This is a genomic window from Bradyrhizobium sp. 87, assembly GCF_023073015.1.
Classification (GTDB): Bacteria; Pseudomonadota; Alphaproteobacteria; order Rhizobiales; family Xanthobacteraceae; genus Bradyrhizobium; species Bradyrhizobium canariense_D.
In genome coordinates this window covers 389,586-444,991 of record NZ_JADPIQ010000128.1, presented here as the reverse complement: position 1 = coordinate 444,991, position 55,406 = coordinate 389,586, and the positions used below count along the sequence as shown (strand labels likewise).

Genomic DNA, 55,406 nt, shown 5'->3' with positions numbered 1-55,406 from the left:
GCCAATCTTCCAATCGGCCTCGTGGGTGCACCCGGAGGACTGCCGACGCACATTCCGACAGGCGTCGGCATCGGGGAATCCGGCACGATCTATTTCTCTTCTGACATCGAGAACGCGATCTACAAGCTCACGAAGAAATAGGTCGCCGCAGTAAGTTCGCCAACAACCCGCAAAACAAACCGCCCCGGAGAGGTTGACATCTCCGGGGCGGCTTGTTGCTTCAGGCTTCGAATGCCGACGATCAGTTCAGCTTCCGCTTCGACACCGGCGCCTCGAACTGGGCGATCTCCGCGGTCTGCGGCGCCTTGCCGTTGAAGGTCAGCACGTTGCCTTCGGAGGAGATCGCAACGTTGTCGCCGTCCTTGACGTCGCCGGCCAGGATCATCTCGGCGAGCGGATCCTGGACGTGACGCTGGATCACGCGCTTCAGCGGCCGTGCGCCGTAGGCGGGATCCCAGCCCTTGGCGGCGAGCCAGTCGCGGCCCGCAGCGTCGAGCGTCAGCACGATCTTGCGATCGATCAAAAGCTTTTGCAGCCGTGCGAACTGGATCTCGACGATCCGGCCCATCTCGCTCCTCTGCAAGCGATGGAACAGGATGATCTCATCGACGCGGTTCAAGAACTCTGGCCTGAAGTGCGCCCGCACCATGCCCATCACCTGCTCGCGCACGGCCGAGGTATCCTCGCCCTCCGGCTGGTTCACCAGAAACTCCGAACCGAGGTTCGAGGTCATGATGATCAGCGTGTTGCGGAAGTCGACGGTGCGGCCCTGGCCGTCGGTGAGGCGGCCGTCGTCGAGCACCTGCAACAGCACGTTGAACACGTCGGGATGCGCCTTCTCGATCTCGTCGAACAGCACGACCTGGTAGGGCCGGCGCCGCACCGCTTCGGTGAGCGCACCGCCCTCGTCATAACCGACATAGCCCGGAGGCGCGCCGATCAGCCGCGAGACCGAGTGCTTCTCCATGTACTCGGACATGTCGAGGCGGACCATCGCGGTCTCGTCGTTGAACAGATACTCGGCGAGCGCTTTCGTCAGCTCGGTCTTGCCGACGCCGGTGGGCCCGAGGAACATGAACGAGCCGGTCGGCCGGTTCGGGTCCTGCAGCCCCGCGCGCGAACGGCGAACGGCGGTCGCGACCGCACGCACGGCCTCGGCCTGGCCGACGACGCGCTTGCCGAGCGAGTCCTCCATCCGCAGGAGCTTGTCTTTCTCGCCTTCGAGCATCTTGTCGACGGGCACGCCGGTCCAGCGCGAGACCACCTGCGCGATGTGGTTGGCGGTGACCGCCTCCTCCATCATCTCGCCGGAGTTCTCCTTGGCCTCGATCTCCGCAAGCTGCTTTTCCAATTCGGGGATCCGGCCATAGGCCAGCTCGCCGGCCTTCTGGAATTCACCGCGCCGTTGTGCGTTGGCAAGTTCAACCCGCAAGCCGTCGAGCTCGGCCTTCAGTTTCTGAGCGTCGGAGAGCTTGTTCTTCTCCGCGCTCCAGCGTGCGGTGAGCGCCGCGGACTTCTCCTCGAGATCGGCCAGCTCCTTCTCCAGCGTCTGCAGGCGGCTCTTCGACCCGGCATCGCTTTCTTTCTTCAACGCTTCCTGTTCGATCTTCAGCCGGATGATTTCCCGATCCATCGAATCCAGCTCTTCCGGCTTGGAATCGACCTGCATCTTGAGCCGCGCGGCCGCCTCGTCCATGAGGTCGATGGCCTTGTCCGGCAGGAAGCGGTCGGTGATGTAGCGGTTGGACAGGGTCGTGGCGGCGACCAGCGCGGAATCGGTGATCCGCACGCCGTGGTGCTGCTCGTATTTGTCCTTCAGCCCGCGCAGAATGGAGATCGTATCCTCGACCGAGGGCTCGCTGACGAAGATCGGCTGGAATCGCCGCGCCAGCGCCGCGTCCTTTTCGACGTGCTTCTGGTACTCGTCGAGCGTGGTGGCGCCGATGCAGTGCAGCTCGCCGCGGGCGAGCGCAGGCTTGAGCAAATTGGACGCGTCCATCGCGCCATCGCCCTTACCAGCGCCGATCAGCGTGTGCATCTCGTCGATGAACAGGACGAAATTACCATCGCTCCCGGTCACCTCCTGCAGCACGGCCTTCAGCCGCTCCTCGAACTCGCCGCGATATTTTGCACCTGCAATCAGCGAGCCGAGGTCGAGCGACAGCAGCTTCTTGTCCTTCAGGCTCTCCGGCACGTCACCGTTGACGATGCGCAGCGCCAAGCCCTCGGCGATGGCGGTCTTGCCGACGCCGGGTTCGCCGATCAGGACGGGATTGTTCTTGGTCCGGCGCGACAGCACCTGGATCGTGCGGCGGATCTCCTCGTCGCGGCCGATGACCGGGTCGAGCTTGCCGTCGCGCGCCGCCTGAGTGAGGTCGCGGGCATATTTCTTCAGCGCGTCATACGCGTTCTCGGCCGTGGCGGAGTCCGCCGTTCGGCCCTTGCGCAGCGCTTCGATCGCCGCGTTGAGGTTTTGCGGGGTGACGCCGCCCTTGGCCAGGATCGCGCCCGCCTCGCTGGTCTTCTCCAGCGCCAGGCCGAGCAGCAGCCGCTCGACGGTGACAAAGCTGTCGCCGGCCTTCTCGCCAGCCTTTTCGGCGGCGTCGAAGGTGCGCGCGAGTTCGGGCGCCAGATAGATCTGGCCGGCTCCGCCGCCAGAGACCTTCGGCACCTTGTTCAGGGCGTCCTCGGTCGCCTTCAGGATTGCGCGGGAATTGCCGCCGGCGCGGTCGATCAGGCCGGCAGCGAGGCCTTCATTGTCGTCCAGCAGCACCTTCAGGACGTGCAGGGTCGAAAACTGCTGGTGCCCTTCGCGCACCGCAAGCGACTGCGCGGACTGGACGAAGCCTCTGGAGCGTTCGGTATATTTTTCGATGTTCATTTCGTGGTCTTTCCCTCGGCCTGCCCCTGGAGCCCTCAAAGGCACTCCAAACGGCATCTTCATTGGGTTTCCGATTACCGCATTGACGTTTCTCAACCGGCAACGGTCGTTATCAGCCGGCGCTGGCGCCGGCCTGACCCAGATGTGGGAAGCGAGGCCTCGGACCGGAAGAGGCGAGTTCACAATTTCGTGCGCGGATCCGCCCGCTTGGCGCCGGTGGGCCGAATCCCCTAAGTAGCGGCATGACACCCAGCGCAATGACAATCAGCCAGACCGCCGAGATCACCGGGCTCTACCGCTACCCGATCAAGGGCCTGACGCCGGAGGCCCTGCCCCGCGTCTCCCTGCGAGCCGGCCAGACCCTGCCCGCCGACCGCCGCTACGCCATCGAGAACGGCCCGAGCGGCTTCGATCCGGAAGCACCGCAGTGGAAGCCGAAGATCCAGTTCCTGATGCTGGCGCGGAATGAGCGGCTAGCTTCGCTCGACAGCCGGTTCGAGGACGCGACCAATTGCCTGACCATCCGCAAGGACGGCCAGATCGTCGCCAGCGGCGATCTCGAGACCGCCGCCGGGCGCGCCGCCATCGAGGACTATTTCAGGGAAAATTTTCAGCCGGAGCTGAAGGGCCCGCCCAAGATCCTGTCCGGCCGCGACCACAGCTTTTCAGACGTCGCCCGCAAGGTCGTGTCCATCATCAATCTCGACAGCGTCCGCACGCTCGAGACCATGCTCGGCGGCGCCGCCGTCCACCCGCTACGCTTCCGCGCCAATCTCTACGTGAAGGGCTGGCCGGCCTGGTCCGAGCTCGACCTCGTCGGCCAGACGCTCGCGATCGGACAGGCCCGGCTGCAAGTGGTCAAGCGCATCAAGCGCTGCCCGGCCACCAATGTCGACCCTGATACCGCCAAGCGCGATCTCGAAATCCCCGCCACGCTCTCGAGCAATCTCGGCCACATGGACTGCGGCATCTATGCCGAGGTGATCGCTGAAGGCGACATCGGCGTGGGCGACGCGGTTGCATTGGAACAGCCGAAGCTGGTGTGACGCTGCGCGCTGGCCCCGCTCCGCCATTGCGAGCGAAGCGAAGCAATCCAGGAATGCGCCCGCGGAGACAGTCTGGATTGCTTCGTCGCTTCGCTCCTCGCAATGACGGCCGTCAGTTCGGCATCACATACGCATAGATCCGGCCGCGCGAGACCGGTGCTTCGCGAACGCGGTTGCCGTTGTTGCCGGAGATCATGATCGGATTGCCCTGCGCGTCGACACCGGTGATGATGCCGACATGACCGCCCCGGCCACCACGCGACATCACTGCGATGGCGCCGACCTGCGGACCGGACACGCGCGTGCCGTAATGCGCGAACGAATTCGCCATGTCGGAGCCGGTGCCACGATGACCGGTCTTTTCGAGCACCATGTTCATGAAGCGCGCGCACCACAGGCTACCGCGACCGGTCGGATTGCCGCCGACATAGCGGCGTGCCTCGGACACGAGGCCCGACCCACCGCCGAAGCCGCCGCCGCTCGTCGCGCTATTGGCCATGCCGCCGTCATTCGCGTTAGTGGCTATCCCACCTCCACGCCTCATAATTCGACGGCTGGCGCGCGTGGTCATCTCACCGCTGGTAACCATTCCAGCGTTGCCGCTCATGGCCATTCCACGGCTGCCGCTCATGGCCATTCCACCACTGCCGCTCATAGCCGTTCCAGCGCTGCCGCTTATGGCGATGCCGCCGCTATTGGCGTTCGGATCATAGCTGGCGAAGGTGTTGCCGAAGCCGTTCGCCTGCAATTGCGCCGCGCCGCGCTCGAAGCGCGAGCCGCGTGCATGCCGGTAATGATGATGTCTGCTGGCGTGATGCGCGTAAGCGTGCCGCTCTGCGCTATGACGATGAGGTCGTGCTGACGCCGGAGAAGTGAAGGCGGCGAACGCCGCGAAGAAAACAGCCAGCGCAACGACACAGCGCGACAGGCGAGACGCAAACAACTCGAACATTCTTCATCCTTCGTTGACACCCCACTTCCCCGTCGGCCCGTGCGGTGGCCGACATCCGCGGGCTGTATCAGTATCCTGATGTGGCGAGAACAAGACGCGGCCCCTAAGAATTTGGACGATGATTAATAAGTGCTACCATCGTATGCGCTGACCGCAGGACGGCATTCCAAAGCCGCAGCCACCTCAGGGAGAAAACCGGATGCCTCACGCCCTCACGAAGGACAATTGTCGACTCTATTTCGAAGAAGCGGGCACGGGCACGCCGATTATTTTTCTGCACGAATTCGCGGCCGACTACACCAATTGGGAGCCGCAGATGCGCTACTTCTCGCGCGGCCATCGCTGCATCACCTATTCCGCACGCGGCTACACGCCATCGGACGTGCCTGATGGCGAGGTCTACCGCTACACGCATTTCTACACCGATGCGCTCGCGGTGCTCGATCATCTGAAGATCGATCGCGCGCACTTCGTCGGCCTCTCGATGGGCGCCTATTCGTCGCTCCAGATCGGGCTCAACGCGCCCCAACGTGCGCTGTCGATGACGCTCGCCGGCGTCGGCTCGGGCTCGGAGATCGAGAACCTCGACGCTTGGCGCCAGCAGTGCCGCGCCAACGCGGAGCAATTCGAGATGCTCGGCTCAGCCGAAGTCGCAAAAGTCACGCGCGAGGCGCCGAGCCGGATTCCCTTCCTGGTGAAGGACCCGCGCGGTCACGCCGATTTCTATGCCGCCCTGGCGCGGCACGATGCCAAGGGATCAGCGCGGACGATGCGCGGCTTCCAGGCCGGCCGTCCCTCGATCTTTACGATGACGGACGCGATCAGAGCGGCCACGACGCCGGCACTCATCATCTGCGGCGACGAGGACGATCCGTGCGTGGGCGTAAGCCTGTTTCTGAAGAAGCATCTGCCGGCGGCAGGGCTCGCCATGTTTCCAAAGTCCGGCCACGTCCTCAATCTCGAAGAGCCAGCGCTGTTCAACGAAACGGTGGAACGGTTCGTCACGCTGGTGGAAGCGGGAAGATGGCCGGTGCGCGACCCGAGGTCACTGGCGGCGCATTAGCGCGAAGGCGTCACCAGGTACTGGGTCGCGTAGATGGGGTAACGGGCCGGCCTACTTCCTGCCGCCCCGCGTCAGCAGAAACACGCCCTGCTCGCCGAACAGATTCCACACCCACCAAGGCATCCGCAGCCGCAGCGGACGGCCGTAGAGGTCGAGCGCCTCGGCACGTTCCATCTTGACGTCGATCGCGTCGCAGAGCTCGACGAAATCCTTGATGGTGCAGAAATGGATGTTGGCGGTGTCATACCAGCTTGCCGGCAGGTTCTCCGTGCGCGGCATGTGGCCGCCGATCAGGAGCTGGAGCCGCATCTTCCAGAAGCCGAAATTCGGGAACGACACGATGGCGCGGCGGCCGATGCGCAGCAAATTCTCCAGCACCACTTTCGGCTGCCGCGTCGCCTGCAACGTCTGCGACAGGATCACGTAGTCGAAGGCGTCATCCGGATAATTCACGAGGTCGGTGTCGGCATCGCCCTGCACCACCGCAAGACCCTTGGCGACGCAGCGGTTGACGCCCTCGCGCGACAGCTCGATGCCGCGGCCGTCGACGCCGCGGGTTTCCAGCAGTTGGAGCAGGTCGCCCTCGCCGCAGCCGACGTCGAGCACCTTCGAGCCCGGCTTGACCATGTTGGCCACCAGCACATGGTCCGCGCGAAAATCACCGGGCTGCCCGGTCGCAAGGCCGCCCAGCGGCAACGCTTCCTGTACAGACATGACTAGCCGTCCTTAAGCATTATTGGCGGTGAGCCCGCGCGCCTTGCCTGCCGATTGCAGGAAGGCGCGGGAGATATCAAGGAATTCGGGCACGTCGAGCAGGAAGGCGTCGTGACCGCGATCGGTCTCGATTTCGGCGAACGACACCCGCGCGCTCGACGCATTCAGCGCGTGCACCAGCGCGCGCGATTCCGAGGTCGGGAACAGCCAGTCGCTGGTGAAGGAGACCACGCAGAAGCGGGTCTGGATTCCCGCGAACGCCTTCGCCAGCACACCGCCGTGGTCGGCGGCGATGTCGAAATAGTCCATCGCGCGGGTCAGATAGAGATAGGAGTTGGCGTCGAAGCGCTCGACGAAGGACGAGCCCTGGTAGCGCAGATAGGACTCAACCTGGAAGTCGGCGTCGAAAGAGAAAGTCGGCAGCTCGCGGTCCTGCATGCGCCGCCCGAATTTTCGATGCAGCGCGGCGTCGGAGAGATAGGTGATGTGCGCCGCCATCCGGGCGACAGCGAGGCCACGATGCGGATGGATACCTCGATCGGCATAGCCGCCATGGTGCCAGTCGGGGTCGGCCATCACCGCCTGACGGCCAAGCTCGTGGAACGCGATGTTCTGCGCCGAGTGTCGTGTCGAGCAGGCAATCGCCAGCGAGGAGAACACGCGACTCGGATACGCCGCAGTCCATTGCAGCACTTGCATGCCGCCCATCGAGCCGCCGACGACCGCGAACAGCGTGTCGATGCCGAGCCGGTCGATCAGCATCGCCTGCGCGCGCACCATGTCGGGGATGGTGATGACGGGGAAATCGAGCCCCCAAACCTTGCCGGTCGCGGGATTGATCGAGGCCGGGCCGGTCGAGCCCATGCAGCCGCCGATCACGTTGGAGCAGATGATAAAATATTCGTTGGGATCGAGCGGCCGGCCGGGGCCGACCAAGGTCTCCCACCAGCCGGGCTTGCCGGTGACAGGGTGCACGTTGGCGACGTGCTGGTCGCCGGTCAGCGCATGGCAGATCAGGATCGCGTTGGAGCGATCGGCATTCAGCTCGCCGTAGGTCTGGTAGGCGATCTGGAACGGGCTGAGATCGACCCCGCAGTCGAGCCGCAGCGGCTGCTCCGAGCCGAACTGCGCGACGTGCGAACTCGGATGATCCACCTCGTGCGACCGCTCGTCGGCGGTGATCGCGGGACTCGGAATGGACTGGACGCCAACCATCTGACCATCGACCTCGTTTGCGATCGTAGAAGTGACCGCATTGACATCAGGCCATGAAAAACCCGGCCTGAACGATAGGTTCGGCCGGGATCGAAAGCGTCCCCGGCCTGTTTAGCGAGTTTTTTAACGTGGCTGCAAGCCGGCCGGCTCAAATGACCACGGAACGGGTAAAAACTACCGTCTTGGACGGTTTTCGTCAAGTCACGGCCCGGATCAGCCAAATTCGCCTGTCGCGCCACGGGCGGAAAGGGCCCGATTTCTCTTTGCATTTCTCTTTGCTTTCGCAGCCCCGACTGCCTAATCAGGATATCCATCACAGCGGTGACGGCTCGACTGATCCGCATTGGAAAGCCTCTCAGCAGCACCTGTCAGACATGTCCCAACGTCCGCCCGCGCCACCATCACTCCAGGAATTGCGTAAGGAGATCGACGCGATCGACGAAGGCATGCATCGCCTGCTGATGCAACGCGGCGACATCATCGACCGCCTGATCCAGGTGAAGCAGACCCAGGAGGTCGGCTCGGCGTTCCGCCCGGCACGCGAGGCCTCCATGATGCGCGACCTCGTGCAGCGTCATCGCGGCATCCTGCCGCTCGACACGGTCGAGAGCATCTGGCGCGTCATCATCGCGACCTTCACCTATGTCCAGGCCCCGTTCTCGGTCCACGCCGACATCTCGGCGAGCGAGCCGGCCATGCGCGATTCCGCGCGATTCCATTTCGGCTTCACCGTGCCTTACGTCGCGCATTTCAGCGCGCAGGCGGCGGTCGAGGCCGTCGCGAAGTCCAAGGGCGATCTGGCGCTGGTCTCGGCGACCTCGAGCCGCACGCCGTGGTGGCTGTCGCTGGAAGAAGCTGGCGCGCCAAAGATCATCGCGCGGCTGCCCTTCGTCGAGCGCGCCGACCATCCGGCGGCGTTGCCCGTGTTCGCGGTCTCGCGCGTCGCCGACAGCGCGCTGGTGACGGAGGTCGAGACCTTCAGCGTACGCGTCTCTGGGTGGAATGCGGAGGTCGCGCGCGCCCTGTCGCCGCTCGCCGAGATCGTGGCGGTGCCCGACACCGCCTTCGACGGCGCCGCGCTGCTGGTCTCGGTCACCGCGACAAGCAGCATCGACAAGATCAAGGCTGCCCTGATCGAAGCGGGGGCCTCGGTGCGCTCCACGGCCCTCGTCGGCAGCCACGCAACGCGCTATACGGTGCCCCCGACCGGGTCGAAATCGTAAGTCGCGAACCGCTTAAGCCCACTCCGGAGTTGAAGATGTCCCGCCCCGTGCCGAATCCCGGCATTCTCGATATTGCGCCCTACACGCCCGGCAAGACCCCGGTGGCAGAGCCTGGCCGCAAGGTGTTCAAGCTCTCGGCCAACGAGACGCCGTTCGGGCCCTCGCCGAAGGCGATCGAGGCGTTCAAGCAGGTGGCGGATCATCTGGAAGACTATCCGGAAGGAACCTCGCGCGTGCTGCGCGAAGCAATCGGGCGCACCTTCGGGCTCGATCCCAACCGCGTCATCTGCGGCGCCGGCTCGGACGAGATCCTCAACCTGCTCGCCCACACCTATCTCAGCCACGGTGACGAGGCGATCTCGACCACGCACGGCTTTCTGGTCTATCCGATCGCGACCATGGCGGTCGGCGCGAAGAATGTCATCGCGGCCGAGAAGAACCTCACCTGCGATGTCGACGCCATCCTCAAGGCGGTGACGCCGAAGACAAAGCTGGTCTGGCTCGCCAACCCCAACAATCCGACCGGCACCTATGTGCCGTTCGACGAGGTCAAGCGCCTGCGCGCCGGCCTGCCCTCGCACGTGCTGCTGGTGCTGGACGCAGCCTATTGCGACTACGTCTCGCGCAACGATTACGAGATGGGGATCGAGCTGGTCGCGACCACCGAAAACACGGTGGTGACCCACACCTTCTCCAAGATCCATGGTCTTGCGGCGCTGCGCATCGGCTGGATGTTCGGCCCCGAGCACATCATCGACGCGGTCAACCGCATCCGGGGTCCCTTCAACGTGTCGACGCCGGCCATGTACGCCGCCGTTGCCGCGATCGAGGACACAGCGCACCAGGCCATGTCGAAGCATTTCACCGAGACCTGGCGCAACTGGCTCGCCGAGGAGATCGGCAAGCTCGGGCTGAAGGTGACGCCGAGCGTCGCCAATTTCGTGCTGATCCACTTCCCGACCGAGGGCAAGACCTCGGACGCAGCCGACGCCTTCCTCACCAAGCGCGGGCTGGTGCTGCGCGGCTTGAAGAACTACGGCCTGCCGCATTCGCTGCGCATGACCATCGGCACCGAGGAGGCCAACCGCCTCGTCGTCGAGGGCCTGCGCGACTTCATGGCCGGACGATGAGCGCGACCCCGCACTTCCAGCGCGTCGCGCTGATCGGCTTCGGCCTGATCGGGGGCTCGATCGCACGCGCCGCGAAGCTCCAGGGTCTGGCTTCCGAGATCGTCACCACCGCGCGCTCGGAGAAGACGCGCGCACGCGTGATGGAGCTCGGCATCGTCGATCAGGTCGTCGCGACCAATGCGGAAGCCGTGAAGGACGCCGATCTCGTCATCCTCTGCATTCCCGTCGGCGCCTGCGGCCCGGTGGCGCAGGAGATCTCCGCGCATCTCAAACCCGGCGCGATCATCTCCGACGTCGGCTCGGTCAAGGGCGCCATCGTCAGGGATATGGCGCCGCACCTGCCGGAAGGCGTCCATTTCGTGCCGGCGCATCCCGTCGCAGGCACCGAGCATTCGGGTCCCGATTCCGGCTTCGCCGAGCTCTTCATCAACCGCTGGTGCATCCTCACCCCGCCGGAGGGCGTTGATGCGGCTGCCACCGATCGCCTGCGCGCGTTCTGGGCGGCGATGGGTGCCAAGGTCGAGATCATGACGCCGGATCATCATGATCTCGTGCTCGCGATCACCAGCCATCTGCCGCATCTGATCGCCTACACCATCGTCGGCACCGCCGACGAGCTGGCGCAGGTGACGGAGTCAGAGGTCATCAAGTTCTCCGCCGGCGGCTTTCGCGACTTCACGCGCATCGCCGCCTCCGATCCGACGATGTGGCGCGACGTCTTCCTCGCCAACAAGGAAGCCGTGCTGGAGATGCTCGGCACCTTCACTGAGGATCTGGCAAAGCTCACCCGCGCAATCCGCCGCGGCGATGGCGAGGCGCTGTTCGACCACTTCACCCGCACCCGCGCCATCCGCCGCGGCATTGTCGAAATCGGCCAGGATTCGGCCGCGCCCGATTTCGGCCGGCCGCATGCGCAGCTCGGCAACAAGCCGTAGCACCGAAGTGGCCCGGATGGAGCGCAGGCGTAATCCGGGACTTCCGTCGCTTGAGGCAGGATTCCCGGATCGCGCTTCTCTCCATCCGGGCTACGAGCCTGCGTGGCTCCGTGACTAGAATGGGTAGTACCGGATCTGCGTCATGACGACGTTGTCGTCGGTCTTCGGCGCGCCGCCGACGCCGGCGAACGCGAACCGTTGCGCGTAGGAATATTGCAGGCCGGCTTTGAGCGTGCCGAAATTGCCTTGGTAGATGGTGTCGTAGATCCCGGCCGTGATCTGCCGAACCTCCCTGGTGTTGCCGTTGCAGGTCGCGCCCGCCGAGTTTTCGGTGAAGCAGCCGGTGTTGTTGTAGAGCGGATTGCCGTAGCCGAACGGCACCGTTCCAACATTGGCGAAATTCGCCTTGGCCTTTTCGAGGCCTGCATAGGAGTAGACATCGAGGCTGGGCGTCGCGTGCCAGATCAGGCCGACGGCGGCCGCCGTGATCGTCAGCGGGAGGAGGGTGCCGTCCTGCGCCACCGCCGCGTCGGCGAACGGTGTTGCCGTGAAGCGGCCCAGCACGCCGTGCGAGCCATAGAGCTGAAGATCGAGGGTTTTCGGAATCAGCTCGACGAAGATGTGTCCGCCGAAGCTTCCGGTGTCGTAGGGGTGGTTGGCGTTGTTGAAACGGTCGAACAGCTGGCGGTAGAGCGCCCACCCCTCGACATGCAACTTATAGGGCCCGAGCCTTGGGTCCCAGGCGGCCTTGACCGTGACGTCGGGCACCTGATTCAGGCAAGAAATCCCGGAACGGATTCGAAGTCGATCACGCCGGGCGCATCGACGCCACGAGGATCGATGCCGGACTTGGTCGGCGCGTTCAGCGACCAGGATTGCCCGGCGAGGAAGTGAAGACCGAGATCGCTGCGGTCCAGTTCCAGGCTGAGCTGCCGCATGCGCGGATTGAACGAGTTGGTCGCAACCGAGCTCGCCGTCTGAGCCGCACCTTCGAAATCGATCTCGCCATAACCCGCGAGGTGCGTGTCGGCATCGGCATTGCCCTCGGCCAGCACCGAGAACCTGCTCTGGCGTGCCGAGAAGCGCGTTTCCGGGATGTTGAAGTTGCGGCTCTGCTGATAGGGGATGAAGTTGTAGACCGAGCCGGTATCGGAAGCGAGATTCCGCGAGCGGTAGACGCCGGTGAGATCGACCCAGCCACCGAAGGTCAACGTCACGCCCTTGTAGCAGACCTTGCCGGCCGCACATGGATCGGCGGCGAGCGCCTTGTAACTTGCTGGTAACTGAACGGCCTTCGCCTGCGCTTCACCCTGTCGCGTCTTGCGCGCCTCGGAGTCCACGCGCTGCTGGAGCTCCTTCAGCTTCGCCTTCAGCGAGTGGATTTCGGTTGTGACATTGTCGTCGGCATGCGCCTGCCCTGAACAGGCAGCGAGAATACCCAGCATCAGTCCGCAATTGATGATCCGCATTTGAAGCTTCCTCCATTTGGGAAGCGGATTGGATTCCGCGCGCCATCTCCGGCGCATGCATGCTTCCCTGGTGTGGAGTGATTTGAATGCGGCTGCGGTTATTCGCGGCGCCGTGCATCTTGTGCATCACGTTTTCCTGACGATCCTGTTCGGAATATTTTCGTTGGCTGTCGATCCGCACGCGCGACTGTCGCGATTGTCCAAGGCAACTTTTCGAGGCCTCGTTCAAGGCAACGCGCATTGGGCCCGGCCGGGACATGACCGGGCCCAGTTCGCGACGGGCAAGTGGTGGATGGCGGCTATTTGCCCTTGGTCGCGCGCATCACCATTGGGCGCGGTGATTTCGGCGAGGGGACGAAGGCCATCGTCTCCCGCGTCGTCGGATTCGAGACGTTGCGATCACCGTTCGGATACATCGAGGCGTATGCTGCCGGCTCCTGCAACTGCCATTGCCACTGCGCAAACGCGGGCGTCGCGAGCGTGGTCGAGATGGCGATACCGGCAATGAACAGCCTGGACTTGGTCATGATATCTCTCCTGCCTGGGCGACCGCATCATCGTGCGGCCGACATGGAGAGAGAGCGGAGTTTGCGGCTCGGCATTCCCGGCCGGTCATCACGATCCGGCGAAGCGGCCGTGAGTTCAGCTCGTAACCCGCATGGAGGGAGTTACGACAGCTGAGGGCGATGAATGGAGAGAGGAGACTCTGAATCCATCCTACTGCTTCGCGCTACGGCTAATCTTTCCCGGCTTGAACAGCTCGAGGTCGATGGCCTGTCCCATCGCCAGATATCCGGTGCGGTTGGGATGAAGCTTGTCGCCGGCGCCACCAGTCGTGCTTTCGGGAACGAACTCCGGCTTGAGGCCACCCGAGGCCGGATCGAGCGTCGCCCGATCAAAATCGATTACACCGTCGAATGTCCCCGAGCTACGGATGAATGCGTTGAGCGCCTTGCGCTTGTCATCCTGCTCGGGAAAACCATGTGCCGCGCTGGTGCTACCCAATGCCGAAACGACGGTGGCGCCGATGATCCGGGCTTGCGGCCATTTCGCACGTAGCCTCGCGACACGATCCTTCATCGCGGCGATGACTTGGTCGGCGGTAAAATTGCCGTTCTTGCTGAAATCGTTGATACCTTCCAGCCAGATCAGGCTCGATATGCCGGACAGCGACAGCACGTCACGCTCGAGCCGCTGGCCCGAAGCGGGGCCGCCCGCGTACGGTTTGTCGGGACCATATTCGGCCGGGCCTGCGATTTGGTTGCCACCGATGCCGCCATTCACTACGGCAACCTTGTTGCCGTAGACTGCCTTCAGGCGACGCGACAGCACGTTGGGCCAGCGATCGTCGCCATTCATGGTTGAGGCGGTCCCGTCGGTAATCGAATCCCCAAACGCCATGATGGCGAAGGCATCGGCAGGCGCAGTCATCTCGATCGCATCGAGGAAGAACCATGACGCAGTCGCATAGGGGAAGGAAGCCTCGTCTTCCAGGGCGCCCTTCGCGCCGGCGCCGGGCGCACTGACATAGGAGGTGGTCAGCGCTTTGGCGTGCCAGGTCATCGGGCCGCTCTGGCCGGCGACATGAAAACTGACCGCAAGCCGGCGGCCGGCGAGGTCATCGGGCCGCTTTGCAAACGGCAGCGCGATCGCATCGCTCCAGACCGAATTCCCCGGCGACACCGTAACGGAAGCCGTGCCGGCGAACGTAACCGGAATGTTGGAGCCGCGGATCAACGCGGCACTGCCCGACTGCAGGCCGACGTAAACGCCGTCAAACGTGACGGGTTTGGTGCCGAAGGCGTTGCTGAGCCGGATGCGGGCCTGACGGCCCCAGATATCCGGCCGCACGATCAGGCGAAAGGTCTGGTCCCGCGCACCGGCCGCAGGCTCGGGAAACGCGAATTTCTGTTCGGGCTGGGCTGACGGATTGCCGACGGGGTATGGGCCCTGAACCGCGCCCGTCCAGGACACCACCCAATGTTCGCTATCCTTTGCGGTTGCGGTCTGAAGCGAGGCAACGAGCAGCGATGCTGCCACGAGACAATTCAACGCGCGCATTGTTTCCCCCGAACCCCAGATAATTTGGGCGCGGCCTTAGAGCCGTCAGTTGGTCTTCAATAGGGCGGCAGAACGCTACCTGTCCAGACGCACTGTCGCACTCCTCGCCCGACGCAGGAGAGGACCTCGCAGGTTGCGTCACCGGCGCCGACAAGAAGCTCTTCGCAGAAACGATCTGTTCACAGTTTCGAACGCATCAGACGGACCGAGCTGTCCGCCCGGCAGGTTTATGAATTCACGACCTAATACAGCGGCGGGATCTGGCCGACCTTGACCGGGCCGAGCAGCACGGCGCCGTCGACGAACTTCAGCGGGAAGCTGCGAGCCTTCTTGCCTTCCAGCGTGCTCTCGGTGCCGATCGAATTGATGCCGGCGGCAACGCCTGCATTGGCGTTCTGCTTGATGACCTTGCCGAGGCCGGGAACGGCACGGTCGAGCGCACCGAACAGATTGTTGAGGTCCTGCGACTTCACGCCGGGCGCGACGCGATCGAGGGTCGCCTGCGGCACCCCCTCCTGCAGCATCTTCTCGATGCCGAGCGCGGGGATCACGCGCTCCAGGCCCGTCACGGTCATCTGCAATTCGCCATCGAGGCGGCCGTTTGCCGAGAGCCCGAGCGTGCCGGCCGCAACCGCGATCATCTCGCCCTGCTGGATGCGGGACTGCACGATCTCGATATGGCCGCCGGCGGCCTGGATCTCGCGGAAGCGCTGCGGCCACGGCTTTGGCGTGAGATCGGACAGTCCGGTGATCTTCGCCCGCGTGTCGGCCTCGAACGGCTCGGCGAGCAGCGGATGAACGCCCTGGACGCTGCCCTGCGCGATCTGGAGCACGGTCTCGATCACGGGATGATCGGACGGAGATCCATCCGCAAGGCGTCCATGCAGCTCGACCTGTTTTGCGCGCGCGAGCGGCACCTGCATGCTGCCGTCGACACGATTGACGGTCGGCTCCTCGAACACGATGGAAGCGCGCTCCGGCACGGCGGGCAGGCCGACCACACTGCTGCGACCCTTGCTCCAGTTCACCACGAAGGTGCTCTGCGTGACGCCGTCAGTGAGCGTCGCGGGTGCGGTAAATTCGGCGATGACGCGCTTGGGATCGTAGACTTGGGCGACGACCAGGATGTTGTCGAGCTTCGCCGTGAACGGCGTCTTGCTGGCGTTCTGCGACACCAGGGCGACGCTGGCGCCCGAACACCGGACCTCGAAGCGGAAGGGGAAGCCCGCGATCGAGCGCTTGGCGCAATCATAGACGCGGCCGGATTTGGCCTCCTGCGCGCGCCAGGCATCGGCGGCGATTTCGGCCTGCGACGCCGCATAGAACCAGAAGCAGCTCCACGCCACCGCGAGGATCAGGAGGATGACAGGGGCGATGAAAAGGCCCCAGCGGGAGCGCCGGCGTGCGGCAACGGTCATATCGGACATGCGGCGACCCTTTGACCCCTGATTTTGTCAAATGTAAGCGAGGTTGGCGTGCTCCGAAAGGCGGAGAATTCGCTTCGCTTGGGAGCGCGGTTCTGGTAGCCGTGCCCGAAATGTCGGAAATCACCCTCCCCTCCGTCACCACAGCCAAAGGCGACCTCTGGGTGTTCGGCTACGGCTCGCTGATGTGGCGGCCGGGTTTCGAATTCGAGGAGCGCGTCCCCGCGCGGCTGGTCGGCGAGCACCGCGCGCTCTGTGTCTATTCCTTCGTCCACCGTGGCACGCCGGAGAAGCCGGGTCTGGTGCTCGGCCTCGACCGCGGCGGCGCCTGCCGCGGCATCGCCTTCCGCGTCGCCGAAAAGAACCGCGCCGACGTCGTCGCCTATCTGCGCGCGCGCGAGCAGGTGACGTCGGTCTATCGCGAAGTCATGCGCTCGGTGTGGCTGGAGAACGATGCGCGGCAGCGCGTCTCCGCGCTCGCCTATGTCGTCGACCGCGGCCATGTGCAATATGCCGGTCGGCTGTCGCTCACCGACCAGCATCGCCACGTGCTCCAGGGCCACGGCCAGTCCGGCGCCAACCGCGACTACGTGACTGCGACGGTGAAGGCGATCGAGGCCGAAGGCTTTCGCGATGCGCAGCTGCATCAGCTTGCCATGATGCTGCATGGTGATGCGCATTCTCCGCACGCGCCGGCTCCGGCGGACGATCGGGAAAACCGCTAGCTCTCCAACGGCGCATAGCTCGGCGCCGAGCCGATCAGCTGCTCCTGCTCCTTGCGGCCCGCTTCGACGAGGCGACCGGTCGCGTCTTCGATCACCGTTTGCACACGGGAGAGATACTCGTCCTTGGGCAAGCCCGGCGGCAGCGGATCGAGGAATTCCACCACCAGCGTGCCGGGATAGCGCATGAAGGTGCGGCGCGGCCAGAACAGGCCGGAATTGAGCGCGATCGGCAGGCACGGCGCGCCGCAGGACGAATAGATCTGCGCGAAGCCGCTCTTGTAGTCCGGTGGCGCGCCCGGGGCGCGGCGCGTGCCTTCGGGAAAGATCACGAGCTGCCCGCCGCTGCGCACCGCCTCCCGCGCCCGCCGCGTCATGTCCAGCAGCGCCTTGACGCCGGCATTGCGGTCGATCGCGATCATCCCGGTCTTGACCAGGAACTGGCCGAACACCGGGATCTGCATGAGCTGACGCTTGAGGATGAAAATCGGACGGTCGAAGAAGCCCGGCAAGACGAACGTCTCCCAGAACGACTGGTGCTTCGCCACAACGACCAATGGTCCCCTCGGGATCTTTTCGAGGCCGCGGAATTCCACCTTGATGTTGCAGACAGCCCGCATCAGAAACAGCGTCGCCTTTGCCCACCATTGCGCGACCGTGAGCATGGCGCGCGGCGGCAATGCGAAGGTCGGCAGCGCCACGATCGCGAGGCACACCAGCACGGTGTAGAACAGCACGTTGAACACGAGCGATCGCAGGAAAATCAAGAACATCGAGGATCCGATCAATTGCCGATCAGTTGCCGATCAATTGGCCTGTGCGGTGGCGGGCCGCTTCGCCTGCAGCCCGGAAGGCTGCTCCGACATCTCGGGCGAAAGGTCAATCCCGAAATCCTCCAGCCGCACCCTGACCTCCGCCGCGATATACTTGACATATTCCGACAGCAGCAGCCGCAAAGTGGACGCCGAGGTCCACCACGGCTCGTCGCGCCATTTGTCGCCGACCACCACGAACGGGATCAGTGTCGCCTCCGGCATCGCATGCGAGAATTCCACCAGCGCGCGCGGCATATGATAGTTCGAGGTGACCACGATCAGCGATTTGAAGCCGCGTCCCGCGGCCCAGCGCCGCGCTTCCGCGGCATTGCCGCGGGTCGAGACCGCGGTGCGGTCGAGATCGACGCAGCAACGCATGAAAGACTGGTTCTCCGGCAGCGTCCGGGAGATGTCGCTCGCCGTCGAGGTCGGGTGTACGCCGGAGATCAGGAGCCTCCTGCCGTAGCCGGCAGCGAGCAGCTCCATCGCATCCGACACCCGCGAGGAGCCGCCGGTGAGCACCACGATGCCGTCCGCCTTGCGGTCCGGCGCGATCTCGGCGCCGCGCAATTGCGACAGAAACGCAATAAAGCCCGCCGCCGCGCCGACGAAGGCGAGCGCAATCGTCGACATCACGGCCGCGCGCAGCCACCCGCGCGGCAGTTTCGGCGATCGATCGGCGGTCGGCGCGCTCATGCGATGTCGGTGATCCCTTCCCAGAGGTGATTTTAGGACGTTTTGAGGCGAAGTGGAGTCCGGTTTGTCGGCCTCAAACTATGTGGCGAAGCGCTGGGGCCGCGAACCAGCTTTCCCCTCTCCCCTTGTGGGAGAGGGTGGCTCGCCGCGATAGCGGCGAGACGGGTGAGGGGTATGTCTCCGCGAACTCGCCTCGACGTTCGTGCACGTGGATAGAACCCCTCATCCGGCGCTTCGCGCCACCTTCTCCCACAAGGGGAGAAGGAAGAAAACCATCTCAATCGACATCATTCAGCGTCGCGAACAGCGTCTGGCGCGAGGCGACCGCGGTGATGGCGCCGATCAGCACGGCCTGCACCGCGAGCACGATGTAGCCGGATGGCCGCAGCGAGAAGGTGCCGAGCAGCGCGGCGAACTGGTCGCCGACGGGAGTGCCCGAAAACCAGCCTGCAATCGACTCGGAGAAGCCGAACACCAGCATGGCGGCGCCGCCGCCGATCACGCCGCCCTCCAGCCCCAGCCTGAGGAAATGACGCAGGAAGCGGTTGGCGATGTAGCGGTCGCCGGCGCCGACGAAATGCAGCACCTCGACGATCGGACGGTTCGCCGCCATGGCGCCGCGGGTTGCGAACGACACCGAGATGATGGTGGCGACGATGACGAGCGCGAGGATGCCGAGACCGGCGAGCACGGTGGCGTTGGTCATCGAGCGCATGCGCTCGATCCAGGCGCGGTGATCGTCGACGCTGGCGCTTGGCGCCACCTGGGTCACGCGGGCGCGCAAGGCGCCGAGATCGAGCGCCGTGCCGGGCTGCACGCGCGCGATGATCATGCGCGGGACCGGCAGATCGTCCATCGACAGCCCGGTGCCGAGCCAGGGCTCGAGTAGCTTGCCGCTCTCGTCCTTCGTGAACGGCTTGACCTCGACGATGCCGGCTTGCGCGCGCATGGCCTCGGTCACCGCCGCGGTGTCGCGTTCGAGATCGCGGCCCGTCTGCGGCCGGACCTGAATGGTGATCTCGCTCGCGACATCCGACTGCCATTCGGCGGCGGAGGCGCTCACCAGCAGCACCGTGCCGGTCGTCATCGAGGCCAGGAAGGTCATGATGGCGACAACGGCGACCAGCGCGCGGCCGTGGATCGAGGCGCGCGGCACGATCGGCGACATATTGCGCGCCCGGGCCGGAAGCGGCGGCCCCTCCTGCCCGAGATCGACCAGCACGCCGCGCTCGTCGGGCCTATTCATAGACGTGCAGCCGTCCCTGGTGCAGCACGAAGCGTCGCGCCTCGTACTGGTCCATCAGGGCGATATCGTGGGTGGCGATGATGACGGCGGTGCCTGACTTGTTGAGCTCGATGAACAGCCGCAGCAGGCGGCGGCCGAGCGTCGGATCGACGCTGCCGGTTGGCTCGTCGGCCAGCAGCAGCTGCGGCCGCGAGATCACGGCGCGCGCGATTGCCGCGCGCTGCTTTTCGCCGCCGGACAGGATCGGCGGCAGCGCGTCCATGCGCTCGCCGAGCCCAACCCATTTCAGGAGATCGATGACCTCCTTGCGGTAGCTCGATTCGCTGCGGCCCATCACGCGGAACGGCAGCGCCACGTTTTCATAGGTCGTCATGTGATCGAGCAGGCGGAAATCCTGGAGCACGATGCCGATGCGCTTGCGCAAGTCTGCGATCTCGTCCTTGCCGAGCTGCGAGATGTCGTGACCGAACAAGTTGACGAGCCCCCGCGTCGGGCGATGCGAGAGGAACAACAGGCGCAGCAACGAGGTCTTGCCGGCGCCGGACGGGCCGGTGAGGAACTGGAAGGAATGCGCCGGGATCTGGAAGTTGAGGTCGCGCAGGACCTCGGGCCCCAGGCCGTAACGCAATCCGACATTTTCGAACCGAACCAAGCTCAGCTCCGTTCGAGAGAGGCCGCGGGCCGCACGGCTGTGCTCCGCCACACGCGATCCGCGGGTTTTGCGGCCGTTATGGTTTCCGGTTCGTTAACGGTCGTCCTGTAGCATAATTGGTAGCATCTTTCCGTCTCGGTTCTCCACGACCGTGTCACGATCAAGACTTGTCCATGCATCAAGGCTCGTCCATGCATATCGTCTGCCCTCATTGTACGACATCCTACGCCATCAAGCCCGCGAGCCTTGGGGCGAACGGCCGGACCGTGCGCTGTTCCCGTTGCAAGGAAACGTGGGTCGCCCATGCCGAGGATGCCATCGAGGAGGCATCTGTGCCGGCCATGGCCGCGGCCAGCCGGGCCGACGACCAGGCCGATCTCGCCGAGCAATGGAACTCCTATGCCCAGGACGACGGAGCCGCTGACGCGCCTGTCGTTGACAGCCCCTCGATCGCCAGCGACTGGCCGGACCAGGAAGCCGCCGACACCGAGGACGAATGGTCCGCGGCCGCCCGATCCGTTGAGGAGGAAGTCGGCGGCGAACAGCACCAGTCCTGGTTCCGTGGCCTGTTCGGCCGTCGCCGCGGCGCGCGAGTGCGCCGTCCGGCGGCCCCGCGAAAATCCCATTTCGGCCTGCCGACCGCCTGCGCCGCCATGGGCGCGCTGGTCCTGGCGCTGGTGATCTGGCGCGGAGACATGGTGCGGCTGCTGCCGCAGACGGCAGCCTTCTACAGGATGGTCGGCCTCGAAGTTAACCTGCGCGCACTCGCCTTCAAGGACGTCAAGCTCTCCAGCGAGACAGTAGACGGTAAGCAGGTGCTGGTGATCGAGGGCGTGATCGTGGGACAGGGCAAGAAGCCGCTCGACATTCCCCGCTTGCGCTTCGCAGTGCGCGACGCGCAAGGCGCGGAAATCTACGCCTGGAACGCCGTTCTGGAACAGACCGTATTACAGCCCGGCGAGCGCGCCTTCTTCCGCTCGCGCCTGGCCTCGCCGCCGCCGGAGGGCCGCAATATCGACGTTCGCTTCTTCAACCGGCGCGACATCGCCGGCGGCAGCGTATAATCGATTTCGCAGGTCTCGCAGGCAAAGTTGGTGGCGAGATTGATCCCAAGGTTGGTCTCATGTCCAAGATCCTGATCGCCGACGACGAGGATTCGATGCGCCAGCTGGTGGCGCGCGCCATCGCCATGGACGGCCACGAGATCGTCACCGCGCAAGACGGCGCCGAGGCGCTGGAGATCCTCACGCGCGCGGACGGCAGGTTCGACCTGCTGCTCACCGACATCCAGATGCCGGTGATGGACGGCATCGCGCTGGCGCTTTCCGTCGCACGCGATTTCCCCGATTTGACCATTCTGCTGATGACCGGCTTTGCCGACCAGCGCGAGCGCGCCTCGAACCTCAATGCGCTGGTGCATGACGTCGTGACCAAGCCGTTCTCGGTCGCCGACATCCGCACGGCGGTGGCGGACGCGCTGGCGGCGAAGAAGGGGTAGCGGCGTCGGGGCGCCACGTATTCCGCTGTCATGCCCCGGCTTGACCGGGGCATCCAGTAGCCGCAGCCTCTCGATTGAATCACAACCGTGTCGGAGTACTGGATCGCCCGGTCAAGCCGGGCAATGACAGAGAACTCAAAAATCCTTCAGCAGCCGCTCGATGTAATCGAGCTCGATCTGCGGGCGCGAGCTGTCCCCCAAGCGGCGGCGGAGCTCCTCGAGGATGCGGCGGACGCGCTGGGCGTCGATCTCGCCGGGGATCTTGACCGTGTAGTCGTCGCTCAGATCGCGGCCGTGAAGTGGGCGACCGAGCGGATCGGTCTGATTGCCGCCGCTCTGCTGACGACCGGGCCGGTTGCCGGGGCCATCGCCCTGCCCGTCGCCATCGCCCTGCTGCATCGCCTCGGCCATCTTCTGCGCGCCCTTGCGCAAGGCCTCGAGAGCTTTCCCCTGCGAGTCCACGGCACCATCCGAATTGCCTTCGCCGAGCTGCGAGCCGGCATCGCCCATGGCCCCGTCGGCGGCGTCCAGACTGCCGTCGTCATCGCCCTGGTCACCGTCCTGATCGCCATCCTGGCCCGGCTGTCCCTGCTCGCCCTGCTGACCCTTTTGCCCCTTCTGGCCCTGGCTCTTCTGGCCCTTTTGCCCCTTCTGCGTGAGGCCGCGCTTGGCGAGCTCGTCCTGCAGCTTCTTCAGGCGGTCGCGCAGCGACTGCTGATCCTGCTGGAGATCCGACATCGACTGGTCGCCCTGCTGCTTGCCGCGCGAGCGCTCACGCCGGGAATCCTGCCCCTGCTTGAAAGTCTTGTCGCGCAATTGCTGCTGCTTGCGGATCATGTCGCTGAGCTCGTTGAGCGCCTGCTCCATGTCGCTGTCGCCGGATTGCCCGGGCTGCGCCATCTGGAGGTTTTCCATGATCTGCGCGAGCTGCTCGAGCAGGCGCTGGGCCGCCTCGCGATTGCCTTCCTTCGCGGCCTTCTCGATCTGCTTCAACAGCTCGTCGAGATCGCGCTGCGTGATGACGGAACGATCGCGATTGGAGGATTGGCTCTTTTCCGTCGCGCGCTTGTAGTCCTCGAGCTTCTGAATCGCATCGGATTGATTGTTCAGGCTCCGTCCGGACTCCTTTTGCCTGAGGCTGTCGCCGGACTCCTGCATCGCCTTTTCCGCGCTATCGAGCAGCGCATCGGGATCCTGGTCCTGCTGGGCCGAGACGGCAGCGGGGAAGCCTCCCAGGAGGAGGGCAAGACAGGCGATCGAGATCGCCTTCACGACTGGCACGCGCGCTAGCTTCCGCATTTCCGGTCCCGCGTAAACTGATTGGCGCCGTCCTCGCCCCCCTTCGCCCGGCTGTTCGCCGACTTCCGATAGGCCTGCAGCTGCTGGCGCAAGACGTCCTGCTGCTGCGCCAGCTCTTCGAGCTGCTCGGGCTTGGCATGCTGGGTCTTCTGTCGCAGCTCGACCGCCTTGTCGAGGATGAGCTGAACCTCTGCCGGGAAAGGCTGCCGGGGTCCAAGCGGATTCTTCTCGGCGCGCCGGGCGAGATCGCGCACCTTGCCGGCCATCGCCTCGCGAAGCTTTTGCGTCAGCGCTTTGATCTCGTCCTCGCTGGCGCCGCGTTCCAGCGCCCGCTTGAGCGCGTCCTGAGCCGAGCGCAGCGCGGCGTTGACGCTGCCGGCGACACCGTCGTCCTCGATGGTGACCGCGAACGCCCACATGCTTCCCACTACATCGCGCAGCGCGTCGTCGGTGCGGGCGGCTTCCAGCTGCAGCGCCAGACTGCGCAGGCCGAGATAGCAGCCCGCATCCGGCGTGAACAATTCGGGTGCGATCATCAGCGCGTCGAGGGCGGCGTAGACATCCGAATTCTTGTTGGCGTCGAGCGCCAGGATGCGGCGCTGCTCGACCAGCGCGCGCGCGAGCAAGTTGGTGAACAGCCGCTCGGGCAGGCGCATGTTGAAGGGCTCGCTCTTGGCCTCGTTGCCGGCCTCGTCCTTGGCGGTGAGGGTCAGCGTGACATCGGCACCGGCATAGGGATCCTCGCTGAGGTCCTTCACCGTCTGACCGACGCCGTTGCGGGTGCGCGCATTCGGCAGCACGAGCGGGAATTGCGGCGGCTGGAATAGCGGCCGCGCGGCGGCCTTGGTGTCGGCCTCCTTGCTGCCATCCTTGACACCATCTTTGGTATCGGCGGCACGCAGGCCGATTTGCGCATCGGCGCCGGTGACGCCGTAATCGTCCTCGATCTTGTAGGTGAGCTGGAGTCCGCCACGGGCCTGGCGCTCGGGATCCTTGGCCAGCGCGATCGTCGGCGCGCGGTCCGGCGTTGCCGCAAACGCCCATTGCGGCTGGCCGGAGGGCGCGCGGACATGCGCGGTGCCGTCGCCGCTGATGGCAAAATGCTTCTCGTTGGTGCCCTTGGGCGCGGCTTCGGTGGGCGCTACTTCCTTGAGGCCGCCGGAGACGACAACATCAAGGCTGCCGCCGGAGGAGCGAACGATCAGGGTCGAGCCGGCGGGAACGGCAAGCGGACCGCTGGCCGGCAGCGCGGCGGCCTCCTTGTTCGCGGCCGACAGAATGACCGGCGGCTTGCCGGTGTAGAGCGGCGGCGTGACCCAGGCATCGACGCGAACATTCGTCGGGGCCAGCACGCCGTTCCAGTGGAAGGCGGCCCCGAGCCGCATCGCACGCTCGTCGCCGGCAGCGAAGAAGGTCGCAACCAGCATCACCATGACCAGCGCGCGCAGCGCCCAGGGATCATGCAGAGCGAGCCGGGGCTTCGGCAGACCGGCGCGGATGCGCTTGATCGAAGCCAGCGTGCGCTCACGCTGCGCCCGCCACAAGGCCTGCGCAACCGGGTCCTGCGAGCTCAGCGTGTCCGTCAGCGTGGTGGCCGGCCGGTGACGGATGCCGGAGCCGCGGTCGAGTCGGGCCAGCGCCTCCTCGCGGCTCGGCCAGCGGAAGCGACTCAACGGGAACAGGGTGACAATCGCGACGCCGGCGAAAACGACGAGACCGATGGCGCGGGCAATGGACGGCAGCGCCAGCCAGAGGCCGGCCCAGGACACCACCAGGAACAGACCGACGACGGTGAGAAGCCGCGCCAAATTTGGCCAGGCACGCTCCCACGCGATGGCATAAGTGGCCCGCTGCAGGGCTTGCGCCAGCTTCAGCCGCGACAGAGCGTCGCCATCGCGGATCGGGTCTGACGGGTCGGGGGTGACGCCGTTCAATCAACTCTCCAGGTTGCCCGGTAGAGAAGCGTACCACAACGGCAGCACTGAGGCATCCGTTCCTGTACGGGAGACACCCCTTTTCCCGCATAACACGAGGACGTGACTGGCCCGCCGCAACCCCGTAATTTCCGCGCCGACAGCCAAGGAAAACAAAGGAAACACCATGGACAAGAAGATGCACGACAAGGGCCTGGAAGTCCGCAAAGCAGTGTTGGGCGAGGCCTATGTCAACAACGCCCTGAAGACCGTCGACGACTTCAACCGTCCGTTCCAGGAGATGCTCAACGAATATTGCTGGGGCACGGTGTGGGGCCGCGAGGAGCTGCCGCGCAAGACCCGCAGCATGCTCAACATCGCGATGATCGCGATCCTCAATCGTCAGCACGAATTCCGCGCGCATCTGAAGGGTGCACTCACCAACGGCGTCAGCCGCGACGAGATCCGCGAGATCCTGATGCAGGTCGCAATCTATGGCGGCATGCCGGCCGCGGTTGACAGTTTTCGAATCGCGCGCGAGGTGTTCGCGGAGATCGACGGCAAGGCGTGAGGGGTGCCGGCGTGAAGGACGGGGACGCGACGTCCCCATGTCGTCCTGGCGAAAGCCGGACCCATAGCCACTGGCAGGTGTGGTTACGGGCACTCGGAGTTGCCACTTCGCGCCAAAACGTCTCCCTGGGGTAATGGGTCCTGGCTTTCGCCAGGAAGACACCGAGGATGGATACGGGCCGATCAACAACAACGAATAATCACCACAAGGAAACACCATGGACATCGGATTCATCGGCCTCGGAAATATGGGTTTCCCGATGGCACGGCGGCTGATCGAGGCCGGCCACCGGCTCGTCGTATTCGACACGCGCCAGGAGGTCGTCGACAAGCTGGTGGCGCGCGGCGCCACTGCGGCGACGTCGCCGAAGGACGTCGCCGACCAGGTCGAGACCGTCATGGCGAGCCTGCCTTCGCTGCAGGCTTCGCTCGCGGTTGCGACGGGGCCGAACGGCGTGATCGAGGGAAGCCGCGTCAAACGCTTCGTCGATCTCTCCACCGTCGGCTCAGCGATGGCGGTGAAGATTCACGGCCTGCTCGCCAAGCATGACATCGTGCAGATCGATTGCCCAGTTTCCGGCGGCGTCGGCGGCGCCGAGAAAGGCACTCTCGCGGTAATGGTCTCGGGGCCGAAGACCGAGTTCGAGCTGCTCAAGCCCGCGCTCGACGTCATCGGGAAAGTGTTCTTCATTGGCGAGAAGCCCGGCGCGGCGCAGACCATGAAGCTCGCCAACAACTTCTTGTCGGCCACCGCGATCGTGGCGACCTCGGAAGCGGTGGTGATGGGCGTCAAGGCGGGGCTCGATCCCGCCGTGATGATCGACGTCATCAATGCCGGCTCCGGCATGAACACCGCGAGCCGCGACAAGTTTCCGCGCTCGGTGCTGCCGCGCAGCTTCGACTTCGGCTTCGCCACGGGATTGATGGTGAAGGACGTGCGGCTGGCGCTGGAGGAGATGAAGCAGCTCGGCCTGTCGATGGAGGTCGCGGAGGCGGTCTGCCGGTTGTGGGAGACGGTCATCAGCACGGAAGGCGCCGAGTCCGATTTCACCGCGGCGATCAAGCCGATCGAGAAGAGGGCGGGCGTTGTGGTGGGCGGCAGGCCACCCGGCTAGCGCCAACACGACAGCGCAGCGCCGACGACCGGCGCTGCGCTGTCCTCCTTGGATCGATCTGCTACGAGCGGCGTCTGCCAAGTTCCGGAAGGTCGATCGGCTGCTCCAGTTGCAGGGAAGCCGAGCCCCCGCTGCATTTGATATACTTCTCGTCGCACCTGCGCATGCACCGTCTCTCGCTCGAGCATTTCGCAGAGGTATTGTTGCAGCTGACCCACGTAATGTCGCACCGTGTGACCCGGGCCGACGCGACGCCGGAGAGTCCGAGCACGAAGGCCACGCTGCAAGCTACGAAAAGCATGCGAAGCAGGCCGGCGCCGGCGAGTGAATCGTTCATTCGATCTCCTGTGTTGGCCGGGCACGTCTGCGCCTGCGGCCGGGTTTTTGACGAAGACGCAGTTCAAGCCTTGGCGAGATAGGGGATCGTGCCGGCCAAGTCCGTATCGTCGATCAACTGGAAGCGGCTCTCGCTGCCGCCCCTGCGCGCTGCCGCGAATCGGCCGTAGGCGGGATCAGTAACGAAGGACTCCGCCGCTTTCGCCGTGGGAAAAGACATGATCGCGATCAGCGATGTGTCGAGAGGGGCACCTTCAAGAGTTTTCACATTGCCGCTGCGGGAAAGATACTTGCCGCCATGCTTGTGCACCAGCTCGTGGACGGACGCGGCGTAGTCCGGCACCCACTTTCCGTCAGTCACTTTGATGTCCGCGATCAGATACGCTGTCATGTCGTGTCTCCTGGCTCGAGTTCAGCTCCGCGTTGAAGGGCGGGCATCACTTGGTGCCAGAACACGGCGCGGACTTGCCAGTACGGGAACTGTAGCGGGGCGATACAAATACTGAATTGCGCCGCCCTGGATCAGCTCGCCAGCTTGCGTTCCTTGGCGAACGGGCTAAGGCCGAGCCAACTTTGCATGGCCGCGGCAAGCTGCCGATCGCCGGTGAGCAGCATCCGCCGGCTTGCGGCGGCCGCCCGCACGGAATCGAGTCCCATCCAGATCGCCGTCATGGTGCGCAGATCAACCGACACGTAAAGGTCAACGTCGAAACCGGGATCAATCGAGCAGAGGTCGACACTGTCGTCGGGATCGACGATCAGCCACCACAATCGCTGCGTCGAAGGTAATTCCGGATACGCGAACTGCAGCACGCTGCGGCGGGTCGGCATCGGCGTCGTGTTCAAATTCCGCCGCATGTCCCACATCAACAGCTGGACATCGAGATGCTGAAGCGACAGATCCGACTCGATGCGGCGCTGGCCCCAGATGCCGAACGCCTCGACGATGGGGCCGAGTTCGCGTCCGGAAGCGGTCAGCTGATACTCGATCACGCCGCGCTCGGAAGCCGACGGCTGGCGGATGATGATGCCTGCAGCTTCGAGTTCCTTGAGGCGCTGGGAAAGCAGCGCAGGCGACATGCGGGGAACGCCGCGGCGCAACTCGTTGAACCGGGTCGAGCCGGCGACGAGTTCACGTAGCAGCACGACGGTCCAGCGCGTGCACAATATCTCGGCCGCCATCGCGACCGGACAGAACTGCCTGTAGCTGCCGATGGTCATGCGGGCCTCCGTGACAAGCGAAGGCGCAACCTTAGGGCCGCGGCGCGCGGCTTCCTAGTTCAGTTTCTGTATCAGCAGCGATTCATTCTCTGAACTGGCCGCGGACCGTGGTGAGCGTCTATTCGACCGGCATTGGCAAGCCGGCCGCCGCAATCGCGGCCCGCCGGACACAGGAGATTACCATGAAGAAATACGATTCAACGGCTTCCAGATTGCTCGTTTCGGTTCGCAGCGCCGCGATTTGCACCCTCGGCCTGGGCGTCGGCGTCATGCCGGCGTCCGCAGCCAATCTGACGAGGAGCATCGAGGTCAGCAGTGCTGCGGCCGAGGTGTGGTCCGTCATCGGGCCGTTCTGCGCGATCAAGGATTGGCTGCCGCCGGTGGGGCAGTGCATTGCGGACGGCAAGTCGCCGCCAACCCGGACGCTCGTCACCAGGGACGGCAAGGCCTCGTTCGTGGAGACGCAGACTGCGCGGAACGACAAAGACTACAGCTATTCCTACGCGTTCCTGTCGAGCCCACTGCCGGTGAGCCAGTACAAGTCGACCATCAAGGTCACGGCAAAGGGTGAAGGCGCATCGGTGGTGACATGGACCGGCATCTACACGCCCGACCCGGGGCGGGAGAAGGAAGCGGTCGATGCCCTCGGCGGCGTCTATGATTCCGGCCTCGCCGCAATCAGGGACCGGTTCAAGAAGTAGGGTCAATGCAGCGATGGGCGCAGCGCTAGCTGCGCTCATCGTGGACAATCACAGCCTCATAGCCACGGCGCCGGCGTATCCATCGCGATCAATTGCTCGACCTCGATGCGCGGACGCACGACCGCGTACTGGTCGCCCTTCACCAGCACTTCGGGCACCAGCGGCCGCGTATTGTAGGTGCCGGCCTGCACTGCGCCGTAGGCGCCGGCGGTCATGATGGCGATGAGGTCGCCGGGCTTTGGCGTCGGTAGCGTGCGATCGAGTGCGAGATAGTCGCCGGTCTCGCAGACCGGGCCGACGACGTCGGCCATGATGGTCGCGGCCCCCGTCGCAGGCTGCGTCACCGGCAGAATGTCGTGATGGGCCTCGTACAGCGTCGGGCGGATCAGATCGTTCATGGCGGCGTCGATGATGACGAAATTCTTGCCGTCACCGTGCTTCACATAGATCACCTTGGCGACCAGGATGCCGGCATTGCCGACGATCATGCGGCCCGGTTCGAACATCAGCGTGCAGCCGAGATTGTGGCTGACGCGCTTGACCATCGCGCCATAGGCGTCGGGCGCCGGCGGCGCCTCGCGGTCCATGTAATAGGGAATGCCGAGACCGCCGCCGAAATCGACATGCGAGATGTTGTGGCCGTCGGCACGCAGCGTCTGCACGAATTCGGAGAGGATGCGGAACGCGATCTCCATCTTGGAGAGGTCGGTGATCTGGCTGCCGATATGCACGTCGGTGCCTGTGACCTCGATGCCCGGCAGCTTCGCGGCGCGGGCATAGACCTCGCGGGCATGCGCGATCGGGATGCCGAACTTGTTCTCGGACTTGCCGGTCGAAATCTTCGCATGCGTGCCGGCATCGACGTCAGGATTGACACGGATCGAGATCCGCGCGGTCTTCCCGGTCTCGGTCGCAAGGCGCGACAGCAGCTCGAGCTCGGGCTCGGATTCGACATTGAGGCAGAGGATGTCGGCCGCCAGCGCAGCGCGCAGCTCGGCTTCCGTCTTGCCGACGCCGGAGAACAGGATCTTGCTTGCTGGAATGCCGGCGGCCAGCGCGCGCTTCAATTCGCCGCCGGACACCACGTCCGCGCCGGCGCCGAGCCTGGCCAGCGTGCGCAGCACCGACTGGTTGGAATTTGCCTTCATGGCGTAGCAGACCAGCACCTTCTCGCCCGCGAAGGCGTCGGTGAAAACGCGATAGTGCCGCTCGAGCGTCGCGGTCGAATAGCAATAGAACGGCGTGCCGACGGTTGCAGCCAGCTCGGACAGGTTCACCGCCTCGGCGTGCAGCACGCCGTTGCGATAGTCAAAATGATTCATGGCGTTGGCTCAGTTGCCCCAGCCTATCGGCTGGGTCTTTCGTCCAGGAGCGGGTCGAGGATAAACGGTTTCTTCCTGCCCTTGGTCGCCGCCGGTGCGGCGTCCGCGCCATAGGTGGGGTTGAACACGCTCGGCGTCTTCTGGGCTTCGGTCTCGGTATCGGTCGGCGGCGCGACGTTGGCCGTTGACGCGCTGGAGGCGGTCGGCGGCAGATCCAGCGGGCCCTTGCGGCCACAGCCGGCAAGCGCGAGCGCCGTCAGGCTCAAGACAATGATGGCCCACCCCGAGCCGGCCGGGCGAAACTTTGACGTCACGACGAAATCCCCACTACGCGCGGCGCACCATACAGAGATTGGCGCGCTCTGGCGAGACCCGGATGACCATGAAACATAAGCGAAATTTTGCTCCTCAGCCCAATTTTCGCTCTTTTTCCAGCCGCTTCAGCCAGGCCTTGGCCTGCGATGCCACGTTCTTCGGCGCGGTACCGCCGAAACTGGTCCGGCTCTTCACCGACGATTCGACCGAGAGCACGCCAAGCACGTCTTTCGTGATCTTCGCTTCGATTGCCTGCATCTCCCTCAGCGGCAGCTCGTGCAGCGCCACGCCGCCCTCGGCGGCTTTCGCGACGATGCGGCCGGTGACGTGATGGGCCTCGCGGAACGGCATCTTCAGCGTCCGCACCAGCCAGTCGGCAAGATCGGTCGCGGTGGCGTAGCCCTCGCCTGCAGCAAGCTTCATCTTCGCTTCATCAGGCACGAGATCTCGGACCATGCCGGTCATGGCGCGGATCGCGAGCGACAGCGCGGCGAAGCCTTCCATGGCGCCCTGCTTGTCCTCTTGCATGTCCTTTTGATAGGCGAGCGGCAGGCCCTTCATGACGATCAGCAGCCCATTGAGCGCGCCGATGACGCGGCCGGTCTTGGCGCGCACCAGCTCGGCGGCGTCAGGATTGCGCTTCTGCGGCATGATCGAGGATCCCGTGGTGAACTTGTCGCTGAGGCGGATCATGCCGACCAGCGGCGAGGTCCAGATCACGATCTCCTCGGCAAAGCGCGACATGTGCACGGCGCAGATCGAGGCCGCCGACAGCGTCTCCAGCACGAAGTCGCGATCGGAGACCGCATCGAGCGAGTTCGCCATCGGACGGTCAAAACCGAGCGCCTTCGCCGTGGCGTGACGGTCGATCGGGAACGAGGTACCGGCGAGCGCTGCAGCTCCGAGCGGGGACTCATTCAGCCGCTTGCGCGCGTCCTGGAAACGGCCGCGATCGCGCGCGGCCATCTCGACATAGGCGAGCAGATGGTGGCCGAAGGTCACCGGCTGCGCGGTCTGCAGATGCGTGAAGCCCGGCATGACCGTTCCGGCGTGCTCCAGCGCGCGCTCGACCAGCGCCTGCTGGAACGCGGCGAGCGAGGCGTCGGTCTCATCGAGGACATCGCGGACATAGAGACGGAAATCGGTCGCGACCTGGTCGTTACGCGAGCGCGCGGTGTGCAAGCGGCCGGCGGCAGGGCCGATCAGCTCGGACAGGCGGCTCTCGACATTCATGTGAATGTCCTCGAGCGCGCGCTTGAATTCGAAGGCGCCCTTGCCGATCTCTGACAAAATCGTGTCTAGACCCTTGCCGATATTTTTCGCATCAGAGTCCGTGATGATGCCCTGCGCGGCCAGCATCGCGGCGTGGGCCTTGGACGCGGCAATGTCCTGGGCAAAGAGGTGACGATCGACGTCGATGGAGACGTTGATCTCTTCCATGATCTCGTCGGGACGTTCCGAGAACCGGCCGCCCCACATCTTGTTGCTCATGATCCCCTGCTCACGCCTTGCCTGTGGCCGCCGCACGTTTGCTGACGGCTGCCAGCCGTATTAAGAGGCCTCTGATAGCCATATCTGCGACCGGATGACAAACGATATGCTCGACCCCAACGACAGGCTCGACCAAAGGACAGCACGGTCGGCCACGCGCCGTATCCCCGTGGTCATCGCCACCGTGGTGGTCGGGGGCCTGGCTGGCTTTGCCGCGCTGTACGGGCTGGGCCTGGGCCGGGCCCCCTCCGGCGATCCCGCCTGCCGGGCCGCGGTGAACACCGCACAGAAGATCGCGCCGCTTGCCCATGGCGAGGTGGCGGCGCTGACCATGGCGACCGCACCGCTAAAGCTGCCGGACCTGGCCTTCGAGGACGCCGACGGCAGGCCGAAGAAGCTGTCGGATTTCCGCGGCAAGACGCTGCTGGTGAACCTCTGGGCCACCTGGTGCGTGCCCTGCCGCAAGGAAATGCCGGCGTTGGACGAGCTCCAGGGCAAACTTTCGGGCCCGAATTTCGAGGTGGTGGCGATCAATATCGACACCCGCGACCCCGAGAAGCCCAAGACGTTTCTGAAAGAGGCCAATCTCATCAGGCTCGGCTATTTCAGCGATCAGAAAGCCAAGGTTTTTCAGGATCTTAAGGCGATAGGCCGGGCCTTGGGCATGCCCACCTCGGTGCTGGTCGATCCTCAAGGCTGCGAGATCGCGACGATCGCGGGGCCGGCGGAATGGGCGAGCGAGGATGCGCTCAAGCTGATCCGGGCTGCGACGGGCAAAGCCGCAGCGTCGTTCTAAGCGATGATGTTTTAGGCGGTGACGTTGAGGTTGCTGCCGACGCCAGCGCCGACATTGGCAAGCGAGGGCTGTCCGGCGCCGAGCAGCGTCAGGACGGTGGATTTCTCCGCATCCGCGTTCTGCTTCATCAGCGTCGCCGAGATATTCGACTGCAGCGCGCCTTGCTGAGAGGCCAGCATGCTGCTGACCATCGCCATCATGTCCATTACGCAAACCCTCGTACCGGCGGTAACCTAGAGGCGGGCGGTTAACGGGACATGAATTGTCGCGAGTCGCCGTAAGGTAGGCTTTCTCCGTCTCCCGGCTCTGCTGCGTATCGCTAACGCGCTGCGCAATGTCCCGGCACGAAACCCCTTATCTCGTCGGAATCGGCTTGGCGCCGCGGTAGTCGTAAAAACCGCGCTGGGTCTTGCGACCGAGCCAGCCCGCCTCGACGTATTTCACCAGCAGCGGGCACGGGCGGTACTTGGAGTCGGCGAGGCCCTCATGCAGCACCTGCATGATCGACAGGCAGGTATCGAGGCCGATGAAATCAGCGAGCTCCAGCGGGCCCATCGGATGGTGCGCGCCGAGCTTCATCGCCGCGTCGATCGCCTCGACGTTGCCCACGCCTTCGTACAGCGTGTAAATCGCCTCGTTGATCATCGGCAGCAGGATGCGGTTGACGATGAAGGCCGGGAAATCCTCGGAGACCGCGACCTGTTTGCCGAGCTTGCCTACGAATTCCTTTGACGCCTCGAAGGTCTGGTCGTCGGTGGCGATGCCGCGGATCAACTCCACCAGTTCCATCAACGGCACCGGATTCATAAAGTGAATGCCGATGAAGCGTTCGGGCCGGTCAGTGGCGGCGGCCAGCCGCGTGATCGAGATCGAGGAAGTATCGGAAGCGACGATCGCCTCGGGCTTCAACACAGCGCAGAGATCGTGAAAAATCTTGCGCTTGACCTCTTCCTTCTCGACGGCGGTCTCGATCACGAGATCGCAGTCCGCGAGATCGTCCAGCTTCTCGCCGGCTACGATACGCGCCATCGCCTTGGCTTTGTCGTCCTCGCTGACGGCCTTCTTGGAGACCTGGCGCGTCAAATTGCCGTTGATCGTGGCCATGCCTGACTTGAGGCGGTCGGTCGAAATATCGTTGAGCACCACGTCGAAGCCGGCCAACGCAGCGACATGCGCGATGCCATTGCCCATCTGCCCCGCGCCGATCACGCCGACCTTCTTGATTACTGCCGCCATAATGTCATCCACCGGAACGGCGCGCTATCAACCGCGCCTGCCTATCCCCCTGAGCCGGGAGGTCTGATTTAATCAGAACCCGGCCTCGAAACCTAGATTGGATCGCTTCGAAGGCGTGTCCCGCGCCAAAGAAAACGCCTCAAAAAGCAACACCGGCCGGAGTTTATAGCTCCGGCCGGTGTTTAGCGCGTTTTACTTGCCGAGCTTGCCGAGTTCGGCCGTCAGCTCCGGAACCGCTTGGTAGAGGTCGGCGACCAGGCCGTAATCAGCGACCTGGAAGATCGGCGCGTCCTCGTCCTTGTTGATCGCGACGATCACTTTGGAGTCCTTCATGCCGGCCAGATGCTGGATCGCGCCGGAAATGCCGACCGCGACATAGAGCTCGGGGGCCACGACCTTGCCGGTCTGGCCGACCTGCCAGTCGTTCGGCGCATAGCCCGCATCCACCGCCGCACGCGAAGCGCCGACACCGGCGCCAAGTTTATCGGCGAGCGGCTCGATGTACTTTGCGAAGTTCTCGCGGCTCTGCATGGCGCGGCCACCGGAGACGATGATCTTGGCCGAGGTCAGCTCGGGACGGTCACTCTTCGCGACCTCCTCGCCGACAAAGGACGACAGGCCCGGATCGGCCGCCGCCGCGACGCTCTCGACCGACGCGCTGCCGCCTTCACCCGCTGCGGCGAAGGTGGAGGTGCGCACCGTGATGACCTTCTTGGCGTCCTTCGACTTCACCGTCTGGACGGCGTTGCCGGCGTAGATCGGGCGCTCATAGGTGTCGGGGGCGATCACCTTGGTGATCTCCGAGACCTGCATGACGTCGAGCAGGGCCGCGACGCGCGGCATCACGTTCTTGAAGCGCGAGGTCGCGGGCGCGACGATGGCGTCATAGGACGGCGCCAGCGAGACGATCAGCGCGGCCAGTGGCTCGGCCAGATCGTGCGCGTAAAGCGCGCCGTCGGCGAGCAGCACCTTCTTCACACCGGCGAGCTTTGCGGCGGCGTCCGCCGCGGCCTTGGCGTTCTCGCCGGCCACCAGAACCTCGACGTCCGCGCCGAGCGCGGCCGCCGCGGTCAGGGCCTTGTTGGTCGCATCCTTGAGCGACGCATTGTCGTGTTCGGCAATCAGAAGCGTCGTCATCAGAGCACCCCGGCTTCGTTCTTGAGTTTCGACACCAGCTCGGCGACGTCCTTGACCTTGACGCCCGCCTTGCGGCCCGCCGGCTCGGTCGTCTTGAGAACCTCGAGGCGCGCGGTGAGATCGACGCCATAATCGGCGGCAGTCTTGTCCGCAATCGGCTTCTTTTTGGCCTTCATGATGTTCGGCAGCGAGGCGTAGCGCGGCTCGTTGAGACGGAGATCGGTGGTGACGATCGCCGGTCCCTTCAGCTTCACGGTCTGCAAGCCGCCGTCGACTTCGCGGGTGACCTTGAAGTCGCTGCCTTCGACCTCGAGCTTCGAGGCGAAGGTCGCCTGCGACCAGCCGAGCAGCGCGGCCAGCATCTGGCCGGTCTGATTGCTGTCGTCGTCGATCGCCTGCTTGCCGAGAATGATGAGGCCCGGCTGCTCTTCGTCCGCAATCTTCTTCAGGATCTTGGCGACCGCGAGCGGCTCGACCGCACCCTCGGCCTTCACCAGGATGCCGCGATCGGCGCCCATGGCGAGACCGGTGCGGATCGTTTCCGACGCCTGCGCCGGTCCGATCGAGACCACCACGACTTCGGTCGCCTTGCCGGCTTCCTTCAGGCGCAGCGCTTCTTCGACCGCAATTTCGTCGAACGGGTTCATCGACATTTTGACGTTGGCGAGTTCAACACCCGATCCATCGCTCTTGACGCGGACCTTGACGTTGTAATCGACCACCCGCTTTACCGGCACCAAGACCTTCATCGATCCTCTTTCACTCAATCTGGGAGGGGGTTATCAACTGGCGCGGAACCTAAAGGCCTGATCCGGCCCGGTCAACGCGCGAAGGGGTCTAATTTTGGCGCCCAGAAATGCGCGGCCCAATGGGTCAGCGATTCTGGCCCGGAACCCAGAGCACGTCGCCGGCGCCGTCTTCGTTGACCGCGCGGCTGGCCACGAACAGGAAGTCCGACAGGCGGTTCATATACTGGATGCCAGCGGCACCAACAGGTTCTTCCGGCCGGGCCGCCAGTTCCACCATCACGCGTTCCGCCCTGCGGCAAATCGTACGGGCGACATGGAGGTAGGCGGCGGCTGGCGTGCCGCCCGGCAGCACGAAGGAGGTCAGAGGTGCCAGCTTGTCGTTGAGCGCGTCGATGTCGCGCTCGAGCCGCTCGACCTGGCTTGCCACCACCCGCAGCCGCTCCGCCTTGCCCTCACGTTCGGGCACCGCGAGGTCCGCGCCGAGGTCGAACAGATCGTTCTGGATGCGGCCAAGCATCGCGTCGAGCTCGGGCGCATCCCCGGTGTGAAGCCGGACCACGCCGATCGCAGCATTGGTCTCGTCGACAGTCCCATAGGCCTCGATGCGCAGATCGTATTTCGGCCGGCGCTCGCCCGAGCCGAGCGCTGTCGTGCCGTCGTCACCGGTTTTCGTATAGATGCGGTTGAGCACGACCATGTTAACGCCCCATCGCCCACACGGCGGCCATCGCGATGACGATCGCCACGAACTGAAGCAGCACGCGCCAGCGCATCAGCTTCTGCGAGGTGTTGGGCGAGCCGCCGCGCATCATGTTGATGAGACCGAGCAGCAGCACCAACGCCACGGCGCCGACCGCAATCGGCAGGATGAAAGTACTCAGGAGAGATGCCATTCGAGGGTAAATAACACCCTCCGCGCCGGTCCGCCATGGCGTTCCCGATCTGGCTTTTAAGCCAATAATATCAGAAGCTAGCTGGATGAATCTGGATTTGCGCCAATTGCCTATCCTCTTGACCTATCCCCGCCTGCGGGGAGAGGTCGGAATGCGTTTCCCGCGCGCGGGAAGCGGAAGCAGCAACAGCAGTGCAGGTGGTGCGTGAAGGCAATCCGCACCATCTACCTTGTCGTAATGGACGCGTTCTACACGTTCCTCGCCGATGACGGCTGGGCGATCGCGAGCCACATCGCGCTGTCGACGCTGATGGCGCTATTCCCGTTCCTGATCGTCCTGACATCGCTCGCCGGCTTCTTCGGCTCCAAGGAACTCGCCGATCAGGCTGCGAGCCTCATGCTCCAGGTCTGGCCCAAGCAGGTCGCGGATTCGATCTCGGGGGAAGTCCACGACGTGCTGACCACGACCCGCACCGGCCTATTCACCATCGGCGCGGTGCTGTCGGTCTACTTCGCCTCCAACGGCGTCGAGGCGCTGCGGGTCGCACTGAACCGCGCCTATGCGGTCGTGGAGATGCGGCCCTGGTACTGGCTACGGCTGGAATCGATCGCCTACACGCTGATTGCGGCCTTCACCGCGCTCGCCATGGCATTCCTGATCGTGCTCGGGCCGCTGCTCATCGAGGCCGCGCGTGCGCACATCCCGCTGTTCGTTGAATCCAACGAGAGGATCCTCACCTGGCTGCGCTACGGCATCACCGTTGGCGCGTTGGTGGTGGCGCTGATGATCCTGCATACCTGGCTGCCGGCGGGACGGCGCCGGTTCCTCCAGATCCTGCCCGGCATCGTCTTCACCATCGTGGCGTCGCTGATCTCGGGCATCGTGTTCGGGCAATATCTGGCGCGCTTCGCCAATAATTACGTGACGATGTATGCGGGGCTCGCCTCGGTGATCATCGCGCTGGTGTTCCTGTATTTCATCGCCGCGATCTTCGTTTACGGCGGCGAGCTCAACGCCGCGATCATCAAGTCGCGGCTTCCTCACGGCGTGTCGCTGCAAGCAGCGCAGTCGCTAGCGCCCGCGGAGACACAGGCTTGACCAGAAAGGCGTCGGCGCCGGCCTCGCGTGAGGCGACTTCATCTTCGCCCCGACCTGACACCCCGATGATGGGGATCTGAGCCAGCGGCGTCGCCATGGTGCGGATCCGCCTGATCGCCTCGACGCCATTGATGCCCGGCAGCACCATATCCATCAGCACCGCGTCGAAGGCGCCCTGCGCGAGCCGGTTCACCGCGTCCTCGCCGCGCCCGATGAACTCGGCATGATGACCGAGTTCGGTCAGGATGGTGTTGAGCACAACGCGGCCGAACGGATTGTCCTCGACGCTGAGCAAGCGCAGCGCCGGAACCGCATCCATCTCGGCTTCGCCCTTCGACTTGCGGGACTTGCCCGATCCCGTGGCACACACCGACACCGTCAATGTGAAGGTGGCGCCACCGCCGGGCCGAGGCGCGACCGTGATGTCGCCGCCCATTGCGCGCGCCAGTTGCTTCACCGACGACAGGCCCAGTCCGGCGCCGCCGAAGCGCGAGGCAATGGTGACATTGGCTTGGGTAAACGGCCGGAACAGCCGTTTGATCTCGACCATGGTGAGGCCGATGCCGCTGTCGGACACCGCGAAGGCGACACCGACGCTGCCTTTGCCCTTTGCTTTGCCTTTGCTCTTGGTCTTGTCCTTGCTCTTGACGGAACGCCAAGGCGCGACCGTGAGCGCCACGCCGCCGTGCTCGGTGAATTTCACGGCATTGTCGATCAGGTTCTCGAGCGCGGCGCGCAGGCGGACGGGATCACCGACCACCAGCCCCGGCAGCTTCTCCGAGATATCGACCTCAGCCTGGAGACCCTTGGCCGCGGCGCGACCGGCCAGCGAATCGCCGGCGTTGCGGGCGAGCGTCCGCAGGTCGAACAAATCCTGCCGCAGCGAGCTTCCACCCCCGACCCCCTTCCCGGTCCCCTTGCCACTTCGGGCGGCATCGACGAACAGGGTGGCAAGGTTCGCCAGATGCTCGGCCCCGGCCTTGATCGTGTCGGCCCAGCGTCTTTCCCGTTCCCCGAGATCCGAAGTCGCGAGCAGGTCGCTGATCGCGAGAATGCCGGTCAGGGGGGTGCGGACCTCATGGGCAAAGGCGGCAAGCGCGGCTTGGACGACGTCCAGCTCGACCCGCTTGGTGCTGCGCTTGCGCAACCGGGCAGTCGGCCCGGAGCGCTTCCGAGCCACTCGCTTGGACGTCCCCGTAGTGCGCGCTGCGCGCGTTTTCGCCGCCATAACTCCCCTTCGAAGTATCCCCTTCGAACCCCGCGCTGTCAGGCGAGCATGGCACGGCGGAACACCCGGAGTCACGGCGCCGTTTGGCTAACCCCCAGAGAAACTTAACCTAATCCCACCAACCGGCGGATACCGGCCGGCGTGGCGCCGCCGGCGCGCAGTTCACGAAGGCCGGTCGAGCTGGTTGATTTCGACAGCTTCCGGCCGCGCTCGTCGCGAAGTAGCCCGTGGTGGCGGTAGACGGGTTCGGGCAGGTGGAGCAGAACCTGAAGCAGACGGTGGACCGAAGTGGCGTGGAACAGGTCCTGGCCCCGCACGATCTCGCTGATGTCCTGGAGCGCATCGTCGACAACAACGGACAGATGGTAGCTCGTCGGCGTCTTCTTGCGGGCCACAATGACGTCGCCCCAGGCTTCTGGCCGCGCCGGGACGACGCCACGCTCACCATCCGGCCCCTCGCCCAGTTCGTTCCAGCTCAGGCCCACAGCGCGGCGGCAGGCGGCTGCCATGTCGAGCCGAAGCGCGTAAGGCGCACCGGTGTCGATGAGGCGGTCGCGCTCGTCCGCGGACAGCGATCTGGCGGCGCCGGGATAGAGCGGCACGCCGTCGGGATCGCGCGGCCACGGCCCATCCGCTTCACGCGCCTTAACCAGCCTTGCGATCTCGGCGCGGCTTTCGAAGGCTGGATAGACCAGGCCGAGCGCCAAGAGCCTGTCCAGCGCCGTCCGATACGCATCGAGATGCTCCGACTGCCGCCGCACCGGCGTCTCCCAGGCGATGCCGAGCCAGGCGAGGTCTTCGTAGATCGCTGTCTCATATTCCGGCCGGCAACGCGTCGCGTCGATGTCCTCGATCCGCAGCAACAGCCGCCCACCGGTCTCGCGCGCGCGGTCGGAATTGAGCAGCGCGGAATAAGCGTGGCCGAGATGCAGGTAGCCATTCGGGCTGGGGGCAAATCGGAAAACGGGTGGCGACATGCTTCGGAACTCATCATGGCCGGGCATAGCCGTCTAGACGGATGGCGTCGCTTCCGCTCGCCTGTGTCCCGGCCATCCACGTTCTTCGGAGCGGCGCACCGATCGTGTCAAGGTCCCCGAGAATGCGATGATCACCAGCCGTGCTAACAATGATGCACGTTGGAAAGACGTGGATGGCCGGGTGGAAGCCCGGCCATGACGCCGGAGAGAGTTGACGATTGCCATGACCATCCACCTCGAAACCCAATCCGATCTCGAAGAGGCCGTCCACGCGCTGGTCAAGCGCGATCCGCGCCTGAAGCCAGTGCTGGCGACTGCCGGCATGCCGGCGTTGCGGCGGCGCGAGCCGGGTTTTGCGGGGCTTGCCCACATCGTCTGCGGGCAACAGCTCTCGACTGCGAGCGCCGCGGCGATCTGGGGACGGTTGTCCGCCGCGTTCGATCCGTTCGACCACGAGGCTGTCCGCCGCGCCCGCACCGACCGGCTGGGGCGGCTCGGCCTGTCCGCCGCCAAGATCAAGACGCTGAAACATCTCGCGCGCGAGATCACCGCAGAACGGCTGAACCTCGACGTGCTCGCGGAAGAAGACGCTGATGCCGCGCATCACACGTTGATCGCACTGCCCGGCATCGGACCCTGGACCGCGGACGTCTATCTGCTGTTCTGCCTCGGCCATGGCGACGCCTGGCCGGCCGGCGACCTCGCCGTGCAGGAAGGCATCCGCATCGGGCTCGGCTTGCAGGCGCGGCCAACGGAGAAGCAGATGGCGCCGCTCGCCGAACCCTGGCGCCCCCTGCGCGGAGCGGCGGCACATCTGTGGTGGAGCTATTATCGCGCGGTGAAAAAACGCGAAGGCGTCATCGCGGGATCAACCTAGAGCTAGTTCCGTTCCGATGGAATCGGAACGGGGCTCTAGTGTTTTGTTTTGACGCGTTTTCTTGACGCGAACCGGTGTCCACTTCGCTCGAACACGCTCTAGCCCCGCAGCCCGACGCGATCGGTCCGGGCGCAATCGGCGACGAAGTCGATGACGGCCCGCACCGCCGGCAGTTCGACGAGGTCGGGATGGGCGAGCAGCCACAGGTCCGCCACGCTGGCGAGCTTCTGCGGCGCGACACGCACAAGATCGGGATAGCTTTCGGCGACAAAGCACGACAGGGCGGAGATTCCGAGTCCGGCGCGGACCGCCGCCAGCATGTCGCCCTGGGACGAGCAGCGCATCACCACCCAGGCCTGACGCGTGACGACGTCGCTCCAGCGCGCAAGCTGGAGATTGGAGGTCTGATCGGCGAAACCGATGACGCTGTGCCCCTTCCACTCGCCGCGCCGTTCCGGCAAGGACCGCCCGCCGGCGTAGCCGCGCGAGGCGTAGAATCCCGTGCCGAGACGGCCGATCTTGCGGCCGACCAGATTTTCCTCGCCGCTGTCGAAGGGCCGCAACACCACGTCCGCCTCGCGCCGGCGCACGCTCGCCGGAAACGGATGGGTGATGATCTCGAGCTGGACGTGATCGTGCGCGCGCAGGAACGCAGGCAGGCGCGGCATCAGCCAATGCGAGGCCAGCGTTGCGCCGATCGATAGCTTGACGGTCCCGCGCGCCTTATGCCCTCCGGCCGAGACTGCCGTCTCCGCCCGCAGCGCGGCCGCCGCCATTACCTCGGCGTGCTCGCGCAGCGTCCGTCCATCCGCCGTCAGCGCAAGGCCGTCGGCGGCACGCGCCACCAGCCTGGTGCCGAGCTGGGCTTCCAGCGCCGCAATCTTGCGGCTGACGGTGGGATGGCTGCTGTGCAGCCGGCGCGCCGCGCCGGTGAAGCTGCCGGTATCGGCGACCGCGAGGAAGGTCTTGCAAAGGTCCCAGTCCATGAGCGGCCTCTGTTCAAATCTGAAAAGTCGTCCGTTCAATATTGAACGATAAGAGGCCCCACTCCAACCCCTATAATGACGTCAAATGAAACATGGGCGGCAACTCGCCCGCGACAATCAAAGAAGGAAACGCCTCGTCATCCGCCTGCCGGCGGGCTGCGTTTCCGGGAGGACATCATGGCGCTGCCCGCTCTCTTGAAGGATTCGCTCGAGCTGCCCGTGGTCGGCTCGCCGCTCTTCCTCGTCTCCGGCCCTGAGCTGGTGATCGCCCAGTGCAAGGCCGGCGTGGTCGGCTCGTTTCCGGCACTCAATGCCCGTCCGGTGGAAAAGCTCGACGAATGGCTGAGCCGCATCGAGGACGAACTCGGCGAATACAAGTCGCGCAATCCCGGCAAGAAGGTCGCACCCTACGCCGTCAACCAGATCTGCCACGCCTCCAACGACCGGCTGATGAAGGACATGGAGACCTGTGTGAAGCACAGGGCGCCCATCATCATCACCTCGCTGCGACCGCCCGCCGAGCTCGTCGAGGCCGCACACTCGTACGGCGGCCTCGTGTTCCACGACGTCATCAACGTCAAGCACGCGCGCAAGGCCGCCGAGCAGGGCGTCGACGGTCTGATCCTGGTCTGCGCCGGCGCTGGAGGACATGCAGGAACGCTCTCGCCTTTCGCACTGGTACGCGAGGTCAAACAATGGTTCGACGGTGCGATCCTGCTGTCGGGCGCAATCAGCGACGGCTTCGCGATCGCCTCCGCGCTGACGCTGGGCGCCGACCTCGCCTATATGGGCACGCGCTTCATCGCGACGAAGGAAGCCAACGCTGACGAAGCCTACAAGTCGGCGCTGACGCAGCACACCGCGCATGACATCGTCTACACCAACCTCTTCACCGGCGTGCACGGCAACTATCTCGGGCCTTCGATCGCCGCGGCCGGGCTCGATCCGGACAATCTGCCGGCGGCCGACAAGACGAAGATGAATTTCGGCTCCGGCGGCAACATGAAGTCCAAGGCGTGGCGCGACATCTGGGGCTCGGGCCAGGGTATCGGCCAGATCGCCGACGCGCCGCCGGTCGCCGAGCTCGTCGACCGGATGAAACGGGAATTCGACCAGGCCCGACAGGATTTCCTGATGCGCGTCAGCGCCTGACGTCTCGGACCGACAATAAAACGGGAGGACACCATGAAGCTGGCAGCCGCACTGATCGGGATGTCGTTGCTGATGCTCGCCGGCGGCAGCGCCCATGCCGAAGGCAGCGACGAGATCCGCATCGGGCAGACCCTGCCCTACAGCGGCCCGGCCTCCGGCTTCGGCGCGATCGGACGGACGCAGGAAGCGTTCTTCGAGAAGGTCAATGCCGAAGGCGGCATCAACGGCCGCAAGGTCAAGTTCATCACGCTGGACGACGCCTATTCGCCGCCGAAGACCGTCGAGCAGACCCGCAAGCTGGTGGAGCAAGAAGAGGTGCTGATGATGTTCGGCTCGCTCGGCACCGCCACCAACAGCGCCGTGCAGCGCTATCTCAACGCCAAGAAAGTGCCGCAGCTGTTCGTGCTCTCCGGCGCCACCAAATGGGCCGATCCGCAGAAGAACCCGTGGACCATGCCGGGCATGGCGGCCTACGAATCCGAGGGCGTGGTCTATGCCAAATACATTTTGCAGGCCAAGCCCAACGCCAGGATCGCGATCCTCTCGCAGAACGACGATTTCGGCCGCGACTATGTCGCCGGCTTCAAGCGAGCGCTCGGGCCTAAGGCCGCAAGCATGATCATCGCGGAAGCGAGCTACGAGACCAGCGCGCCGACGATCAGCTCGCAACTCTCGACCTTGAAGGCCTCGGGCGCCAACGTGCTGTTCGGCGTCGTGCTCGGCAAGTTCACCTCGCAAATGGTCAAGGGCGTGGCCGAGATCGGCTGGAAGCCGGAGCTGTTCTTCGTGCCGACCTCGGCGTCGTCGATCTCTTTCCTGGAACCGGCAGGGCTCGACAACGCGGTCGGCCTGATCTCGTCGAGCAATCAGAAGGACACGATGGACCCGCAATGGGTCGACGATCCCGGCGTGAAGGAATACTTCGCCTTCATGAAGCGCTACATGCCGGCCGCGGACCTCTCCAACTCCAACTACGCCGCGGGCTATCACTATGCCACGCTGCTGATGACGGTGCTGAAGGGGTGCAAGGATGATATCAGCCGCGACAACATCATGCGCCAGGCGGCCTCGTTGAAGGATGTGAAGCTGCCGCTGCTGCTGCCGGGAATGGCGGTTACGACCGGCCCCGACGACTATCTGCCGTTCCAGCAGCTTCAGCTCCGGCGCTTCAATGGCAAGAGCTGGGTCGGCTTCGGCGACGTGCTGGATGATCGCTAGACGAGCGGGATGAGGAGACGCCATGATCATCAGCGGCGAACGCCAGATCAGCTATGACGACATCCGGGCTCGGATCAGGCGGGCGATGAGCGGCTTCCGCGCCCTGGGGCTTGCCGAGGCCGCGCCGGTCGCGATGATGCTGCGCAACGATTTCGCTCTGTTCGAGGTGGTTGCGGCCTCGGCCGCGCTGGGCAGTCCGGTGGTGCCGATCAACTGGCATTTGAAGGCCGAGGAGGTCCGTTACATCCTGGCCGACAGCGGGGCGAAGATCCTGGTCTGCCACGCGGATTTGCTGCCGCAGATCCGCGACGGCGTACCGGCGGATGTCCTTCTCCTGGTCGTCGCGACGCCGCCCGAACTCGCAGCGACCTTTTCGATCCCTGGGGAACTGACCGAGATCCCGGTGGGACTGACCGATTGGGACCGCTGGCGCGACGACCATCCGCAAGCGCAGGAGCCGCCGCGGCGGGCCGCAGCGATGATTTATACATCCGGCACCACGGGCATGCCGAAGGGCGTGCGGCGCATGCCGATGCAGCCCGAACAGGCGGCCGCCTCCGAACGCGTGGGCGGGATCGCCTATGGCATCAAGCCGCGGGAAGACCAAATCGTGCTGATCAACGGCCCGATGTATCACTCGGCGCCGCATTCCTACGGCATGCTGGCGTTCCGCAGCGCTTGCACCATCATCCTCCAGGCGCGGTTCGATGCCGAGGAGCTGCTGGCGCTGATCGAGCGCCACCGCGTCAAGCACATTCACATGGTACCGACCATGTTCGTCCGGCTGCTGCGGTTGCCCGAAGCGGTCAGGCAGCGCTACGACCTGTCGTCGCTGCGTTTCGTCGTGCACGGCGCCGCCCCCTGCCCGCCGGACGTCAAGCGCGCCATGATCGACTGGTGGGGACCGGTCATCAACGAATATTTCGGCTCCACCGAGACCGGGATCCCGGTGTGGCACTCGGCCGAGGAAGCACTGAAGAAGCCTGGCACGGTCGGCCGCCCCATCGAAGGCGGCATCGTCAGGATCTTCCGCGATGACGGCAGCCCGTGCGGTGCAAACGAAGTCGGCGAAATCTACATGCGCCAGACGTCAGTGCCCGATTTCGACTATCACGGCAGGTCGCAGGCAAGGGCCGAAGCCGGCCGTGACGGCCTGGTCAGCGTCGGCGACGTCGGTTATCTCGACGCGGACGGCTATCTGTTCCTGTGCGATCGCAAGCGCGACATGGTGATCTCCGGCGGCGTCAACATCTATCCCGCCGAGATCGAGAACGTGCTGATCGGAATGCCCGGCGTGCGCGACTGTGCCGTGTTCGGCATCCCCGACGCGGAATTCGGCGAACGGCTGTGCGCCTTTGTCGAGCCTGAATCGGATGCCGAGCTCTCGGCCGACGCCGTCCGATCGTTCCTGCGCGGGCGGCTTGCCAATTTCAAGGTGCCAAAGGACGTCGAATTCCGTGACGCGCTGCCGCGCGAGGCCACGGGAAAGATTCTCAAGCGCAAGCTGCGGGAGCCCTATTGGACGATGTGAGGACAGGCAACGCCGTCCGAGAGTGCGGGACCGCATAAACGGGAACGAGTGGCAATCGTTCCTGCGCCTCTCCAATATTCGGCAGATTGAAGACGCGCGCTTCCGTCGCAAATGGAAGAGCAACCAATTCGAATCTCGCCTGTTGTCGACCGGCACAATCAACAGCCGGAGAATAAAAAATGTCTCGTCTCACCATGCTCGCCGCAGCTCTGCTGCTGCTCGGATCAGCGCCTGTCAGTGCACAGTCACAGCCTGCGCAGAGCGGGCCGGGCAACAACGCCGTCAACAGCTCTGATCACAACAACTCCAACGCACCGGTCGCGGGCCGCAACAGCTTCACCGAGGGCCAGGCGAAGTCGAAGATCGAGGGCGCGGGTTATTCCAATGTTTCCGGACTGCAAAAGGACGACAACGGCGTCTGGCGCGGCAAGGCCGACAAGGCCGGGACCAAGGCGGACGTGAGCGTCGATTTCCAGGGCAACGTGAACCCCGCCAAGTAAGGAGGATGAAACATGACGACCACTATTTCTCGACTCTATGACACCTATTCGGATGCGGAACGTGCGGTCAGGCGTCTGGAGGCCGCGGGCGTGCCGCACTCCGACATCAGCATCGTCGCGAACAATTCCGATAACTGGTACGGCTCCTCCACCGGCAAGGTTGACCGTGATCGCGACGGCGTCGACGATCGCGCCGAAGGTGCCGGCACGGGTGCCGGCATCGGCGCAGGCCTCGGAAGCGCGGCCGGCCTGCTTGCCGGACTCGGCCTGCTGGCCATTCCGGGACTCGGACCGGTGGTTGCCGCCGGATGGCTGGCTTCGACCGCAGTTGGTGCCGCGGCCGGCGCCGCGACGGGCGGCATCGTTGGCGCGCTGACCGAAGCCGGCGTCTCCAAGGATGATGCGTCGCGCTACGCGGAGGGCGTCCGTCGCGGCGGAACGCTGGTATCGGCGCGGGTACCCGACCAGGACAGCACACGTCTCGATGCCCTTCTGCACGAGAAGGCCGTGAACCTGCAGGAACGGAGCGCCGCCTGGCAAAAATCCGGCTGGAACGGCTTCGATGCCGCAAGCCCGCCGTTGTCACCCGACGATGTCGGCCGTGAGCGTGAGCTGTACGGCGCCGGCACGCGGGTGAGGTAGGGATGTTCCGCTCGCCGCCACGCCAGCGGCAGTGAATCCCAAGAGCGCGAGGGAGGCTCCACCAAGGTGGAGCCTTTTTCGCGTGCCCCTCCTCGAACACCACGAGGGTGCCGCAGGTCTCTCTCAACGAGCGCATTCCGCTGAAGCAGGGCCACATGTTCTCACTGCTCGGGTAATCGGCTATTGGCCGTCTGCGAAACAGTATAGCTTTCGACCGTAGAGGAAACGCCGCGGAGACGGCACGAGGTCGCGCATGCTGGACAGGACCAAGGACATTGTCGCATCCGCGCAAGCCTGGCTCGATGAGGTCGAGCTAACGCTGGGCGCAGCCGATAGCGCTGCGCTGGATCGTCTTTTCCTCGCCGACAGCTATTGGCGCGATGTGCTGGCACTAAGCTGGAACCTGCAAACGATCGGCGGCGGCGACTCGATCAAGCGGGAGCTGACAACGCTCGCGGCAAAGGCTGCGCCGGGCAGCTTCAAGATTGCGCCGAACCGAGCGCCACCGCGCTGGGTGACGCGTGCCGGGACCAACACTATCGAGGTGATCTTCAATTTCGAAACCGCACTGGGGCGCGGCAGCGGCATCGTCAGGCTTGTGCCCGACGCCACCGACGGCGACCGCCTGAAAGCGTGGACGCTCCTCACCGCGCTCGACGAGCTCAAGGGCTTCGAGGAGCAGCTCGGCACCTCGCGGCCGCGCGGCCAGGCCTATTCGCGCGACTTCCGTGGACCGAACTGGCTGGACTTGCGCAACGGCTCGCGCGACTACGCCGATCGCGATCCCGCCGTGCTGGTGGTCGGCGGCGGCCAGGCCGGGCTCGCGATCGCGGCGCGGCTGAAACAGTTGAACATCGACACCCTGATCGTCGATCGCGAGGCACGGATCGGGGACAATTGGCGCAAGCGCTACCACGCGCTGACCCTGCATAACCAGGTGCAGGTCAATCATTTGCCCTACATGCCGTTTCCGCCGAGCTGGCCGACCTATATCCCCAAGGACAAGCTCGCCAACTGGTTCGAAGCTTACGTCGAGGCGATGGAGCTGAACTTCTGGACCGGAACCGAATTCGAGGGCGGCGCCTACGACGATGCGAAAGACCACTGGACCGTCACACTGCGGCACACCGACGGCAGTGAGCGTATCATGCACCCGCGCCATGTGGTGATGGCGACCGGCGTCAGCGGCATCGCCAATGTGCCTGTCATTCCGACCCTGGATAACTTCAAGGGCACGCTGCTGCATTCGAGCCGCTACGAGGACGGCGAGACCTGGACAGGAAAACGCGCCATCGTCATCGGCACCGGCAATAGCGGCCACGACATCGCGCAGGATCTTCACTCCAGTGGTGCCGAAGTGACGCTGGTGCAGCGTTCACCTACGCTCGTCACCAATATCGAGCCGTCGGCCCAACTCGCTTATGCGACCTACAATGAGGGCACGCTCGAGGACAACGATCTGATCGCGACCTCGATGCCGACACCGCTCGCGAAAAAGACCCATGTGATGCTGACGGAGCAGTCGAAGGAGCTCGACAAGGAACTGCTCGACGGGTTGCGGCGCGTCGGCTTCAAGCTCGATTTCGGCGAGGCCGGCACCGGCTGGCAGTTCAAATATCTCACCCGTGGCGGCGGCTATTATTTCAATGTCGGCTGCTCCAACCTCATCATCGAGGGCGCGATCAAGCTCAGGCAGTTTTCCGACATCGAGAGCTTCGTCACCGAGGGCGTTCGCATGAAGGACGGCACAACCCTTTCGGCCGACCTGATCGTGCTCTCGACCGGTTACAAGACACAGGAATATCTGGTGCAGAAACTGTTCGGCGACGCCGTCGCCGACCGGGTCGGCCCGATCTGGGGCTTTGGCGACGGCCTCGAGCTGCGTAACATGTATACGCGCACCAGGCAGCCCGGCCTCTGGTTCATCGCCGGCAGCCTCGCGCAATGCCGGATCAACTCGAAATATCTGGCGCTGCAGATCAAGGCGATCGAGGAAGGGATTTTGGGGCAGGCTGGAGCGGCAGCGGCGAGCACCGCTTGAACAACACCGTAGAAGCAGTGTCGCACCACGATAACGAACAAGAGGAGAATTCATGCCAGCCATTCTCGGCACCGGCGAGCACCGCTACCGCGTCGTTGAAAACTTCGCAAAGCTGCCGGACGGATGGCAGCTCACCGACGTCGCCTCGGTCGCGGTCGACAGCAAGGACCGCGTCTACGTCTTCAACCGCGGGGCCCATCCGATGGTCGTGCTGGACCGCGAGGGCAATTTCTTGCGAAGTTGGGGCGAAGGCCTGTTCTCGCGCGCCCACGGCCTGCACATCGATGCCGACGACAATCTCTATTGCACCGATGACGGCGACCACACCGTGCGCAAGTGCACCACCGACGGCAAGGTGCTGCTGACGATCGGCATCCCCGAGAAACCGTCGCCGTTCATGAGCGGCGATCCCTTCCACCGCTGCACCCACACCGCGCTGTCGCCGAAGGGTGAAATCTACGTCTCCGACGGCTATGGCAATGCGCGCGTGCACAAATTCACGCCCGGCGGCAAGCTGATGACAAGCTGGGGCGAACCCGGCACCGATCCCGGCCAGTTCAACATCGTGCACAACATCGCCACCGACGCCGACGGCTTTGTCTATGTCGCCGACCGCGAGAACCACCGCGTGCAGGTGTTCGACGGCAACGGCAAGTACGAGACGCAGTGGAACAATCTGCACCGCCCTTGTGCGCTATGCTGTTGCGGTGGGGCTAAGAGCCCGACCTTCGTCATCGGGGAACTCGGCCCTGGCCTGGCCGTCAACCGCAAGGTGCCCAATCTCGGCCCGCGGCTCTCGATCGTGGACGCCAAGGGCAACCGCATCGCGCGGCTCGGTGGCGAGGAAGGCCCGGGCGTTGCGAGCGGCAAGTTCCTGGCGCCGCACGGCATCGCACTGGATTCCAGGGGCGACATCTATGTCGGCGAGGTCGGCGTCACCGACTGGAAGACCAGCTTTCCGGACGAGGAGATGCCGGCCGTGGTGCGCGCGACGCGATGTTTGCAGAAGCTGGAGCGCGTGCGGGAGTAGCTGCCTCGGCACATCCACGTCGCGCTGTCAGGATGACGCTGCCTCAACGGCCTCGGACTTGGAAATCACAGCGTTTTGCGCGCTTTGCCACCCCCCGGCCGCATTGCTTGTGCCGGAATAAGTCGCTCAACGGGCTTCACAATCCCGTCACGCTGCATGTAGTATGTCAGTTACGTGCTGCTTCGCAGCGTACATTGGAGGCCAGGAGCGTTACTTGAACGCACATGTCTCGCAAGGCCATTGGCCGGTGTTGGTGCTGAATGCGGACTTCCGGCCGCTGAGTTACTACCCACTGTCTTTGTGGTCGTGGCAGGACGCGATCAAGGCGGTATTCCTCGACCGCGTCAACATCGTCGCGCATTACGATCAGGCGGTCCATAGCCCCACGCTGCAAATGCAGCTGCCGAGCGTCGTCTCGCTCAAATCCTTCGTCAAGCCGACCACCCACCCTGCCTTCACCCGATTTAACGTCTTCCTGCGCGATCGTTTCGCCTGCCAATATTGCGGCTCGCCCGAAGACCTCACCTTCGACCACATCATCCCGCGCAGCAAAGGCGGCCAGACCACCTGGGAGAACGTGGTCGCGGCGTGCTCCCCCTGCAATTTGCGCAAGGGCAATCTGACGCCGGTGCAGGCCAAGATGTTTCCACGCCAGCACGCCTTCGCGCCGACCGTGCACCAGCTCCACCGTAACGGCCGCCTGTTCCCGCCGAACTATCTGCACGACAGTTGGCTGGATTATCTCTACTGGGATACGGAGCTGGATCCGTAACGTCGGCGTGCAGGCCCTCGGCAATCCATCGTTGACTCGCGCCGCCCAACGCCGGGAGAGATCAGCGAGCTTCTATCTGCGCGCCTGCTCCAGATCGATCTGATAGACGGAAATCCGGTCGATCTCGAATGCGACGGTAGGCGGCGACTCCGCGTCGACCGGACCGACGCCGAGAAAGAATTTGGATCCGATCGCGAGATTGACGATCATGTACATGGGATCGTCGAAACCGATCGGCACCTTGATGTCGGACACCGGTCTGCGGTCGATGAAATAGACCAGGCGATCCTCCTCCCACAGCACACCGTAAGTGTGGAATGCGCTCGACGCGTCGCCGACCGCGAAGTCGAAGCCGCAGGACTGAATCTTCTGGGTCGAGGGAATCCGCCAATGCGTCGTCATCACGAGATCGCCCGGCTTTTCGCCGCGGCCTTCCAGCACGTCCACCTCCGGCGGCCAGCCACCGTCATCCGCCAGCATCCAGAACGCCGGCCACACTGCGTGCCCGACCGGCACCTTGGCGCGGATCTCGAAATAGCCGTGCTTCTGCGCGAACGTGCCCTGGGTCGTCAGTATCCCGGAGATGTACTCGTTGTCGAACAGCACCGGCTTCAACCCCGGCGGGGTACGGCTGGCGACGATCGACAGCACGCCGTCCTTGACCTTGAACGGATCGAGCCCGAGCGGCGCCGCGTTGCGCCCCGCATAGCGCGGATCGACATAGATCTGTTGCTCGCCATTGGCGCTGGTCTTGCGCTTGAAGTCGGAGCCGTCGCCGCCCCAGTAACGCGCCTCCGGCCAGGCCGCGCCGCCGGCGTAATGCGGCACCCAGCGTCCGTTTGCCAGCGGATGCTCGTCAAAATCCTCGTTGAAGGTCCGGCGTAGCGGCAAGAAGACCAGCGAGGCCGGATTGACCTTCTCCAGCCGACGGCACTCGATGGTGGAGGGATCGGTCGTGACCTGCAGCGACATGCTCATCGGGGCACCGTCGAGATCGTCCTGCGCGATGGCCGGCGCGGGCACAACGCAGAGACCGATCGCAGCCAGAGCGCCCCTCGTCCAACGCTCGATCATCACCGCACTTCGAAGACGCCAGAGGAAAGGCCAAGGTTAGCTTACTCATATCGGAACCGGCAAGAGCGGGCCGGCGACCGCGCGCCAATTCAGGAGCGCCGCTTGCACACGCGATCCAGATTTTCGTGCACTTAGAAAAATTGGGACGCCTAGGCAGCGCTCGGAAGGCGAGCGGCAGGCTCCTGCCGGGACGGAACTCGGGGCGCCGGCATCCGTTCAGAGTCGAGGCCGGATGTCGCGCGGGCGCCAGTTGTCCGCGACAGACATATCCGGTCCCGCCACAGCACGAGGGGAGAATAGTCATGGCCACAAGCGAGACGGATCACGTCTACAAGATCCTGGAACTGGTCGGATCGTCCGAGACGTCGATCGAGGATGCGATCAAGAACGCGGTCAGCCGGGCCGCAAAGACCGTTCGCGAGATGAAATGGTTCGAGGTGGTGCAAACGCGCGGCCATATCGAGAACGGTGCCGTGCGCCACTACCAGGTGACGCTGCGGGTCGGCTTCACGCTGGATGAGTGAGGCAGAAAGGCCCGGCGCGCGGGGTCAGCCTGGTTAGCTCGACGATAGCCCGTCAATTGTCGAGGATTGTTCCGACCGGAAGCGCACAATCCGCACGGAAGTTGCAACAGCCCGTTAAGGCCAAAGTGAGAGGTTTGCGCCGAAATGGAGCAAGCCTGATGACCACGGGCCGCGAACTCGGAAAGACGCGCCTTCCGCTCTGGGCAGCGGGTTTCGTCATCCTGACCTGCTTCGCCATCCTCGGCTTGAGCGCCTGGCGTGAATGGGAAACACGCAATGCCGATCTCAAGAACGCCGAGATCGACGTCGCCAATCTGGCGCATTCGCTGATCCAGCACGCGGACGACACCTTCGAACTCGTTGATACAATCCTCGTAGGCCGGGTCCACCGGCTCGAAATCGACGGGACGGGTCCGGACACGATCACCAAGCTTCAGGCCTATCTGCCGACACGAAAATCATCGGACCGGATCCGCGGCATCTTCGTTTATGACGCGAGCGGGCAGTGGCTTGCCACGACCGAGCGGCTCGACTTCTCCAAGCTCAACAACAGCGACCGCGAATATTTCCAGCGTCATCGGCACTCGCCGGAGATGGGCACGCTGATCGGACCGCCCGTGAAGAGTCGAGCCGGGGGCCAATGGGTCGTCACCGCGTCCCGCCGGATCAACGATGCCGACGGCGGCTTCGCCGGCGTTGCCCTGCTCACGATCGACGTCGGCTATTTCGTCAAGTTCTACGAGCGGTTCGACATCGGTACGAACGGCTCGGCATCGCTGCTCAACGATAGCGGCATCATGCTGGCGCGCAGCCGCGACGACAGTGGCGCCTTTGTCGGACGCGACCTGTCCAATGCGCCCTTGTTCAAGGGATGGGAAAGTCGCCCCGCCGCAGCAGTCTACTATTTCAAGTCGCCGCTCGATGGCGTCCAGCGGCTGAGCTATTACCAACGCAGCAGCCGCTATCCCCTAATGGTGCTGGCGAGCAAGTCGCGGGACGACGTGCTGGCGCCGTGGCGGCAAGCCGCGGCTGCGCGCACCACCTTCGTCCTCGGCCTTGTGCTGCTGATCGCGGTGATCGGCTTCTACCTGGTCCGTCAGCTCGTACAGCGGCAGCGCACGGCCCAGGCCCTCGTCGTCAACGAAGCAAACTTCCGCCTGTTGGCCGAGCAATCCAGCGACATGGTGACCCGGATCGGGCTGGACAACCGGCTGCTCTACGTTTCCCCCTCGTGCGTACGCATCACGGGCTGGTCCTCCGACGAGCTGCTATCCACCTCGGCCCTGGCCGGCATTCACGCCGACGACATGGAGCGGGTCGAGCAGGCTATCGCCGCGCTTAAGAATGGCGAGGCCGAGGAGACGCGGTTCGTCTATCGCCACCGTCATCGCGACAAGGGCGAGATTTGGGCGGAGGCGGCGTTGCACGTGACCCTGGCGTCGGACAGCGGTGAGATCGACGGCGTCGTCGCGGTGGTGCGCGACATCACCGAGCAGAAGGATCTTCAGGACAAGCTCGCCTCGCTTGCAACGACCGACGGCCTCACCGGACTCGTCAACCGGCGCGCGTTCGACGAGCGCCTCGCCGAGGAATGGGCCCGGGCCCGGCGCGATGGCACGCAGCTCTCGCTCCTGCTGATCGATGTCGATCATTTCAAGAAGTTCAACGACCAATACGGGCATCTGGCGGGCGACGGATGCCTGCGCGCGCTGGGCCGGATCCTATCAACCCACACCAAGCGCCAGGCCGACGTCGCGGCGCGCTACGGTGGCGAAGAATTCGCCGTGCTGTTGCCGAACACCGGTCCCGAGGGCTGCGCCGAGGTCGGCGAAGGGATTCGCAAGGCTCTGCACGATCTCGCCATGCCGCATGCGCAAAGTCCCCCCTCGCGCCTGGTGACCGCAAGCGTTGGCGGCGCGACGAGTCTGCCGTCCCAAACCACGGCGGACTGCAGCACGCTGGTCGGCGCCGCCGACCGCGCGCTCTACGCCGCCAAGGACAACGGCCGTGACCGGCTGGTGATGTCGGGACAGGTCGTTCCCTGGCCCGCCAGGAGCGCGTGACGGATCGACCGCTGGCCCGATTTGTTGCCTGCGCTCCAGCGCGGTATGGCTTGGATCACGGCCGGATGTTCGGCCAATCCGAGAGTGCTGCGGTGACCGGTCAAATCAAACTCGTCCTCTTCGACATGGACAATGTCCTCTGCGACTACGACACGGCAAAGCGTGTCGCATGGCTGGCGAAGGTTGCGGGGACCACGAGCGAATCCGTCCACAAGGCGATCTGGGACAGCGGCTTCGAGCTGCTCGGCGATTCCTGCACACTCGATGCCGCGGACTATTTGCGGGGTTTCGGCGACCGCATCGGCTATCCGCTGTCACTGGACGAGTGGATCGAGGCGCGACGCCGTTCAATGCAGGCCGATCGTGCCATGCTGGAGATTGTCGGCAGCTTGCGTCAAACCGTCGACATTGCCGTCCTGACCAACAACACGACGCTGGTCGCCGACCATATCGCAGCGCTGCTGCCGGAATTGCCACCGCTGTTCGGCTCGCGAATCTACGCCTCGGCCCGGTTCAAGACGGCGAAGCCGGACCCGCGCTGCTTCCGCCTCTGTCTGTCGGAGCTCGACGTCAAACCGGAGAACGTCCTGTTCGTCGACGATCTCATGGCCAATGTCGCCGGTGCGCGAGAGGCGGGCCTGTTCGCGCATCACCACACCTCGGTTGAGGCTTTCAGGCGGGCCCTGTCGGAGCACGGCCTGCTTCACGCATGAATGCGCGATCCGCTTTTCCCGGCGTCAGGCGAGATGGCACGCCACAAAGTGCCCGCCTGCTCCCTCCTTCAGCTCCGGTGCGCTTTCCGCGCAACGCGGCTGGGCGATAGGACAGCGGGTGTGGAAGTGGCAGCCCGACGGCGG

The 55,406-nt window shown here is 64.6% G+C and carries 57 protein-coding genes and 1 riboswitch (2 of these 58 cut by a window edge); of the genes, 26 read left to right on the top strand and 31 right to left on the bottom strand.

Annotation, left to right across the window (positions count from 1 at the left end; all coding sequences use genetic code 11):
• A protein-coding gene (locus tag IVB50_RS33555) for an SMP-30/gluconolactonase/LRE family protein (RefSeq protein ID WP_085350725.1) crosses the window boundary here: on the top strand, positions 1-141 show its 3' portion. It extends 1,479 nt beyond the left edge of the window; only the last 141 of its 1,620 coding nucleotides appear in the window; the start codon falls outside the window, past its left edge; the stop codon is at positions 139-141.
• 100 nt (positions 142-241) lie between these two features.
• Here the strand turns inward: IVB50_RS33555 and clpB are convergent, their stop codons facing one another.
• On the bottom strand, positions 242-2,881 hold the full coding sequence (clpB, locus tag IVB50_RS33550) for an ATP-dependent chaperone ClpB (protein ID WP_018453270.1): 2,640 nt from the start codon (positions 2,879-2,881) through the stop codon (positions 242-244).
• 257 nt (positions 2,882-3,138) lie between these two features.
• On the opposite strand from clpB, the gene IVB50_RS33545 reads away from it, so the two are divergent.
• Complete coding sequence (locus IVB50_RS33545) at positions 3,139-3,927, top strand: MOSC domain-containing protein (RefSeq protein ID WP_247299303.1); 789 nt, start codon at positions 3,139-3,141, stop codon at positions 3,925-3,927.
• Between the two features lie 112 nt (positions 3,928-4,039).
• Here the strand turns inward: IVB50_RS33545 and IVB50_RS33540 are convergent, their stop codons facing one another.
• Complete coding sequence (locus IVB50_RS33540) at positions 4,040-4,879, bottom strand: TIGR02594 family protein (protein WP_018453268.1); 840 nt, start codon at positions 4,877-4,879, stop codon at positions 4,040-4,042.
• 199 nt (positions 4,880-5,078) lie between these two features.
• Between IVB50_RS33540 and IVB50_RS33535 the strand changes: the two genes are divergently transcribed.
• Positions 5,079-5,942: an alpha/beta hydrolase gene (locus IVB50_RS33535; protein WP_247299300.1), complete on the top strand. Its 864-nt coding sequence runs from the start codon at positions 5,079-5,081 to the stop codon at positions 5,940-5,942.
• 51 nt (positions 5,943-5,993) lie between these two features.
• Here IVB50_RS33535 and metW read toward each other — a convergent pair whose 3' ends face one another.
• Both metW and IVB50_RS33525 read right to left on the bottom strand, forming a co-directional pair.
• Positions 5,994-6,656 carry a methionine biosynthesis protein MetW gene (gene metW, locus IVB50_RS33530; protein ID WP_018453266.1) on the bottom strand — a complete coding sequence of 221 codons (663 nt, stop codon included), beginning with the start codon at positions 6,654-6,656 and terminating at the stop codon, positions 5,994-5,996.
• 12 nt (positions 6,657-6,668) lie between these two features.
• Positions 6,669-7,871 carry a homoserine O-acetyltransferase gene (locus IVB50_RS33525; protein ID WP_247299298.1) on the bottom strand — a complete coding sequence of 401 codons (1,203 nt, stop codon included), beginning with the start codon at positions 7,869-7,871 and terminating at the stop codon, positions 6,669-6,671.
• 90 nt (positions 7,872-7,961) lie between these two features.
• Positions 7,962-8,041: riboswitch (SAM riboswitch) on the bottom strand.
• Positions 8,042-8,245: 204 nt separating this feature from the next.
• On the opposite strand from IVB50_RS33525, the gene IVB50_RS33520 reads away from it, so the two are divergent.
• Genes IVB50_RS33520 through IVB50_RS33510 form a run of 3 tightly spaced genes read left to right on the top strand, consistent with a single transcriptional unit; the run spans position 8,246 to position 11,159 of the window.
• A complete protein-coding gene (locus IVB50_RS33520; protein WP_026232498.1) occupies positions 8,246-9,094 on the top strand; it encodes a chorismate mutase in 849 nt (282 codons plus the stop codon).
• 35 nt (positions 9,095-9,129) lie between these two features.
• Positions 9,130-10,224, top strand: coding sequence for a histidinol-phosphate transaminase (locus tag IVB50_RS33515; RefSeq protein WP_026232497.1), 1,095 nt, complete (start codon positions 9,130-9,132; stop codon positions 10,222-10,224).
• Positions 10,221-11,159 (top strand): prephenate/arogenate dehydrogenase family protein, encoded by a 939-nt coding sequence (locus tag IVB50_RS33510; RefSeq protein ID WP_018453262.1) that lies wholly within the window; start codon positions 10,221-10,223, stop codon positions 11,157-11,159. The genes IVB50_RS33515 and IVB50_RS33510 overlap by 4 nt, the downstream gene beginning before the upstream one ends.
• 114 nt (positions 11,160-11,273) lie before the next feature.
• On the opposite strand, the gene IVB50_RS33505 is transcribed toward IVB50_RS33510, so the two are convergent.
• The 5 genes from IVB50_RS33505 to IVB50_RS33485 form a co-directional block, all read right to left on the bottom strand.
• Positions 11,274-11,927: a hypothetical protein gene (locus tag IVB50_RS33505; protein ID WP_247299296.1), complete on the bottom strand. Its 654-nt coding sequence runs from the start codon at positions 11,925-11,927 to the stop codon at positions 11,274-11,276.
• Positions 11,928-11,932: 5 nt separating this feature from the next.
• Positions 11,933-12,628, bottom strand: coding sequence for a hypothetical protein (locus IVB50_RS33500; protein ID WP_240543318.1), 696 nt, complete (start codon positions 12,626-12,628; stop codon positions 11,933-11,935).
• A 299-nt stretch (positions 12,629-12,927) separates the two neighbouring features.
• Entirely contained in the window at positions 12,928-13,155 is a 228-nt protein-coding gene (locus IVB50_RS33495) for a hypothetical protein (RefSeq protein ID WP_018453261.1), read from the bottom strand.
• Between the two features lie 190 nt (positions 13,156-13,345).
• Complete coding sequence (locus tag IVB50_RS33490) at positions 13,346-14,689, bottom strand: GDSL-type esterase/lipase family protein (protein WP_247299294.1); 1,344 nt, start codon at positions 14,687-14,689, stop codon at positions 13,346-13,348.
• 242 nt (positions 14,690-14,931) lie between these two features.
• Entirely contained in the window at positions 14,932-16,116 is a 1,185-nt protein-coding gene (locus IVB50_RS33485) for a DUF2125 domain-containing protein (protein WP_018453259.1), read from the bottom strand.
• A gap of 110 nt (positions 16,117-16,226) precedes the next feature.
• On the opposite strand from IVB50_RS33485, the gene IVB50_RS33480 reads away from it, so the two are divergent.
• Positions 16,227-16,838 carry a gamma-glutamylcyclotransferase gene (locus IVB50_RS33480; RefSeq protein WP_018453258.1) on the top strand — a complete coding sequence of 204 codons (612 nt, stop codon included), beginning with the start codon at positions 16,227-16,229 and terminating at the stop codon, positions 16,836-16,838.
• Here IVB50_RS33480 and IVB50_RS33475 read toward each other — a convergent pair.
• The 4 genes from IVB50_RS33475 to ftsE form a co-directional block, all read right to left on the bottom strand.
• A complete protein-coding gene (locus tag IVB50_RS33475; protein ID WP_085361285.1) occupies positions 16,835-17,608 on the bottom strand; it encodes a lysophospholipid acyltransferase family protein in 774 nt (257 codons plus the stop codon). The two genes, IVB50_RS33480 and IVB50_RS33475, sit on opposite strands and share 4 nt — an antisense overlap.
• Before the next feature lie 33 nt (positions 17,609-17,641).
• Positions 17,642-18,346 carry a YdcF family protein gene (locus IVB50_RS33470; protein WP_018453256.1) on the bottom strand — a complete coding sequence of 235 codons (705 nt, stop codon included), beginning with the start codon at positions 18,344-18,346 and terminating at the stop codon, positions 17,642-17,644.
• A 277-nt stretch (positions 18,347-18,623) separates the two neighbouring features.
• Positions 18,624-19,592, bottom strand: coding sequence for an ABC transporter permease (locus tag IVB50_RS33465; protein ID WP_007597308.1), 969 nt, complete (start codon positions 19,590-19,592; stop codon positions 18,624-18,626).
• On the bottom strand, positions 19,585-20,244 hold the full coding sequence (gene ftsE, locus IVB50_RS33460; protein ID WP_008135325.1) for a cell division ATP-binding protein FtsE: 660 nt from the start codon (positions 20,242-20,244) through the stop codon (positions 19,585-19,587). Before ftsE ends, IVB50_RS33465 begins: the two co-directional genes overlap by 8 nt.
• Positions 20,245-20,435: 191 nt before the next feature.
• On the opposite strand from ftsE, the gene IVB50_RS33455 reads away from it, so the two are divergent.
• Positions 20,436-21,308, top strand: a complete 873-nt coding sequence (locus tag IVB50_RS33455; protein WP_026232495.1) for an MJ0042-type zinc finger domain-containing protein — start codon at positions 20,436-20,438, stop codon at positions 21,306-21,308.
• Positions 21,309-21,367: 59 nt separating this feature from the next.
• Complete coding sequence (locus IVB50_RS33450; protein ID WP_018453253.1) at positions 21,368-21,742, top strand: response regulator; 375 nt, start codon at positions 21,368-21,370, stop codon at positions 21,740-21,742.
• A gap of 135 nt (positions 21,743-21,877) precedes the next feature.
• Here the strand turns inward: IVB50_RS33450 and IVB50_RS33445 are convergent, their stop codons facing one another.
• Together IVB50_RS33445 and IVB50_RS33440 are read right to left on the bottom strand one after the other, a co-directional pair.
• Entirely contained in the window at positions 21,878-23,041 is a 1,164-nt protein-coding gene (locus IVB50_RS33445; protein WP_085350740.1) for a DUF4175 family protein, read from the bottom strand.
• A complete protein-coding gene (locus IVB50_RS33440; RefSeq protein ID WP_247299285.1) occupies positions 23,029-24,975 on the bottom strand; it encodes a TIGR02302 family protein in 1,947 nt (648 codons plus the stop codon). The genes IVB50_RS33445 and IVB50_RS33440 overlap by 13 nt, the downstream gene beginning before the upstream one ends.
• A gap of 166 nt (positions 24,976-25,141) precedes the next feature.
• On the opposite strand from IVB50_RS33440, the gene IVB50_RS33435 reads away from it, so the two are divergent.
• Together IVB50_RS33435 and IVB50_RS33430 are read left to right on the top strand one after the other, a co-directional pair.
• Positions 25,142-25,525 (top strand): carboxymuconolactone decarboxylase family protein, encoded by a 384-nt coding sequence (locus IVB50_RS33435; RefSeq protein WP_007597318.1) that lies wholly within the window; start codon positions 25,142-25,144, stop codon positions 25,523-25,525.
• A gap of 217 nt (positions 25,526-25,742) precedes the next feature.
• On the top strand, positions 25,743-26,639 hold the full coding sequence (locus tag IVB50_RS33430) for an NAD(P)-dependent oxidoreductase (protein ID WP_018453250.1): 897 nt from the start codon (positions 25,743-25,745) through the stop codon (positions 26,637-26,639).
• A 400-nt stretch (positions 26,640-27,039) separates the two neighbouring features.
• Here IVB50_RS33430 and IVB50_RS33425 read toward each other — a convergent pair whose 3' ends face one another.
• Positions 27,040-27,366 carry a DUF1330 domain-containing protein gene (locus tag IVB50_RS33425; protein WP_018453248.1) on the bottom strand — a complete coding sequence of 109 codons (327 nt, stop codon included), beginning with the start codon at positions 27,364-27,366 and terminating at the stop codon, positions 27,040-27,042.
• Positions 27,367-27,497: 131 nt separating this feature from the next.
• A complete protein-coding gene (locus tag IVB50_RS33420) occupies positions 27,498-28,196 on the bottom strand; it encodes a helix-turn-helix domain-containing protein (protein ID WP_018453247.1) in 699 nt (232 codons plus the stop codon).
• 182 nt (positions 28,197-28,378) lie between these two features.
• On the opposite strand from IVB50_RS33420, the gene IVB50_RS33415 reads away from it, so the two are divergent.
• Complete coding sequence (locus tag IVB50_RS33415; protein WP_026232494.1) at positions 28,379-28,897, top strand: SRPBCC family protein; 519 nt, start codon at positions 28,379-28,381, stop codon at positions 28,895-28,897.
• Positions 28,898-28,953: 56 nt separating this feature from the next.
• On the opposite strand, the gene lysA is transcribed toward IVB50_RS33415, so the two are convergent.
• The 3 genes from lysA to argH all read right to left on the bottom strand — a co-directional run bounded on the left by lysA (position 28,954) and on the right by argH (position 32,025).
• Positions 28,954-30,219, bottom strand: coding sequence for a diaminopimelate decarboxylase (gene lysA, locus IVB50_RS33410; RefSeq protein ID WP_247299283.1), 1,266 nt, complete (start codon positions 30,217-30,219; stop codon positions 28,954-28,956).
• A 23-nt stretch (positions 30,220-30,242) separates the two neighbouring features.
• On the bottom strand, positions 30,243-30,533 hold the full coding sequence (locus IVB50_RS33405; protein ID WP_007615309.1) for a lipoprotein: 291 nt from the start codon (positions 30,531-30,533) through the stop codon (positions 30,243-30,245).
• A 94-nt stretch (positions 30,534-30,627) separates the two neighbouring features.
• Positions 30,628-32,025, bottom strand: coding sequence for an argininosuccinate lyase (gene argH / locus IVB50_RS33400; RefSeq protein ID WP_018453243.1), 1,398 nt, complete (start codon positions 32,023-32,025; stop codon positions 30,628-30,630).
• A gap of 106 nt (positions 32,026-32,131) precedes the next feature.
• Here argH and IVB50_RS33395 point away from each other — a divergent pair, with 106 nt between their 5' ends.
• Positions 32,132-32,821 (top strand): TlpA disulfide reductase family protein, encoded by a 690-nt coding sequence (locus tag IVB50_RS33395; protein ID WP_026232493.1) that lies wholly within the window; start codon positions 32,132-32,134, stop codon positions 32,819-32,821.
• Positions 32,822-32,832: 11 nt separating this feature from the next.
• On the opposite strand, the gene IVB50_RS33390 is transcribed toward IVB50_RS33395, so the two are convergent.
• The 6 genes from IVB50_RS33390 to IVB50_RS33365 form a co-directional block, all read right to left on the bottom strand.
• Entirely contained in the window at positions 32,833-33,027 is a 195-nt protein-coding gene (locus IVB50_RS33390) for a hypothetical protein (RefSeq protein WP_007615312.1), read from the bottom strand.
• A 148-nt stretch (positions 33,028-33,175) separates the two neighbouring features.
• A complete protein-coding gene (locus IVB50_RS33385; RefSeq protein WP_018453241.1) occupies positions 33,176-34,057 on the bottom strand; it encodes a 3-hydroxybutyryl-CoA dehydrogenase in 882 nt (293 codons plus the stop codon).
• Between the two features lie 192 nt (positions 34,058-34,249).
• Positions 34,250-35,194 carry an FAD-binding protein gene (locus tag IVB50_RS33380; protein WP_018453240.1) on the bottom strand — a complete coding sequence of 315 codons (945 nt, stop codon included), beginning with the start codon at positions 35,192-35,194 and terminating at the stop codon, positions 34,250-34,252.
• Positions 35,194-35,943 (bottom strand): electron transfer flavoprotein subunit beta/FixA family protein, encoded by a 750-nt coding sequence (locus IVB50_RS33375; protein ID WP_018453239.1) that lies wholly within the window; start codon positions 35,941-35,943, stop codon positions 35,194-35,196. Before IVB50_RS33375 ends, IVB50_RS33380 begins: the two co-directional genes overlap by 1 nt.
• 124 nt (positions 35,944-36,067) lie before the next feature.
• On the bottom strand, positions 36,068-36,640 hold the full coding sequence (locus IVB50_RS33370) for a cob(I)yrinic acid a,c-diamide adenosyltransferase (protein ID WP_018453238.1): 573 nt from the start codon (positions 36,638-36,640) through the stop codon (positions 36,068-36,070).
• Between the two features lies 1 nt (position 36,641).
• Complete coding sequence (locus IVB50_RS33365) at positions 36,642-36,836, bottom strand: twin transmembrane helix small protein (protein ID WP_018453237.1); 195 nt, start codon at positions 36,834-36,836, stop codon at positions 36,642-36,644.
• 204 nt (positions 36,837-37,040) lie between these two features.
• Here IVB50_RS33365 and IVB50_RS33360 point away from each other — a divergent pair, with 204 nt between their 5' ends.
• Positions 37,041-37,934, top strand: a complete 894-nt coding sequence (locus IVB50_RS33360; RefSeq protein ID WP_026232492.1) for a YihY/virulence factor BrkB family protein — start codon at positions 37,041-37,043, stop codon at positions 37,932-37,934.
• Here IVB50_RS33360 and IVB50_RS33355 read toward each other — a convergent pair.
• Both IVB50_RS33355 and gluQRS read right to left on the bottom strand, forming a co-directional pair.
• The gene (locus IVB50_RS33355; RefSeq protein WP_247299280.1) at positions 37,861-39,162 is read right to left on the bottom strand and encodes an ATP-binding protein; all 1,302 of its coding nucleotides are present in this window, start codon (positions 39,160-39,162) and stop codon (positions 37,861-37,863) included. The genes IVB50_RS33360 and IVB50_RS33355 overlap by 74 nt on opposite strands.
• Positions 39,163-39,266: 104 nt before the next feature.
• Entirely contained in the window at positions 39,267-40,139 is an 873-nt protein-coding gene (gluQRS, locus tag IVB50_RS33350) for a tRNA glutamyl-Q(34) synthetase GluQRS (RefSeq protein ID WP_026232490.1), read from the bottom strand.
• Positions 40,140-40,362: 223 nt separating this feature from the next.
• Between gluQRS and IVB50_RS33345 the strand changes: the two genes are divergently transcribed.
• Positions 40,363-41,016, top strand: coding sequence for a DNA-3-methyladenine glycosylase (locus tag IVB50_RS33345; RefSeq protein WP_085361089.1), 654 nt, complete (start codon positions 40,363-40,365; stop codon positions 41,014-41,016).
• 98 nt (positions 41,017-41,114) lie between these two features.
• Here the strand turns inward: IVB50_RS33345 and IVB50_RS33340 are convergent, their stop codons facing one another.
• The gene (locus IVB50_RS33340; protein WP_018453232.1) at positions 41,115-42,002 is read right to left on the bottom strand and encodes a LysR family transcriptional regulator; all 888 of its coding nucleotides are present in this window, start codon (positions 42,000-42,002) and stop codon (positions 41,115-41,117) included.
• A gap of 177 nt (positions 42,003-42,179) precedes the next feature.
• Here IVB50_RS33340 and IVB50_RS33335 point away from each other — a divergent pair, with 177 nt between their 5' ends.
• The 8 genes from IVB50_RS33335 to IVB50_RS33300 all read left to right on the top strand — a co-directional run bounded on the left by IVB50_RS33335 (position 42,180) and on the right by IVB50_RS33300 (position 50,888).
• The gene (locus IVB50_RS33335; RefSeq protein WP_018453231.1) at positions 42,180-43,154 is read left to right on the top strand and encodes a nitronate monooxygenase family protein; all 975 of its coding nucleotides are present in this window, start codon (positions 42,180-42,182) and stop codon (positions 43,152-43,154) included.
• A 33-nt stretch (positions 43,155-43,187) separates the two neighbouring features.
• A complete protein-coding gene (locus IVB50_RS33330; protein ID WP_018453230.1) occupies positions 43,188-44,372 on the top strand; it encodes an ABC transporter substrate-binding protein in 1,185 nt (394 codons plus the stop codon).
• A gap of 22 nt (positions 44,373-44,394) precedes the next feature.
• Entirely contained in the window at positions 44,395-45,903 is a 1,509-nt protein-coding gene (locus IVB50_RS33325) for an acyl-CoA synthetase (RefSeq protein WP_247299279.1), read from the top strand.
• A 179-nt stretch (positions 45,904-46,082) separates the two neighbouring features.
• On the top strand, positions 46,083-46,403 hold the full coding sequence (locus IVB50_RS33320) for a hypothetical protein (protein ID WP_026232489.1): 321 nt from the start codon (positions 46,083-46,085) through the stop codon (positions 46,401-46,403).
• A 12-nt stretch (positions 46,404-46,415) separates the two neighbouring features.
• Positions 46,416-47,045, top strand: a complete 630-nt coding sequence (locus tag IVB50_RS33315) for a general stress protein (protein WP_018453227.1) — start codon at positions 46,416-46,418, stop codon at positions 47,043-47,045.
• A 253-nt stretch (positions 47,046-47,298) separates the two neighbouring features.
• Positions 47,299-49,086 (top strand): NAD(P)/FAD-dependent oxidoreductase, encoded by a 1,788-nt coding sequence (locus IVB50_RS33310; protein WP_247299277.1) that lies wholly within the window; start codon positions 47,299-47,301, stop codon positions 49,084-49,086.
• A gap of 52 nt (positions 49,087-49,138) precedes the next feature.
• Complete coding sequence (locus IVB50_RS33305; RefSeq protein ID WP_018453226.1) at positions 49,139-50,116, top strand: peptidyl-alpha-hydroxyglycine alpha-amidating lyase family protein; 978 nt, start codon at positions 49,139-49,141, stop codon at positions 50,114-50,116.
• 214 nt (positions 50,117-50,330) lie between these two features.
• Positions 50,331-50,888 (top strand): HNH endonuclease, encoded by a 558-nt coding sequence (locus IVB50_RS33300; RefSeq protein WP_007597381.1) that lies wholly within the window; start codon positions 50,331-50,333, stop codon positions 50,886-50,888.
• 72 nt (positions 50,889-50,960) lie between these two features.
• Here the strand turns inward: IVB50_RS33300 and IVB50_RS33295 are convergent, their stop codons facing one another.
• The gene (locus tag IVB50_RS33295; protein ID WP_018453225.1) at positions 50,961-51,962 is read right to left on the bottom strand and encodes a glycoside hydrolase family 16 protein; all 1,002 of its coding nucleotides are present in this window, start codon (positions 51,960-51,962) and stop codon (positions 50,961-50,963) included.
• Between the two features lie 302 nt (positions 51,963-52,264).
• Between IVB50_RS33295 and IVB50_RS33290 the strand changes: the two genes are divergently transcribed.
• From IVB50_RS33290 to IVB50_RS33280, 3 genes are all read left to right on the top strand, one after another.
• Positions 52,265-52,486, top strand: coding sequence for a dodecin (locus tag IVB50_RS33290; RefSeq protein ID WP_018453224.1), 222 nt, complete (start codon positions 52,265-52,267; stop codon positions 52,484-52,486).
• 158 nt (positions 52,487-52,644) lie between these two features.
• Complete coding sequence (locus IVB50_RS33285) at positions 52,645-54,549, top strand: diguanylate cyclase (RefSeq protein ID WP_247299274.1); 1,905 nt, start codon at positions 52,645-52,647, stop codon at positions 54,547-54,549.
• 65 nt (positions 54,550-54,614) lie between these two features.
• Positions 54,615-55,262 carry an HAD family phosphatase gene (locus tag IVB50_RS33280; protein ID WP_026232488.1) on the top strand — a complete coding sequence of 216 codons (648 nt, stop codon included), beginning with the start codon at positions 54,615-54,617 and terminating at the stop codon, positions 55,260-55,262.
• A gap of 24 nt (positions 55,263-55,286) precedes the next feature.
• Here IVB50_RS33280 and IVB50_RS33275 read toward each other — a convergent pair whose 3' ends face one another.
• A protein-coding gene (locus IVB50_RS33275; RefSeq protein WP_007597389.1) for a dipeptide ABC transporter ATP-binding protein crosses the window boundary here: on the bottom strand, positions 55,287-55,406 show its end. It continues 849 nt past the right edge of the window; only the last 120 of its 969 coding nucleotides appear in the window; the start codon falls outside the window, past its right edge; it ends in the stop codon at positions 55,287-55,289.

Bases quoted from the DNA above. Each gene is read 5' to 3' on its own strand.
- clpB (WP_018453270.1), bottom strand. From the start codon at position 2,881: ATGAACATCGAAAAATATACCGAACGCTCCAGAGGCTTCGTCCAGTCC.
- IVB50_RS33545 (WP_247299303.1), top strand. From the start codon at position 3,139: ATGACAATCAGCCAGACCGCCGAGATCACCGGGCTCTACCGCTACCCG.
- IVB50_RS33540 (WP_018453268.1), bottom strand. From the start codon at position 4,879: ATGTTCGAGTTGTTTGCGTCTCGCCTGTCGCGCTGTGTCGTTGCGCTG.
- IVB50_RS33535 (WP_247299300.1), top strand. From the start codon at position 5,079: ATGCCTCACGCCCTCACGAAGGACAATTGTCGACTCTATTTCGAAGAA.
- metW (WP_018453266.1), bottom strand. From the start codon at position 6,656: ATGTCTGTACAGGAAGCGTTGCCGCTGGGCGGCCTTGCGACCGGGCAG.
- IVB50_RS33525 (WP_247299298.1), bottom strand. From the start codon at position 7,871: ATGGTTGGCGTCCAGTCCATTCCGAGTCCCGCGATCACCGCCGACGAG.
- IVB50_RS33520 (WP_026232498.1), top strand. From the start codon at position 8,246: ATGTCCCAACGTCCGCCCGCGCCACCATCACTCCAGGAATTGCGTAAG.
- IVB50_RS33515 (WP_026232497.1), top strand. From the start codon at position 9,130: ATGTCCCGCCCCGTGCCGAATCCCGGCATTCTCGATATTGCGCCCTAC.
- IVB50_RS33510 (WP_018453262.1), top strand. From the start codon at position 10,221: ATGAGCGCGACCCCGCACTTCCAGCGCGTCGCGCTGATCGGCTTCGGC.
- IVB50_RS33500 (WP_240543318.1), bottom strand. From the start codon at position 12,628: ATGCGGATCATCAATTGCGGACTGATGCTGGGTATTCTCGCTGCCTGT.
- IVB50_RS33495 (WP_018453261.1), bottom strand. From the start codon at position 13,155: ATGACCAAGTCCAGGCTGTTCATTGCCGGTATCGCCATCTCGACCACG.
- IVB50_RS33490 (WP_247299294.1), bottom strand. From the start codon at position 14,689: ATGCGCGCGTTGAATTGTCTCGTGGCAGCATCGCTGCTCGTTGCCTCG.
- IVB50_RS33485 (WP_018453259.1), bottom strand. From the start codon at position 16,116: ATGTCCGATATGACCGTTGCCGCACGCCGGCGCTCCCGCTGGGGCCTT.
- IVB50_RS33480 (WP_018453258.1), top strand. From the start codon at position 16,227: ATGTCGGAAATCACCCTCCCCTCCGTCACCACAGCCAAAGGCGACCTC.
- IVB50_RS33475 (WP_085361285.1), bottom strand. From the start codon at position 17,608: ATGTTCTTGATTTTCCTGCGATCGCTCGTGTTCAACGTGCTGTTCTAC.
- IVB50_RS33470 (WP_018453256.1), bottom strand. From the start codon at position 18,346: ATGAGCGCGCCGACCGCCGATCGATCGCCGAAACTGCCGCGCGGGTGG.
- IVB50_RS33465 (WP_007597308.1), bottom strand. From the start codon at position 19,592: ATGAATAGGCCCGACGAGCGCGGCGTGCTGGTCGATCTCGGGCAGGAG.
- IVB50_RS33455 (WP_026232495.1), top strand. From the start codon at position 20,436: ATGCATATCGTCTGCCCTCATTGTACGACATCCTACGCCATCAAGCCC.
- IVB50_RS33450 (WP_018453253.1), top strand. From the start codon at position 21,368: ATGTCCAAGATCCTGATCGCCGACGACGAGGATTCGATGCGCCAGCTG.
- IVB50_RS33445 (WP_085350740.1), bottom strand. From the start codon at position 23,041: ATGCGGAAGCTAGCGCGCGTGCCAGTCGTGAAGGCGATCTCGATCGCC.
- IVB50_RS33435 (WP_007597318.1), top strand. From the start codon at position 25,142: ATGGACAAGAAGATGCACGACAAGGGCCTGGAAGTCCGCAAAGCAGTG.
- IVB50_RS33430 (WP_018453250.1), top strand. From the start codon at position 25,743: ATGGACATCGGATTCATCGGCCTCGGAAATATGGGTTTCCCGATGGCA.
- IVB50_RS33425 (WP_018453248.1), bottom strand. From the start codon at position 27,366: ATGACAGCGTATCTGATCGCGGACATCAAAGTGACTGACGGAAAGTGG.
- IVB50_RS33420 (WP_018453247.1), bottom strand. From the start codon at position 28,196: ATGACCATCGGCAGCTACAGGCAGTTCTGTCCGGTCGCGATGGCGGCC.
- IVB50_RS33415 (WP_026232494.1), top strand. From the start codon at position 28,379: ATGAAGAAATACGATTCAACGGCTTCCAGATTGCTCGTTTCGGTTCGC.
- lysA (WP_247299283.1), bottom strand. From the start codon at position 30,219: ATGAATCATTTTGACTATCGCAACGGCGTGCTGCACGCCGAGGCGGTG.
- argH (WP_018453243.1), bottom strand. From the start codon at position 32,025: ATGAGCAACAAGATGTGGGGCGGCCGGTTCTCGGAACGTCCCGACGAG.
- IVB50_RS33395 (WP_026232493.1), top strand. From the start codon at position 32,132: ATGCTCGACCCCAACGACAGGCTCGACCAAAGGACAGCACGGTCGGCC.
- IVB50_RS33390 (WP_007615312.1), bottom strand. From the start codon at position 33,027: ATGGACATGATGGCGATGGTCAGCAGCATGCTGGCCTCTCAGCAAGGC.
- IVB50_RS33385 (WP_018453241.1), bottom strand. From the start codon at position 34,057: ATGGCGGCAGTAATCAAGAAGGTCGGCGTGATCGGCGCGGGGCAGATG.
- IVB50_RS33380 (WP_018453240.1), bottom strand. From the start codon at position 35,194: ATGACGACGCTTCTGATTGCCGAACACGACAATGCGTCGCTCAAGGAT.
- IVB50_RS33375 (WP_018453239.1), bottom strand. From the start codon at position 35,943: ATGAAGGTCTTGGTGCCGGTAAAGCGGGTGGTCGATTACAACGTCAAG.
- IVB50_RS33370 (WP_018453238.1), bottom strand. From the start codon at position 36,640: ATGGTCGTGCTCAACCGCATCTATACGAAAACCGGTGACGACGGCACG.
- IVB50_RS33365 (WP_018453237.1), bottom strand. From the start codon at position 36,836: ATGGCATCTCTCCTGAGTACTTTCATCCTGCCGATTGCGGTCGGCGCC.
- IVB50_RS33355 (WP_247299280.1), bottom strand. From the start codon at position 39,162: ATGGCGGCGAAAACGCGCGCAGCGCGCACTACGGGGACGTCCAAGCGA.
- gluQRS (WP_026232490.1), bottom strand. From the start codon at position 40,139: ATGTCGCCACCCGTTTTCCGATTTGCCCCCAGCCCGAATGGCTACCTG.
- IVB50_RS33345 (WP_085361089.1), top strand. From the start codon at position 40,363: ATGACCATCCACCTCGAAACCCAATCCGATCTCGAAGAGGCCGTCCAC.
- IVB50_RS33340 (WP_018453232.1), bottom strand. From the start codon at position 42,002: ATGGACTGGGACCTTTGCAAGACCTTCCTCGCGGTCGCCGATACCGGC.
- IVB50_RS33335 (WP_018453231.1), top strand. From the start codon at position 42,180: ATGGCGCTGCCCGCTCTCTTGAAGGATTCGCTCGAGCTGCCCGTGGTC.
- IVB50_RS33330 (WP_018453230.1), top strand. From the start codon at position 43,188: ATGAAGCTGGCAGCCGCACTGATCGGGATGTCGTTGCTGATGCTCGCC.
- IVB50_RS33325 (WP_247299279.1), top strand. From the start codon at position 44,395: ATGATCATCAGCGGCGAACGCCAGATCAGCTATGACGACATCCGGGCT.
- IVB50_RS33320 (WP_026232489.1), top strand. From the start codon at position 46,083: ATGTCTCGTCTCACCATGCTCGCCGCAGCTCTGCTGCTGCTCGGATCA.
- IVB50_RS33315 (WP_018453227.1), top strand. From the start codon at position 46,416: ATGACGACCACTATTTCTCGACTCTATGACACCTATTCGGATGCGGAA.
- IVB50_RS33310 (WP_247299277.1), top strand. From the start codon at position 47,299: ATGCTGGACAGGACCAAGGACATTGTCGCATCCGCGCAAGCCTGGCTC.
- IVB50_RS33305 (WP_018453226.1), top strand. From the start codon at position 49,139: ATGCCAGCCATTCTCGGCACCGGCGAGCACCGCTACCGCGTCGTTGAA.
- IVB50_RS33295 (WP_018453225.1), bottom strand. From the start codon at position 51,962: ATGATCGAGCGTTGGACGAGGGGCGCTCTGGCTGCGATCGGTCTCTGC.
- IVB50_RS33290 (WP_018453224.1), top strand. From the start codon at position 52,265: ATGGCCACAAGCGAGACGGATCACGTCTACAAGATCCTGGAACTGGTC.
- IVB50_RS33285 (WP_247299274.1), top strand. From the start codon at position 52,645: ATGACCACGGGCCGCGAACTCGGAAAGACGCGCCTTCCGCTCTGGGCA.
- IVB50_RS33280 (WP_026232488.1), top strand. From the start codon at position 54,615: ATGTTCGGCCAATCCGAGAGTGCTGCGGTGACCGGTCAAATCAAACTC.